At 31.1% G+C, this 57,671-nt stretch carries 63 protein-coding genes and 1 pseudogene (2 of these 64 only partly in view); 43 read left to right on the top strand and 21 right to left on the bottom strand.

The genetic code is table 11. The annotated features are described in order from the left end of the window. The 6 genes from efeB to ACNMOQ_RS11725 all read left to right on the top strand — a co-directional run. A protein-coding gene (gene efeB / locus ACNMOQ_RS11750; RefSeq protein WP_064211164.1) for an iron uptake transporter deferrochelatase/peroxidase subunit crosses the window boundary here: on the top strand, window positions 1-857 show its 3' portion. It extends 382 nt beyond the left edge of the window; only the last 857 of its 1,239 coding nucleotides appear in the window; the start codon falls outside the window, past its left edge; the stop codon is at window positions 855-857. Beyond that, complete coding sequence (locus tag ACNMOQ_RS11745; RefSeq protein WP_416349863.1) at window positions 832-2,526, top strand: FTR1 family iron permease; 1,695 nt, start codon at window positions 832-834, stop codon at window positions 2,524-2,526. The genes efeB and ACNMOQ_RS11745 overlap by 26 nt, the downstream gene beginning before the upstream one ends. 172 nt (window positions 2,527-2,698) lie before the next feature. Further along, window positions 2,699-3,559, top strand: a complete 861-nt coding sequence (locus ACNMOQ_RS11740; protein ID WP_218708017.1) for an ABC transporter ATP-binding protein — start codon at window positions 2,699-2,701, stop codon at window positions 3,557-3,559. A 6-nt stretch (window positions 3,560-3,565) separates the two neighbouring features. Continuing rightward, a complete protein-coding gene (locus ACNMOQ_RS11735) occupies window positions 3,566-4,297 on the top strand; it encodes an ABC transporter permease (protein ID WP_016998436.1) in 732 nt (243 codons plus the stop codon). Beyond that, on the top strand, window positions 4,298-5,395 hold the full coding sequence (locus tag ACNMOQ_RS11730; protein WP_135032552.1) for a sensor histidine kinase: 1,098 nt from the start codon (window positions 4,298-4,300) through the stop codon (window positions 5,393-5,395). A gap of 6 nt (window positions 5,396-5,401) precedes the next feature. Next, window positions 5,402-6,004 carry a response regulator transcription factor gene (locus ACNMOQ_RS11725; RefSeq protein ID WP_147641082.1) on the top strand — a complete coding sequence of 201 codons (603 nt, stop codon included), beginning with the start codon at window positions 5,402-5,404 and terminating at the stop codon, window positions 6,002-6,004. A 454-nt stretch (window positions 6,005-6,458) separates the two neighbouring features. On the opposite strand, the gene ACNMOQ_RS11720 is transcribed toward ACNMOQ_RS11725, so the two are convergent. Together ACNMOQ_RS11720 and ACNMOQ_RS11715 are read right to left on the bottom strand one after the other, a co-directional pair. Continuing rightward, the gene (locus ACNMOQ_RS11720) at window positions 6,459-7,103 is read right to left on the bottom strand and encodes a FusB/FusC family EF-G-binding protein (protein ID WP_064211160.1); all 645 of its coding nucleotides are present in this window, start codon (window positions 7,101-7,103) and stop codon (window positions 6,459-6,461) included. 212 nt (window positions 7,104-7,315) lie between these two features. Next, complete coding sequence (locus ACNMOQ_RS11715) at window positions 7,316-7,858, bottom strand: hypothetical protein (protein WP_218688244.1); 543 nt, start codon at window positions 7,856-7,858, stop codon at window positions 7,316-7,318. Window positions 7,859-8,135: 277 nt separating this feature from the next. Between ACNMOQ_RS11715 and glpT the strand changes: the two genes are divergently transcribed. The 3 genes from glpT to ACNMOQ_RS11700 all read left to right on the top strand — a co-directional run bounded on the left by glpT (window position 8,136) and on the right by ACNMOQ_RS11700 (window position 10,811). Continuing rightward, on the top strand, window positions 8,136-9,494 hold the full coding sequence (gene glpT / locus ACNMOQ_RS11710) for a glycerol-3-phosphate transporter (RefSeq protein WP_416349862.1): 1,359 nt from the start codon (window positions 8,136-8,138) through the stop codon (window positions 9,492-9,494). Window positions 9,495-9,695: 201 nt separating this feature from the next. Beyond that, a complete protein-coding gene (locus ACNMOQ_RS11705) occupies window positions 9,696-10,625 on the top strand; it encodes an AraC family transcriptional regulator (RefSeq protein ID WP_016998431.1) in 930 nt (309 codons plus the stop codon). Window positions 10,626-10,640: 15 nt separating this feature from the next. Further along, window positions 10,641-10,811 (top strand): hypothetical protein, encoded by a 171-nt coding sequence (locus tag ACNMOQ_RS11700; RefSeq protein WP_016998430.1) that lies wholly within the window; start codon window positions 10,641-10,643, stop codon window positions 10,809-10,811. A gap of 491 nt (window positions 10,812-11,302) precedes the next feature. Here the strand turns inward: ACNMOQ_RS11700 and ACNMOQ_RS11695 are convergent, their stop codons facing one another. The 3 genes from ACNMOQ_RS11695 to ACNMOQ_RS11685 all read right to left on the bottom strand — a co-directional run bounded on the left by ACNMOQ_RS11695 (window position 11,303) and on the right by ACNMOQ_RS11685 (window position 14,434). After that, on the bottom strand, window positions 11,303-12,343 hold the full coding sequence (locus ACNMOQ_RS11695) for an NAD(P)/FAD-dependent oxidoreductase (RefSeq protein WP_135032570.1): 1,041 nt from the start codon (window positions 12,341-12,343) through the stop codon (window positions 11,303-11,305). Window positions 12,344-12,526: 183 nt separating this feature from the next. Next, window positions 12,527-13,459, bottom strand: coding sequence for an aldo/keto reductase (locus ACNMOQ_RS11690; RefSeq protein ID WP_016998428.1), 933 nt, complete (start codon window positions 13,457-13,459; stop codon window positions 12,527-12,529). Window positions 13,460-13,603: 144 nt separating this feature from the next. Then, window positions 13,604-14,434, bottom strand: a complete 831-nt coding sequence (locus ACNMOQ_RS11685; RefSeq protein WP_064205341.1) for an aldo/keto reductase — start codon at window positions 14,432-14,434, stop codon at window positions 13,604-13,606. 234 nt (window positions 14,435-14,668) lie between these two features. On the opposite strand from ACNMOQ_RS11685, the gene ACNMOQ_RS11680 reads away from it, so the two are divergent. The 4 genes from ACNMOQ_RS11680 (at window position 14,669) to ACNMOQ_RS11665 (ending at window position 17,438) form a co-directional block, all read left to right on the top strand. After that, a complete protein-coding gene (locus ACNMOQ_RS11680; RefSeq protein WP_016998426.1) occupies window positions 14,669-14,887 on the top strand; it encodes a hypothetical protein in 219 nt (72 codons plus the stop codon). A 186-nt stretch (window positions 14,888-15,073) separates the two neighbouring features. Next, a complete protein-coding gene (locus ACNMOQ_RS11675) occupies window positions 15,074-16,288 on the top strand; it encodes a NupC/NupG family nucleoside CNT transporter (protein ID WP_016998425.1) in 1,215 nt (404 codons plus the stop codon). A gap of 95 nt (window positions 16,289-16,383) precedes the next feature. After that, on the top strand, window positions 16,384-16,869 hold the full coding sequence (locus ACNMOQ_RS11670) for a DUF1648 domain-containing protein (protein ID WP_416349861.1): 486 nt from the start codon (window positions 16,384-16,386) through the stop codon (window positions 16,867-16,869). A gap of 8 nt (window positions 16,870-16,877) precedes the next feature. Then, on the top strand, window positions 16,878-17,438 hold the full coding sequence (locus ACNMOQ_RS11665; protein WP_064211156.1) for a DNA-3-methyladenine glycosylase I: 561 nt from the start codon (window positions 16,878-16,880) through the stop codon (window positions 17,436-17,438). A 133-nt stretch (window positions 17,439-17,571) separates the two neighbouring features. Here ACNMOQ_RS11665 and ACNMOQ_RS11660 read toward each other — a convergent pair whose 3' ends face one another. Then, window positions 17,572-18,861: an oligosaccharide MFS transporter gene (locus ACNMOQ_RS11660; RefSeq protein ID WP_353805098.1), complete on the bottom strand. Its 1,290-nt coding sequence runs from the start codon at window positions 18,859-18,861 to the stop codon at window positions 17,572-17,574. A gap of 246 nt (window positions 18,862-19,107) precedes the next feature. Here ACNMOQ_RS11660 and ACNMOQ_RS11655 point away from each other — a divergent pair, with 246 nt between their 5' ends. Both ACNMOQ_RS11655 and ACNMOQ_RS11650 read left to right on the top strand, forming a co-directional pair. Continuing rightward, a complete protein-coding gene (locus ACNMOQ_RS11655) occupies window positions 19,108-19,725 on the top strand; it encodes a CadD family cadmium resistance transporter (RefSeq protein ID WP_416349860.1) in 618 nt (205 codons plus the stop codon). Window positions 19,726-19,743: 18 nt separating this feature from the next. Then, complete coding sequence (locus ACNMOQ_RS11650; RefSeq protein ID WP_064205337.1) at window positions 19,744-20,094, top strand: ArsR/SmtB family transcription factor; 351 nt, start codon at window positions 19,744-19,746, stop codon at window positions 20,092-20,094. Between the two features lie 44 nt (window positions 20,095-20,138). Here ACNMOQ_RS11650 and arsC read toward each other — a convergent pair whose 3' ends face one another. After that, the gene (arsC, locus tag ACNMOQ_RS11645) at window positions 20,139-20,540 is read right to left on the bottom strand and encodes an arsenate reductase (thioredoxin) (RefSeq protein WP_194201073.1); all 402 of its coding nucleotides are present in this window, start codon (window positions 20,538-20,540) and stop codon (window positions 20,139-20,141) included. Window positions 20,541-20,743: 203 nt separating this feature from the next. On the opposite strand from arsC, the gene ACNMOQ_RS11640 reads away from it, so the two are divergent. The 3 genes from ACNMOQ_RS11640 (at window position 20,744) to ACNMOQ_RS11630 (ending at window position 22,174) form a co-directional block, all read left to right on the top strand. Then, a complete protein-coding gene (locus ACNMOQ_RS11640) occupies window positions 20,744-21,064 on the top strand; it encodes an ArsR/SmtB family transcription factor (RefSeq protein ID WP_416349859.1) in 321 nt (106 codons plus the stop codon). Window positions 21,065-21,146: 82 nt separating this feature from the next. Beyond that, window positions 21,147-22,034: a permease gene (locus tag ACNMOQ_RS11635; protein ID WP_416349858.1), complete on the top strand. Its 888-nt coding sequence runs from the start codon at window positions 21,147-21,149 to the stop codon at window positions 22,032-22,034. 14 nt (window positions 22,035-22,048) lie between these two features. Beyond that, window positions 22,049-22,174 (top strand): alcohol dehydrogenase, encoded by a 126-nt coding sequence (locus ACNMOQ_RS11630; protein ID WP_416349857.1) that lies wholly within the window; start codon window positions 22,049-22,051, stop codon window positions 22,172-22,174. 117 nt (window positions 22,175-22,291) lie between these two features. Here the strand turns inward: ACNMOQ_RS11630 and ACNMOQ_RS11625 are convergent, their stop codons facing one another. Then, the gene (locus ACNMOQ_RS11625; protein ID WP_016998417.1) at window positions 22,292-22,729 is read right to left on the bottom strand and encodes a MarR family winged helix-turn-helix transcriptional regulator; all 438 of its coding nucleotides are present in this window, start codon (window positions 22,727-22,729) and stop codon (window positions 22,292-22,294) included. A 224-nt stretch (window positions 22,730-22,953) separates the two neighbouring features. On the opposite strand from ACNMOQ_RS11625, the gene ACNMOQ_RS11620 reads away from it, so the two are divergent. Together ACNMOQ_RS11620 and ACNMOQ_RS11615 are read left to right on the top strand one after the other, a co-directional pair. Next, a complete protein-coding gene (locus ACNMOQ_RS11620; RefSeq protein WP_016998416.1) occupies window positions 22,954-23,712 on the top strand; it encodes a threonine/serine exporter family protein in 759 nt (252 codons plus the stop codon). Between the two features lie 13 nt (window positions 23,713-23,725). Next, on the top strand, window positions 23,726-24,181 hold the full coding sequence (locus ACNMOQ_RS11615) for a threonine/serine exporter family protein (protein ID WP_416349856.1): 456 nt from the start codon (window positions 23,726-23,728) through the stop codon (window positions 24,179-24,181). A 58-nt stretch (window positions 24,182-24,239) separates the two neighbouring features. Here ACNMOQ_RS11615 and ACNMOQ_RS11610 read toward each other — a convergent pair whose 3' ends face one another. Beyond that, complete coding sequence (locus tag ACNMOQ_RS11610) at window positions 24,240-24,683, bottom strand: YtoQ family protein (protein WP_016998414.1); 444 nt, start codon at window positions 24,681-24,683, stop codon at window positions 24,240-24,242. 110 nt (window positions 24,684-24,793) lie between these two features. Here ACNMOQ_RS11610 and ACNMOQ_RS11605 point away from each other — a divergent pair, with 110 nt between their 5' ends. Continuing rightward, window positions 24,794-25,315, top strand: coding sequence for a GNAT family N-acetyltransferase (locus ACNMOQ_RS11605; protein ID WP_064205333.1), 522 nt, complete (start codon window positions 24,794-24,796; stop codon window positions 25,313-25,315). Between the two features lie 865 nt (window positions 25,316-26,180). On the opposite strand, the gene ACNMOQ_RS11600 is transcribed toward ACNMOQ_RS11605, so the two are convergent. Next, a complete protein-coding gene (locus tag ACNMOQ_RS11600) occupies window positions 26,181-27,353 on the bottom strand; it encodes an Nramp family divalent metal transporter (RefSeq protein WP_016998412.1) in 1,173 nt (390 codons plus the stop codon). 77 nt (window positions 27,354-27,430) lie between these two features. Next, window positions 27,431-28,372 carry an agmatinase family protein gene (locus ACNMOQ_RS11595; RefSeq protein ID WP_064205356.1) on the bottom strand — a complete coding sequence of 314 codons (942 nt, stop codon included), beginning with the start codon at window positions 28,370-28,372 and terminating at the stop codon, window positions 27,431-27,433. A 136-nt stretch (window positions 28,373-28,508) separates the two neighbouring features. Between ACNMOQ_RS11595 and ACNMOQ_RS11590 the strand changes: the two genes are divergently transcribed. The 3 genes from ACNMOQ_RS11590 (at window position 28,509) to ACNMOQ_RS11580 (ending at window position 31,401) form a co-directional block, all read left to right on the top strand. Continuing rightward, window positions 28,509-29,360 (top strand): hypothetical protein, encoded by an 852-nt coding sequence (locus tag ACNMOQ_RS11590; protein WP_064210836.1) that lies wholly within the window; start codon window positions 28,509-28,511, stop codon window positions 29,358-29,360. Between the two features lie 202 nt (window positions 29,361-29,562). After that, window positions 29,563-30,996 carry a sucrose-specific PTS transporter subunit IIBC gene (locus tag ACNMOQ_RS11585; RefSeq protein ID WP_016998409.1) on the top strand — a complete coding sequence of 478 codons (1,434 nt, stop codon included), beginning with the start codon at window positions 29,563-29,565 and terminating at the stop codon, window positions 30,994-30,996. A gap of 78 nt (window positions 30,997-31,074) precedes the next feature. Continuing rightward, entirely contained in the window at window positions 31,075-31,401 is a 327-nt protein-coding gene (locus ACNMOQ_RS11580; protein ID WP_016998408.1) for a hypothetical protein, read from the top strand. Window positions 31,402-31,595: 194 nt separating this feature from the next. Here the strand turns inward: ACNMOQ_RS11580 and ACNMOQ_RS11575 are convergent, their stop codons facing one another. Then, window positions 31,596-32,495, bottom strand: coding sequence for an ABC transporter substrate-binding protein (locus ACNMOQ_RS11575; RefSeq protein WP_416349855.1), 900 nt, complete (start codon window positions 32,493-32,495; stop codon window positions 31,596-31,598). 102 nt (window positions 32,496-32,597) lie between these two features. Here ACNMOQ_RS11575 and ACNMOQ_RS11570 point away from each other — a divergent pair, with 102 nt between their 5' ends. Further along, on the top strand, window positions 32,598-33,503 hold the full coding sequence (locus tag ACNMOQ_RS11570; RefSeq protein ID WP_416349854.1) for a DNA-3-methyladenine glycosylase family protein: 906 nt from the start codon (window positions 32,598-32,600) through the stop codon (window positions 33,501-33,503). Between the two features lie 151 nt (window positions 33,504-33,654). Here the strand turns inward: ACNMOQ_RS11570 and ACNMOQ_RS11565 are convergent, their stop codons facing one another. Continuing rightward, window positions 33,655-34,071 (bottom strand): OsmC family protein, encoded by a 417-nt coding sequence (locus ACNMOQ_RS11565; protein ID WP_416349853.1) that lies wholly within the window; start codon window positions 34,069-34,071, stop codon window positions 33,655-33,657. A 200-nt stretch (window positions 34,072-34,271) separates the two neighbouring features. Between ACNMOQ_RS11565 and ACNMOQ_RS11560 the strand changes: the two genes are divergently transcribed. Continuing rightward, a complete protein-coding gene (locus tag ACNMOQ_RS11560; RefSeq protein ID WP_016998404.1) occupies window positions 34,272-35,324 on the top strand; it encodes an ABC transporter permease in 1,053 nt (350 codons plus the stop codon). 2 nt (window positions 35,325-35,326) lie between these two features. Next, window positions 35,327-36,004 (top strand): ABC transporter ATP-binding protein, encoded by a 678-nt coding sequence (locus ACNMOQ_RS11555; RefSeq protein ID WP_016998403.1) that lies wholly within the window; start codon window positions 35,327-35,329, stop codon window positions 36,002-36,004. Between the two features lie 91 nt (window positions 36,005-36,095). On the opposite strand, the gene nfsA is transcribed toward ACNMOQ_RS11555, so the two are convergent. Then, on the bottom strand, window positions 36,096-36,851 hold the full coding sequence (gene nfsA, locus ACNMOQ_RS11550) for an oxygen-insensitive NADPH nitroreductase (RefSeq protein WP_064205361.1): 756 nt from the start codon (window positions 36,849-36,851) through the stop codon (window positions 36,096-36,098). Between the two features lie 349 nt (window positions 36,852-37,200). Beyond that, complete coding sequence (locus ACNMOQ_RS11545) at window positions 37,201-38,484, bottom strand: homocysteine synthase (protein ID WP_017000987.1); 1,284 nt, start codon at window positions 38,482-38,484, stop codon at window positions 37,201-37,203. A gap of 183 nt (window positions 38,485-38,667) precedes the next feature. On the opposite strand from ACNMOQ_RS11545, the gene ACNMOQ_RS11540 reads away from it, so the two are divergent. Together ACNMOQ_RS11540 and ACNMOQ_RS11535 are read left to right on the top strand one after the other, a co-directional pair. Continuing rightward, complete coding sequence (locus tag ACNMOQ_RS11540) at window positions 38,668-39,192, top strand: GNAT family N-acetyltransferase (protein WP_103269235.1); 525 nt, start codon at window positions 38,668-38,670, stop codon at window positions 39,190-39,192. 18 nt (window positions 39,193-39,210) lie between these two features. Then, entirely contained in the window at window positions 39,211-39,774 is a 564-nt protein-coding gene (locus tag ACNMOQ_RS11535) for a hypothetical protein (protein WP_135031336.1), read from the top strand. Between the two features lie 87 nt (window positions 39,775-39,861). Here ACNMOQ_RS11535 and ACNMOQ_RS11530 read toward each other — a convergent pair whose 3' ends face one another. Further along, window positions 39,862-40,545, bottom strand: coding sequence for a DUF1129 family protein (locus tag ACNMOQ_RS11530; RefSeq protein ID WP_416349852.1), 684 nt, complete (start codon window positions 40,543-40,545; stop codon window positions 39,862-39,864). A gap of 23 nt (window positions 40,546-40,568) precedes the next feature. Beyond that, entirely contained in the window at window positions 40,569-40,805 is a 237-nt protein-coding gene (locus tag ACNMOQ_RS11525; protein ID WP_216683463.1) for a hypothetical protein, read from the bottom strand. Here ACNMOQ_RS11525 and ACNMOQ_RS11520 point away from each other — a divergent pair. From ACNMOQ_RS11520 to ACNMOQ_RS11475, 10 genes are all read left to right on the top strand, one after another. Beyond that, complete coding sequence (locus ACNMOQ_RS11520; protein WP_416350406.1) at window positions 40,690-41,442, top strand: sulfite exporter TauE/SafE family protein; 753 nt, start codon at window positions 40,690-40,692, stop codon at window positions 41,440-41,442. The two genes, ACNMOQ_RS11525 and ACNMOQ_RS11520, sit on opposite strands and share 116 nt — an antisense overlap. A gap of 13 nt (window positions 41,443-41,455) precedes the next feature. Further along, complete coding sequence (locus ACNMOQ_RS11515) at window positions 41,456-41,893, top strand: GNAT family N-acetyltransferase (protein ID WP_135031332.1); 438 nt, start codon at window positions 41,456-41,458, stop codon at window positions 41,891-41,893. Between the two features lie 19 nt (window positions 41,894-41,912). Beyond that, a complete protein-coding gene (locus tag ACNMOQ_RS11510) occupies window positions 41,913-43,955 on the top strand; it encodes a cation:proton antiporter (RefSeq protein WP_017000982.1) in 2,043 nt (680 codons plus the stop codon). A 70-nt stretch (window positions 43,956-44,025) separates the two neighbouring features. Beyond that, window positions 44,026-44,883 (top strand): SA0632 family lipoprotein, encoded by an 858-nt coding sequence (locus ACNMOQ_RS11505; RefSeq protein ID WP_017000981.1) that lies wholly within the window; start codon window positions 44,026-44,028, stop codon window positions 44,881-44,883. A 68-nt stretch (window positions 44,884-44,951) separates the two neighbouring features. Then, the gene (locus tag ACNMOQ_RS11500; protein WP_017000980.1) at window positions 44,952-45,245 is read left to right on the top strand and encodes a hypothetical protein; all 294 of its coding nucleotides are present in this window, start codon (window positions 44,952-44,954) and stop codon (window positions 45,243-45,245) included. Window positions 45,246-45,340: 95 nt separating this feature from the next. After that, window positions 45,341-46,891: a DNA-binding protein gene (locus tag ACNMOQ_RS11495; RefSeq protein WP_416349851.1), complete on the top strand. Its 1,551-nt coding sequence runs from the start codon at window positions 45,341-45,343 to the stop codon at window positions 46,889-46,891. A gap of 278 nt (window positions 46,892-47,169) precedes the next feature. Continuing rightward, on the top strand, window positions 47,170-48,690 hold the full coding sequence (gene exaC, locus ACNMOQ_RS11490; RefSeq protein WP_064204673.1) for an acetaldehyde dehydrogenase ExaC: 1,521 nt from the start codon (window positions 47,170-47,172) through the stop codon (window positions 48,688-48,690). After that, the gene (locus ACNMOQ_RS11485; RefSeq protein ID WP_017001167.1) at window positions 48,691-49,023 is read left to right on the top strand and encodes a DUF779 domain-containing protein; all 333 of its coding nucleotides are present in this window, start codon (window positions 48,691-48,693) and stop codon (window positions 49,021-49,023) included. Between the two features lie 68 nt (window positions 49,024-49,091). Beyond that, complete coding sequence (locus ACNMOQ_RS11480) at window positions 49,092-49,631, top strand: GNAT family N-acetyltransferase (protein ID WP_017001168.1); 540 nt, start codon at window positions 49,092-49,094, stop codon at window positions 49,629-49,631. 12 nt (window positions 49,632-49,643) lie between these two features. Next, window positions 49,644-50,114: a 2-thiouracil desulfurase family protein gene (locus ACNMOQ_RS11475; protein WP_064204674.1), complete on the top strand. Its 471-nt coding sequence runs from the start codon at window positions 49,644-49,646 to the stop codon at window positions 50,112-50,114. Here the strand turns inward: ACNMOQ_RS11475 and ACNMOQ_RS11470 are convergent. After that, window positions 50,089-50,658, bottom strand: coding sequence for an LOG family protein (locus ACNMOQ_RS11470; RefSeq protein WP_064210846.1), 570 nt, complete (start codon window positions 50,656-50,658; stop codon window positions 50,089-50,091). The genes ACNMOQ_RS11475 and ACNMOQ_RS11470 overlap by 26 nt on opposite strands. A gap of 74 nt (window positions 50,659-50,732) precedes the next feature. On the opposite strand from ACNMOQ_RS11470, the gene ACNMOQ_RS11465 reads away from it, so the two are divergent. Further along, window positions 50,733-50,984, top strand: a complete 252-nt coding sequence (locus ACNMOQ_RS11465) for a hypothetical protein (protein WP_147641099.1) — start codon at window positions 50,733-50,735, stop codon at window positions 50,982-50,984. A 7-nt stretch (window positions 50,985-50,991) separates the two neighbouring features. Here the strand turns inward: ACNMOQ_RS11465 and ACNMOQ_RS11460 are convergent, their stop codons facing one another. From ACNMOQ_RS11460 to ACNMOQ_RS11450, 3 genes and pseudogenes are all read right to left on the bottom strand, one after another. After that, the gene (locus tag ACNMOQ_RS11460) at window positions 50,992-51,450 is read right to left on the bottom strand and encodes a YaiI/YqxD family protein (protein WP_282461174.1); all 459 of its coding nucleotides are present in this window, start codon (window positions 51,448-51,450) and stop codon (window positions 50,992-50,994) included. Between the two features lie 329 nt (window positions 51,451-51,779). Beyond that, window positions 51,780-52,403: pseudogene (locus tag ACNMOQ_RS11455) on the bottom strand (hypothetical protein); the annotation flags it as partial. Window positions 52,404-52,486: 83 nt separating this feature from the next. After that, window positions 52,487-53,332, bottom strand: coding sequence for an undecaprenyl-diphosphate phosphatase (locus ACNMOQ_RS11450; protein WP_070045658.1), 846 nt, complete (start codon window positions 53,330-53,332; stop codon window positions 52,487-52,489). Between the two features lie 153 nt (window positions 53,333-53,485). On the opposite strand from ACNMOQ_RS11450, the gene ACNMOQ_RS11445 reads away from it, so the two are divergent. The 3 genes from ACNMOQ_RS11445 to ACNMOQ_RS11435 form a co-directional block, all read left to right on the top strand. Then, on the top strand, window positions 53,486-55,099 hold the full coding sequence (locus ACNMOQ_RS11445) for an ABC transporter ATP-binding protein/permease (RefSeq protein ID WP_193751556.1): 1,614 nt from the start codon (window positions 53,486-53,488) through the stop codon (window positions 55,097-55,099). Further along, window positions 55,096-56,760 (top strand): thiol reductant ABC exporter subunit CydC, encoded by a 1,665-nt coding sequence (gene cydC / locus ACNMOQ_RS11440; RefSeq protein WP_070045660.1) that lies wholly within the window; start codon window positions 55,096-55,098, stop codon window positions 56,758-56,760. The genes ACNMOQ_RS11445 and cydC overlap by 4 nt, the downstream gene beginning before the upstream one ends. A 639-nt stretch (window positions 56,761-57,399) precedes the next feature. Beyond that, a protein-coding gene (locus tag ACNMOQ_RS11435; RefSeq protein WP_282461170.1) for an IS110 family RNA-guided transposase crosses the window boundary here: on the top strand, window positions 57,400-57,671 show its 5' portion. 931 nt of this gene lie beyond the right edge of the window; the window shows 272 of its 1,203 coding nt (coding positions 1-272); its start codon is at window positions 57,400-57,402; its stop codon lies off the right edge, out of view.

Genomic DNA, 57,671 nt, shown 5'->3' with positions numbered 1-57,671 from the left:
ATCATTTATCATTAACTTTTGGTATAAGTCCATCATTTTTCGAAAAAGTTGGCCTTGAAAAGCATAAACCTGAATTGTTGAAAGACTTACCTCATTTTCCTAAAGACCAATTAGATAAACAATATACTGGCGGAGACATATGTATACAAGCTTGCTCTGATAATCCACAAGTGAATTTCCATGCTATTAGAAATTTGATAAGAGTAGCTAAAGGTGAAGTTTCTATGAAATGGAGTCAATCTGGATTTAATTCTATCAAAGTAAAAGATGGAAAAATGGAAACGCCCAGAAATTTATTTTCATTTAAAGATGGCACTGGAAACCCGTCTATACATAATCAAACTGAATTAGATAAGTATGTGTTTATTCAAGACGGGTGGGCGAAAAACGGTTCATATTTAGTTGTAAGAAGAATACAAATGTTGTTAGAAACATGGGATAGAACGGCACTTGGTGAACAGGAAGCTACATTTGGAAGGTATCGACATTCCGGAGCTCCATTAGGTAAAGAGAAAGAATTTGACGAGTTTGATAGAAATATAAAAGATAAAAATGGAGAGAAATTAATAGAGGATGAATCACATGTCAGTTTAGCAAAACAGGCGAAGTCTAATTTGCTTAGACGTTCTTATTCATACTCAGATGGTATTAATGAACAAACTGGCGCATTTGATGCAGGACTATTATTTTTATCATTCCAAAGAGCACCGGAACAATTCATTAAAATTCAAAGCAAAATGGGCGCTCAAGATAAATTGAATGAATATATCACACATAGAGGTTCAGGTATTTTTCTATGTTTACCTGGTGTTCAAGAAGGAGGATATTTAGGTGAAGCGTTATTTAATCGCATTTAGTATTACCATATTAATGTGCCTAGTTATCCCTATAACTGTTAAAGCGGAAATAAGTTTAAGTAATATTTATATTAGTGTGACAGATGCCAAAACAGCACTCCAAGACAAGGATACAAAAGCTTTTGAAGCACACTTTAAGGATATTAAAGAAAATTGGTCAAAAGTTAACAAAAAAGATCATAAATTAGTTAAAACAATTGATAATGATATAGAAAATATCGAAAAAAGTAACTCAAATGATGAAAAAATAAAATCGCTTAATACTTTAACAACAGATTTGATAGATTATGAAAAAGTATTAAATCCAGTAGACAAACAAGCAAAAAGAGATAAATTGCAAAATCAAATGCAACCGTTGATTAAAGAGATGGGTACAGCTATTTCTAACAAAGACTTTGACAAAGCGGTGGTAATTAATAATAAATTGAATTCAACTTGGACAAACAACGAAAAAATTGTGAGAGAAGAAGATATTGGGCGTTACGGTAAAATAGAAACAGCATTGATGTTTATTAGAATAGAACTTACAAAAGATAAAATCGAGCAAGGTAGTGCCCAAATGCAAGTAGACCAACTCAAAAAAGAACTTGATGACTATCATGCAGGTAAGCAGTCAGATGCAAAAACTAGCAACCAAGATGTAACGGTTTTAAATGAGTATCTAGATGAAGCAATCAGAAATATCAAAAATAATAAACTAAGTAAAACAAAACAAGATTTACAAAGCTTTATTGTTGCTTGGCCAAACGTGGAAAATGAAATTGGCACAAGAAATGGTGAACTGTACACAAAAATAGAACAGAAAATACCACAATATGTAGGGCAAATAAATGAAAGCAATAAAGATGATATACAAGCAGAACTTGAGACATTGGATCAAGAAATTAAATCAACTATTTCTAAAGCAGGATATACATTTTGGGACGCAGCTTTAATCCTTTTACGAGAAGGTGTAGAAGCATTGCTAATTATTATGGCTTTGTTAACAGTTACTCGTAAAGCAGAACAAACAAAAGCATCTAAATGGGTAATGAGTGGAAGCTTGCTAGGAATTATATTAAGTATAGCTTTAGCATTCATATTTAAGGCAATATTTGAAAATTTAGGATCTACACGTGAATTAACAGAAGGTATAGTGGGTATATGCTCGGTTATTTTGATGGTTATTGTAGGTGCTTGGTTACATTCAAAATCAAGTTTAGAATCATGGGAAAAATTTATTAATAAAAACATGGATAAAGCGATGTCTACAGGTAGTCTACTAACATTCGGTTTAGTAGCATTTTTATCAGTATTTAGAGAAGGTGCGGAAACTATTATTTTCTATTTAGGTATAGTAGGTAAGATTTCAACATGGTCTCTCATACTTGGAATATTAGTAGCAGTATTTATTTTAATTTTAATAGCCGTATTCTTTAATCAAAATACAAAATGGATACCAATACATAGACTATTCTTTATTATGTCACTATTTATATTCCTATTAGCATTTAAAATATTAGGCGTAAGTGTACACACGCTACAAATTCTCAACATTTTGCCTCAACACACAATTAATCATTTACCATTTATAGATCTTATAGGATTATATCCAACATATGAGACGGTTATACCACAATTAATCTTAATGGTGATTGTTATGATTTATTATATGATGAGCAAGAAATAAATAAGAGTTTAACCCCCAATCTATCACTCGATAGGTTGGTTTTTTTATGTGAGAAGTGTGAGATGTACTAACTTTATGACAATTGTCATAGTGTATTCGTGACAATTTGTACTTATACATACAGCTAATATAATTTATACTTAAACCAATCTTATAAAAGGTGGTGGCCATAGTGATTAAAGTTCAAAATGTAACGAAAGTTTATAATGGTAAAAAAGTTGTGAATGATGTTTCTTTTCAAATTAATAAAGGTGAATGTACAGCTTTAATTGGGCCGAATGGTGCAGGAAAATCAACGTTAATAGATATGATTATTGGTGATAGAAAGCCAAACAATGGAACGATTGAAAGTGACCAATACCAACTCGATAAAAAATATATGGGAATATTATTTCAAACGTCAGCATTTCTAGATGTGATGAAAGTAAAAGAATTATTTAATTTATATAAATCGTTTTATAAACAAACAATTTCAATTGAAGACTTTAAAAGAATTACTAGATTTAATGATGAAAAATTAGAACAATTCGCTTCCAAATTATCTGGCGGTGAGCGTAGAATTCTTGATTTTGCATTATCCATCATTGGAAAGCCTAACTTTGTAATCTTAGATGAACCTACAAGTGCAATGGATACTGAAATGAGAAAGCATTTTTGGGTAGTAATTGACCAAATGAAAAAAGAAGGAAAAACAATATTTTATACATCTCATTATATTGAAGAAGTGGAAAGAATGGCTGACCGTGTCATAGTACTTAATAAAGGTGAACTTATAGTCGATAGCACGCCACGTGAAATTCGTCATAGTGACCATAAAACAAATATCCAAATTCCTTTAAAAAACAAAAAAATCATTGAAAATCTTAAAGATATTGAAATTGAAGAACTAAAAGACATTTTGAATATAAAAACTGAAGATGTGAATCCGATAATAAGAAAATTGATAGAGAATAATGTTGATTTTAACGAAATTGAAATTACGAAAGAGTCATTAATGGATACTATATTCAAAAAAGATGAAGAAAGGAATTGATGTCCTATGTTATGGGCTTACTTTAAATCTGAACTCATTTTATTGTCTAGAAAGAAAGCATATTTAATACTTTCAATTATGTTACCACTTGTTTTTTATTTAATTTTCACAGCTATGTTAGATTTACCAAAGGAATATGAAGCGAAGTTTTACAAAGAATATATGTTTAGCATGGCGACTTTTAGTTTAAGCAGTTTCTGTATCATGACTTTCCCACTTGAAATGATTGAAGATAAGAAATTAGGTTGGGCTAAAAATCTGTTTAAAACACCTTTATCTCCAATACATTATTATGCTGGTAAAATTATGAAATTAATGTGCATGTTTTGTATGTCTATAATTGCTTTATTTGTAACTGGAGCGTTGTATAAAGGTGTTGAGATGTCTATAGGAGAATGGATAGGATCAGCTATTTTATTATGGATAGGATCAAGCATGTTCTTATCTATAGGAGTGCTCATATCACAAATTAAAGATATTCAAAAAGCTAGTGCAATAGCGAATATCCTGTATCTAGGTCTTGCTGTAATAGGAGGACTATGGTTTCCTACAGACCAATTTCCAAATTGGCTAAAAGAAATTTCTTATTTAACACCAACTTATAATTTAAGAGAGCTCTCACTTTCTTTTACAACGAGCGGTAGCTTTCACTATGAATCTCTATTTATTTTAATAGTTTATTGTATAATATTTATAAGTACAGCATTATTTATACGTAAAAAAACGGAAGTGATTTAATTGTCCATATTAGATAAAGTTAAAGCGAATCCAATAGGTACTGCAAACACCGTTTATTTGATTTTTCCAATACTGAGTTTAACTGTATTAGGCTATAAAGGTCCTTTATGGGGTGGTATTTTTGTTACCATCCTTTTTATTTTAAGTTATTTGATTATGATTTATGAAGATTTAACGGAAAAGGTTAAATTAAGAAGAGTATTATTATTGATTCACTTTTTAGGAATTATATATTTTGTGGCATTTTTCCATGCTTTTGATATTATGTTCTTCTTTTATGGGGCATTCATTATACCTTATGCTTTTCAGGTAAAGCTAAATTCTATTGAAGTGCTTATGTATTTCATTGCATTTTCATTGAGCCTAACGATAGTTGTACTTGATTATAAAGATTATTTGTTTATTCTTTCTCCTATGAGTATTGTTTTTATTTTGCTTTTGTTAGGTAACTTTAAAGCTATTGAAGCTGATAAGTTAAAAGAAGAAATTAATAGTAAAAACGAACATATTAATATATTAATTGCTGAACAAGAAAGAAATCGTATTGGTCAAGACTTACATGATACTTTAGGTCATGTATTTGCTAGTTTAAGTATTAAGTCTGAATTAGCGATGAAGTTAGCTGATAATGATATCGAACAAGCTAAAGAAGAAATGGCATCAGTTAATGAATTATCTAAGGAAGCTCTAGTAAAAGTAAGAGCGATAGTTGATGACTTGAAACTTCAATCTTTTGAAGAAGAAGTAGAAACAATGGACACATTATTAAAAAATGCAAATTTATCGTTTGAATTTAATCATGCAATTCGTGCTAATATACTCAGTCCTACAAAGCAATCAGCATTATCTATGGTTTTAAGAGAAGCGATAAATAATGTGATAAAACACGCTCAAGCAACAAAAGTAACAGGGACAATTATAGAAAATGATCAAAATATTATTATGGTTATTGAAGATGATGGCAAAGGTATGAAAAAAATAAACGATAATGATTTTAAAAGCATTAAGCAAAGAATCAATGTATTTAATGGGGATTTTGAAGTGAATAATATAGATGATGGCTTTAAAATGACAATTAGCTTACCAAAAGGGGGATGATACACTATGATTTCAATTGTCATAGCTGAAGATCAAGAAATGTTGAGAAAAGCCATGGTACAGCTTATGGAATTAAACGATGAATTAGAAATCTTGGGTGATACTGCAAATGGAGAAAGTGCACTCACATTAATAAAAGAAAAGAAACCAGATGTAGCAATATTAGATGTAGAAATGCCGAAAATGACAGGTCTAGAAGTATTAAAAGCAATTAAAGAGTCTAATATGGATACGAAAGTTATTATCGTGACTACATTTAAGCGCCCCGGATATTTTGAAAGTGCAGTTGCAAATGATATTGATGCATACGTACTTAAAGAGCGTTCAATAGATGAATTAGTTACAACTATAAAAAATGTAATGGATGGTAAAAAGGAATATAGCGAAACATTAATGACTTCTATGCTTAAATATAAAAACCCTTTAAATCCTAAAGAGCAACTAGTACTTAAAAAGATTGGAAAAGGATTATCGAGCAAAGAGATTTCTAAAGAACTATTTTTGTCAGATGGGACGATAAGAAATTACACATCGACAATCATAGAAAAATTAGAAGCGGAAAACCGTTTCGACGCTTGGCAAATTGCTATAGAAAAAGGTTGGATATAAAAAGAGTTTAGTATATAAATCCAAATAACGATGAAGAATAATGTGCTAACGTGCCTGTTTACATTCACTAGCCCGTTAGAAAATGTAACGTGCTAGACTGAAATTTCTTGCCCGTAAGAGCAGAGTATCCAATGAATTTAGGATAAAATTACATTAAGGTGATGAAGAATCAAGCGCTAACGTGCTTGTTTACAACGACTAGCCCGTAAGAAAATGTAACGTGCTAGTCCCAAATTTCTTGCCCTTTAGAGCAGAGTATCCAATGAATTTAGGGTGAAATCACATAATAAAGATGAAGAATAATACGCTAACGTGCTTGTTTACAACGACTAGCCCGTAAGAAAATGTAACGTGCTAGACTGAAATTTATTGCCCATTAGAGTCACTATAATACCCTCATATATAACAAAGGATCCAGAACATAAATTTGTCCTGGATCCTTTGTTTTCATTCATTATTTCATTTTAACTGTGCGTATGAAATCGTATAGACCTTCTAGTTGATCTAATTGTTGGTTACAGCGAATACTATCGTGACATATATAATTGCCGTTCTTTGTATATGTGCCATCGCCTTTAGATTTCGTAGTTGATAAGAACATGGAAACATTAGATTCTTTCTTACAAATACTACATACACCTGGTTTAATAGTTGTAGATAAATCACCAACTACACCAGTCAATTTATCATCTTCATACATGATGATATATTTTTTCTGTTTTCCAGAATCGTTCCATCCGATATATGATGTTTCTTTTAAATCAATGTTATCCCAATCAGGTTGTTTAAGTTTTTTAGTCTTTTTGAAGACTTTTTCTATTTGTTTAGATGACGGTTGTTGAAAAGGAATGACATAAACTTTTAAGCCAAGCAATACTTTTTCAATTTGTGAACGATTGATTTTTGGATTCATAATGATGTTTATGAAATTATCTACTTCAGAATATTTTTCTGTGAAAAGTTGTTCTATATGATCGTTTGTTATTGCTTGAAAAGTATCGATTGTTTTTGGGTCATTGACTGATTTATATACGTTAAATAGTTTTTCTGAATGTTCTTTAATACTTACATATTGATATGGTTGAATAAAATTATTCATAATTAATCCCTTCTTATTTTAATTTGAACTTTGGGTATGAATAATTGTAGAGAACATGACACATTTAATAGCATCTTGAGATCCCTCCTTATCAGAAACAAGTATAGTCTTTATTAGTTAGCATTTCAACATACAAAATTGGAGAAAGAAAAAACAGATAAAGTATTTTGCCATATACTTTATCTGTTTTAAATTTTTTGACGCTTATAATTTTAAGCTTTTTTATCGCGTGGTGGCCATATGAAGTAACTTATTGCGATGATTAAATCTATTATAATTACAATTGTCCATAAATTAATGACATCATCCATTGCTTCTGTACGTTTGGGGTCGTGAATGATAAAAATAATAAGATGTAATATACCAGTTCCTAAAATATAAGATATTAAGTGTTTAACCCAGCTTTTTCCGTATTGTTTAGCATAAGCAATGCCTTTCGGTTTATAAGGTTTTGGACCTTCTTTCATAATATAATACTGAAATCTTTCATCCGCCCATTGAATCATACTTTTACCGAATACAATTGAAACTGCAATGTACACTGCTGCAATAGCGTGAGGTAGTTCTGCGGTAGCACCGTGGTATAAATCTAAACTTGTTGAAACAAGCAATATTAAATCTAGCACGGGTGTTAATGCTAAGAAGAATAAACCGAGATTTTTACGTTTAAATATATATCTTGTAACCAAACCTAATAAGATAACTACCCAAAATGCGATTTCACAGAAGATAATAAGCCAGACAATAAAGTTCATGATTTGTCCTCCTTCGTATTCGTTAAAATATGTATTTCAGTACGAATAATTTATTCAATATCGTTTTATTAGAAAGTATGTCCAAATCATCATCTAACGTATTTTGACCATATATAAAACATTTTAACATAGCTGTATTCAATAAAAGTATCAAAATAAAATAGTTTAAATGTCATTGACTTTAGCAATACCAATATCTATTATTGGGTTAAGAAACGAGATTTTACAATTTCTTAACAAACTTTACAAAAAATTAATATTCGAGGAGGTTTAAAGCATGTTCAATTTTCTAAAGCCAGCTAAACATATTGAACCTTTACCTAAAGAAGAAGTAGACGATACGTATAAAAAACTGAGACTCCAAGTATTTATTGGGATCTTCTTAGGGTATGCAGGTTATTATTTATTACGTAAGAACTTTTCACTCGCGATGCCTGCTTTAATTGATGAAGGATTTAGCAAATCAGAATTAGGTTTTGCCTTATCAGCTATTTCAATCGCTTACGGGTTTAGTAAATTTGTTATGGCAACCATTAGTGACCGGAGTAATGCGAGAATATTTTTAACTTTAGGACTTGTATTAACTGCTATTGTTAACTTATTGATGGGTTTTATTCCTGTCTTAACATCAAGCGTTACGATTATGTTTATCATGCTATTCCTAAACGGTTGGTTCCAAGGTATGGGATGGCCGCCATCAGGCAGAGTGCTTGTACATTGGTATAGTGTGAGTGAACGTGGAAGTAAGACTGCAATTTGGAACGTTGCACATAATGTGGGTGGCGGGTTAATGGCTCCACTTGCTCTATTAGGTATCTCTATCACTGGTACACTTTCATTTGGATATTTAAAAGGATTCGAAGGGGCATTTATTTATCCAGCAATACTCGCACTAATTATTGCTTTAGTTTCATATATTCTTGTTAGAGATACACCTCAATCGATGGGGTTACCACCAATTGAAGATTATAGACAAGATTATCCAAATGAAAACAGAGAAACATTAGAAGTAGAACTGACAACTAAAGAAATATTGTTTAAATATGTACTAAATAATAAATGGGTTTGGATGATAGCAATTGCAAATATATTTGTTTATTTTGTAAGGTATGGTGTGCTTGATTGGGCTCCAACTTATTTAAGCGAAGAAAAAGATTTTAATTTAAATGCATCTGGTTGGGCTTACTTCTTATATGAATGGGCAGGTATACCAGGTACATTATTATGTGGATATATTTCAGATAAAGTATTTAAAGGTAGAAGGGGACCAGCTGGTTTTATATTCATGTTAGGTGTAACAATAGCCGTTGTTATTTATTGGCTAAATCCTCCTGGAAATCCATTGGTGGATAATATTGCTTTAATCGCAATAGGCTTTTTAATCTATGGACCAGTAATGTTAATTGGCTTACAAGCATTAGACTATGTACCTAAAAAAGCGGCAGGTACTGCAGCAGGACTAACAGGTTTGTTTGGCTATTTAGGTGGTGCAGTTATGGCTAATATTATCATGGGTTTTGTTGTAGATAACTTAGGATGGGATTCTGGTTTCTTATTGTTAACAATTGTAAGTGTGTTAGCAATGTTAAGCTTTATATTCACATGGAATAAACGCGGACAAGAAATTGTAAAATAAAATACTATAAAATATATAATACACTCTAAAAGATGGATGGTTTCATTTTTTAGAGTGTATTTTTCATTATCTAATAAAACAAAAAAATTCAAAAAATATAAAGAATTTAATTTCAATTTATTGTAAAACAAGTTAAAATATTAATGCTAAATTTAGCAATGCTTTTAAAAATAAAAAAATATTTTATTAGGAGTTTTTGGTATGAAAAATATATACGAAATCAAATACTTTAAATACTCTGCAACTAAATATAGAAATCATAATGGATTATCTTTCTTTGTGGTGTTAAAAGGGCAAGTTATGTTGACCATCAATTCTGAAAGTACAACTTATCGAGAAGGAGAAATATTTTTATTGAAGCATAATGAATGTTATAAGTTGGATGTTTCTGAAGGAAATATCGTCGTACAAATACATTTTTATGAATCACTACTTGATAACCTTATTCCTGAATTATTAACTAATCAATTCCAATTGAAAAACCAATCAGAAACGATTCAATTGAGAGAGCAGTTAATTCAACTTTGCAGTATATATTTAACAAAAGATGACGATAAAAATATTAAAATATTAAAAACATTACTATATATAGTAGAGAATATAAAAACGAGTTTCGAATTTTCTTATGATATGGACACAATTTCTACTGAAGGTTTACACCCTGTCATCGAAGAAATCAAGAACTATATTTATATTAACTATAATGAGAAAATCACTATGAACACTTTTACATCTAAATATCATTTATCAGAGTCTTATTTTTCAAAAATGTTTAAAGAACAAATGGGTATGAATTTTAAAGATTATTTAACGGATATTAGGTTATTGAATAGTATTTACGATTTGATTCATACAAATGAAAAAGTCATTGATATATCAGAAAAACATGGATTTTATAACGTGTCAGCGTACATTAGCTCATTTAAATTACATTATGGTATAACACCTAAAAAGTATCGAACAATGTTTCAGAGTGAAAACACGAAATTTGCAAGACAAAATTTTTATAACGAAATAGACTACGAAAAGAAACTAAGTATAGATGAAATTAAATCGTATCTAAAATATTTTAAAACAACATATATAAATACAGATATTCAACAAGATAAAGAAATGTTATTGTTAAAATAAAAAGGAGACAAGAAGATGATAGTAGCATATATTGCTATGATAATGTTAATTATCATAGCGGTGACTTCTATAATAAAAGACATAACAGATAATAATGAAAATAAGAAAAAGAACCTTTTACCAAGTATAGCTATGTTGCTTGGAGGTATTATCATGCTTGTTTATAGTTTAGTATATTTGAGTTGAACACATATATGAAGTTCTATGTTGCAAGACGAGGTTCACATGCAACATAGAAGGTGAGGATGTTGCAAGACGAGGTTCACGTGCAACATAGAAGGTGAGAATGTTGCAAGACGAGGTTCACATGCAACATAGAAGGTGAGAATGTTGCAAGACGAGGTTCACGTGCAACATAGAAGGTGACAATGTAGCAAGACGAGGTTCACATGCAACATAGAAGGTGAGAATGTTGCAAGACGAGGTTCACGTGCAATATATAAGGTGAGGATGTTGCAAGATAAGTCCTACGTGCAACATAGAAGGTGAGGATGTTGCAAGACGAGGCCCACGTGCAACATATAAGGTGAGAATATTGCAAGATGAAGTTCACATGCAACATATAAGGTGAGAATGTTGCAAGACGAGGTTCACGTGCAACATTTGATCTCCCATTAACATATTCAGTCTAATTAAAACCACCGATTCAAATAATGAATCGGTGGTTTGCTATACATTTATGATTGTGAAATATATTTTTTAATAACTTCTTTATTTTTTTCTTTGAAAATATCGTTGTGGCTTGATACACGGCCGCCTGCCTGTGCTTCAGGATCTATATAACTTTTAGCTAAGTTTGCTGCATTAGCTGCGTCATTGAAACATGATGCGATAAGGTGTGCTTTTGCATCGTGTTTAAGAATATCTCCAGCACCAAAGATACCTTGTACTGACGTTTGTGTATTACCTAAGCCTTCAATAAAGAAATCATTTACTAAGTTAACTTTTGTTTGTGCATTGTGTAGCAATTCAGATTCACGATCGAAACCATGACTAATAATCACTTCTTCAACTGGAATCACTTCTTGTTCTTTCGTTTCAACATGTTCTAACACAACCTCTGAAATAACAGGTTTATCTGGCTGACTGTTTAACTGTTTGATGACCATACTAGGTTTCTTAATAATGTCTAATTTTTCTAGGAGATTTTTCATGTGTTCGTGACCTGATATTTCTTCTTTTCTATAACAGATTGTAACACTTTTAGCATATTCAGACAGGTCACAAGCCCAGTCTAGAGCTGAGTTCCCAGCACCTGAAATTAATATATGTTTATCTTTATATTTTTGGATAGATTGTACAACATAGTTTAAGTTTGATAGTTCAAAACGCTCTGCACCTTCTATATCAAGTGTAAGTGGTTTAATAATTCCGCCACCGACAGCAATAATTATAGATTTTGAATGATATTCATTGTCTTTATCTGTAGATATTATGAAATGTTGTTCTTCTACTTTTTGAATGTCTACTACTTTTTCCCCTAAACATACTTCAGGATTAAAATGTAATCCTTGTTCTACTAGATCTTGTATAACTTCATAACAAGGTTTTGGAGCAAGTGCACCAATATCCCATATAACTTTTTCTGGATACACATGCATTTTCCCACCCAATTTATCTTGGAAATCAACAATTCTTACGCTCATTCCTCTTAATCCCGAATAGAAGCTTGCGAACAAACCTGCTGGACCCCCGCCAATAATCGTAACGTCTGTTATATTCATAAATCGTGATTCCTCCTATTTTTCTACTTACGAGTATTATCCTACATCTGCAAATGATAATCAATATCATTGAATAGATTGTAATAATTTAATAAATAAAAAATTACCCACTAAAGTTATAATTTAGGTGGGTAATTTCGAATATATAATATTTTATTTTCAGTTAAATCCTAAAAATTATTCAACTGGGAATAATTTTTCAATTGTATCTAAGTTTTCTTTTGTTAATTTTACATCTAAAGTTTTTAAATTATCGATGACTTGGTCTTTACGTTTAGCACCTGGAATAATAACATCTAATGATGGTTTTGTTAAATAGAAAGCAAGTACAATGTGTGCAACTTCAACATTGTGTTCTTTAGCAATATCACGTAATTTATCGACTTTTTTAAGATTTTCTTTAAATCGTTCACCTTGGAATTCTGGATTATCTGCTCTTAAGTCATTAAATGTTGTATTTTCATCATATTTACCCGCTAATAGTCCAGAAACCAATGGGAAGTAAGGGATAAAAGTAATATTGTTTTCTGCTGTATAATTTAAAATTTCTTCGTTTTCTCTATTTAATAAGTTATATTCTAATTGTACGACATCAACATGTCCATCTTTATTTGCTTCTTTTAATTGTTCTAAACTAAAGTTTGAAACACCAATTGCTTTAATTTTACCTTGTTCTTTTAATTCTTGTAGTGTTGCTACTGCTTTATCTTTTGGTGTGTCTTCATCTGGAAAATGTATATAATATAAATCTATATAATCAGTTTGTAATCTTTTTAGACTATTTTCCACTTGTTCTTTTAAAAATTCAGGGTCATTGGAGAGTTTTGTTTCATCGCCGTCAAAATAATGAGCACCCTTAGTTGCGATTACAACATCTTCTCTATTGTATTCTTTGACAACTTCTCCAACGAGTTCTTCAGAACGACCTGGTCCATATATAAACGCAGTATCTAGAAGGGTAACACCATTTTCAATTGCTGCTCTCACAACATCTTTACCTTGTTCTTCATCAAGATTTGGATATAAATTGTGCCCACCAACAGCATTTGTACCTAAACCAATTGGATTAACTTTGATATCTGTTTTACCTAATTTTGAAAGCTCTGTCACAAAAATCACTCCTTATCTTTTATATATATACCTTATCATTTAACTAAGACTTATTTAAAGGTTAATGCTTAAAGCTACTGCCAATACAAAAAGAGAGTCTGGAACAATTATTTATGACCCAGACTCCTTTAATTAATTTTGTTATTAAAACTCTTCGTATTCTGCTGGATCTTGGTCTTTTAGTCTACCATCAGATTTAGTTAAATTGTCTATAGTGTGTAAATCTTCTGATTCTAAGTAGAAGTCGAAAATATCAAGATTTTGTATTTGTCTTGCATTTGATGTCGACTTAGGAATTGGAACTACACCATTTTGCACATGCCATTTTAATATAATTTGTGGAATTGTTTTATTATATTTTTCTGCGATTTGTTCGATGTTTTTATCGTGAATAACTTCTGATGCACGACCTAACGGGCTCCATGCTTCAGTTATGATGCCTTTTTCTTCATGATATTTAATAGCATCTTTCTGATTAAAGTATGGATGCAGTTCAATTTGGTTAACAGCCGGTAGTACACCTGTTTCTTTTTCTAAAGTTTCAAGATGTTCTGGTAAGAAGTTACAAACACCAATTGATTTTACCAGTCCCATTTTTTGAGCTTCAATTAATGCCTTCCAAGCTTCTACGTATAAACCTTGTTTAGGATTTGGCCAATGAATTAAATATAAATCAATGTACTCAACGCCAAGACGGTATATAGATTCTTGAATTGTTCTAGCTGCTTGCTCATAACTATGATAGCGACCAGGTAATTTAGAGGTAACAATAATTTGATCGCGACTAACATGACTTTGCTGCATCGCTTTACCTACAGTACCTTCATTTTCATAGTTATATGCAGTATCTAATACTCTATAACCATTGTTAAGTGCATTTACAATTGCATGAACACCTGATGCGCCATTCAATTTATATGTACCAAAACCGACTTGAGGTATTACGTGTCCATCAATTAAATTATAATTTTCCATGAAAAAAACGCCTCCAATATTTTTATGTTTACTATATATCAAACTATATCATATTATAATAAATAGATTGAATTTTTAGATTTCAAAAATAAATAAAAGTCGGTAAAATTCTTTTAAAAAAACTTCTTGAAAACGTATTGAATTCACTATAACTTTGTAGTAACATGTATCTCATTGCGTAAGACAGTATAGCTATGAGCTAGAGGTCATATTATGAAGTAAAGAAGGGTTAGTATGGAACGCGTATGTGTCATTTCATTAAGCATTATAGATGCGATATTGATACTCATGTTGTTGCTGTTTAATACATTTATTATTTCAAATATTTATGTGTTAACAGTTTATACTTTAATCATGGTACTGGTTTCTGGTTATATAGTGTATTTAGCTATAAGTATGAAATGCGATCAATCTATTAATCAATTTGATCAATTTGACCAAACATACAAATAACAAAAAGAATATAAAGCAAATAATGATTAAAAGTTATAGCAATTGAGCCACTGTGCTCAATTGCTTTTTATATGTCATAATTTATTAAAAATTTGTAAAATTCTTTCTTAAATCTAGTAACATACATAGGTTATGCATGGTATAATGATGTTGTTTTTAATTAATCATAAAGGTGGACAAATAACGATGTTTTTAATCATCAATATAATTGGTTTGTTAATATTCATTGGAGTCGCTTTTCTTTTTTCTAGGGATAAGAAGAATATTGATTGGAAATCGGTTCTAATACTTATTGTTATTAACTTAGTATTAGCATGGTTCTTCACTCAATTTTCATTCGGGGCAAAATTTGTTAAAAGTGCGGCAGATGGCGTGTCATGGTTATTAGAGTCTGCATTCTCAGGTATTGGGTTTGCATTCGGAAGTTTTGTAGCACCGGGACCAGGAAAAATGGATATGGCAGTTTCTGCTTTATTACCAATTCTACTTGTAGTACCAGTATTTGATATTTTAATGTACTTAGGTATATTACCTAAATTCATCTCATTCTTAGGTTTAGTCATTTCAAAAATAACAAGACAACCTAAATTTGAATCATTCTTCTCAATTGAAATGATGTTTTTAGGAAACACAGAAGCTTTAGCAGTATCATCTAAACAATTAACATCTATGAATAAAGTGAGAGTATTAACAGTTGCAATGATGTCTATGAGTTCCGTTTCAGGTGCGATTGTTGGTTCTTACATACAAATGATTCCGGGAGAATTTGTATTAACAGCGATTCCATTAAACATCATTAATGCAATCATCGTTACAACAATATTAAATCCATTTGATTTAGATCCAGAAGAGGATGTAGTAGCTGAAATAGACGAAGGAGAAAAACAACCATTCTTCTCATTCTTAGGAGATTCAGTTATTAACGCCGGTAAATTGGTATTAATCATTATCGCATTCGTTATTGCATTTGTTGCAATAGCAGACTTGATAAATAAATTATTAGGCATTATGGATCCTATTCCATATTTACCAGAAATAAGATTAGAGTATATACTTGGTATCTTTATGTATCCATTTGCATTGCTATTAGGCTTGCCGTTCGGAGAAGCTTGGGTTGTAGCACAACAAATGGCGCTCAAAATTGTAACGAATGAGTTCGTAGTTATGAGCACTATCAGTAAAGAAATAGGTGAATATTCTACGCATAGAGCTGCAGTTATCAGTACATTCTTAGTATCATTTGCTAACTTCTCTACAATTGGAATGATAATTGGTACTTTAAAAGGTATCGTTAAAGATGATGTATCTAACTTTGTTTCTAAATATGTGCCAATGATGTTGTTATCAGGTATATTAGTATCACTATTAACAGCAGCATTCGTCGGATTATTTGCTTGGTAAACTTAAATAAGCGATAATCTATTTAATAAGTTAATTTTAAAAGCAGCAAGCACTTATAGTGTACTTGTTGCTTTTTTTAATAAGGAGGACAAACCGTGATTAAACGTGTTTTAGATATTTCTGGTATATGTTTATGGATTGCTACTCTATTAATTATATTGATTAATTATCCTTCGTTGCCTAGTGAAATTCCAAGTCATTATAATGTCTCAGGCGAAGCGGATGCTTGGGCTACAAAAGCCTTTATTTTCTTTTTACCAACTTTAGGTATAATAATCTGGGGAGTATTACATTTCATAACACGTGGGACTAAATTGGATCGGTATATAAATGTTTCTACATTATATGGTCCACCGAGTAACGAGCAGATTTCAAGTGCTAAGTTTTTAATAGATGTTCTGAAATTTGAAACTGTTGCCTTATTTTCATATCTAGCTATTAAAGATATATATACGGCATACGGTATGCCATTTAACCTAGGAATGTGGGAAGCAATAATTATATTGGGTATATTTGGTGTAACAATTTTATTATCTATGATACATAATTATGATTTAGATAAGAAGAAAAAAGAAGAATAGGTGATGGAATGATTCAAGAATGCACTTGGCCTAAAAGCGACTTAATGAAAGATTATCACAAAAATGAATGGTGTAGGGTGAGTAAAGATGACCAATATATATTTGAAATGCTATCTCTAGAAGGTGCTCAAGCAGGATTGTCATGGGAAACTGTCATTCAAAAACGAAAAGATTATCAAGAAGCCTTTCATAACTTCGATATTAAAAAATGTTCCGAACTAACTGACAAAGAAATTGAAGACATTAAAGAACAATATAATGTCATAAAACATATGGGAAAGTTAAAGTCCGTTCGAAACAATGCAGTGCAAGTGATAAAACTTCAAGAAGAGTGGGGCAGTTTATCTAACTTTTTATGGTCTTATGTAAAAAATGAACCTATAATAAACGAATGGAAGGATATTAATGAAGTACCTGCAGAATCAGAACTATCCATTCAACTTAGTAAAGACTTGAAAAAGCGTGGATTTAAGTTTGTCGGCCCAAAAATCGTATATTCTTTTCTACAAAGTATAGGCATAATTGATGATCATATTATAACTTGTCCTTTCCATACTTATAATAGATAAAATTAGGGATTGGGACAGAAACCTTATTTTAAAAAACAGTTCTTACAATATAACAAACGAGTCTGAAACATTAAATATGTTCCAGACTCGTTTTATTTATCTTTTTTGTTTCCAAGAGAAAAGAAGAACTATATTAATTCGTTATTTGAGCATTTCTAATAAACGCATCTCCATCGACCATTTCATCATCATTTTTCAGCATAAACAGCCCGAATATACCTGCAACCATTACGATGACAGAAATAATGATAAATGTATAATTGTAACCAACAGCATCTCTTAACATACCTAATGGTGTAGAAAGTATTACTGAACCGATTTGTCCAGATATTTGTAAACCTACTAGATATAGTGTTGCTGATAACTTTGGATCGAAGTGTAATGTGATATATCTAAATGCCGGTAACATGAATAATGGTACTTCTAACGCATGCATCATTTTAATCATAGACATTAAAACAGTACTATCGGTAGCAGCGCTTAAACCTATTCTAAGAAACATGACTGAAACGCCAAGCATCAATGTAGGTTTTACTCCTATTTTCATCATGATAATAGGAACAACCCCCATCATTAAAGCTTCACAGAACACTTGAATAGCATTTAAATTACCATACATAGTTTGCCCAGTTTTTGGATCATCAAATAGTTTTGTATAGAAATCTGGGAACATTTGCCCATCATAAATACCGTAGAAAGTAGCTGTAAACATAATGAACAACATTACAATCCACAGATGTTTCATTTTAAGTGTCCTCATGAAGTCTCGAGCTGATGGTATAGCATCGTCCCCAGGATTATCTCGTAAATTTCTAATTTTAACCTTCTCACTTTTAGATCTCCAAAAAATAAGAATTAATAATAGTACTAAAGCTATTAAAGAACCTAACCAAAAATTAAGCTCAGGATCTATAACAAACAAATGACCTGCAACTAAAGCTGATATCGCATATCCAACAGAACCCCAAGCTCTAGCTTGACCGTATTTAAAATTAAATAAACGGCTTAGTTTCTCTGAAACTGTTTCGTAAACACCAGTTGCAGAGAGGAATCCAGCAGAAAGGAATATAGAACCTACTATTACACCAATAAAGAAATGATTTTGAATCAAACTTTTATATATTAAAGTAAAAAATGGACCAACTAATACAGACATAGAAGCACAGAAAATAATTAATGTTCTTTTAATAACAAGCTTATCTTGTATTATTCCATAACCAAATAAAAATAAAATTGTTACAAATGAGTTTACAGAATATATTGTACCGATTTCTCTACCTGATAATCCTAAACCATTATCTTCTGATGCAAGCCAAATTTGGAATAGAGACCACCAAATAGACCATGATGCAAAATAAAAAAACATTGTCATAGAACTTTGTAAATAAGAAACATTTTGGAAGTTTTGAAAATACTTGTTCATACCAGTTCTCCTCTTTAACTTTATTTGAAAACGTTTTCGTTAAAAGTATTATATATTTACAATAATCGAATGTCAACCGGTTGACATAAATATAATATTAGCCTTGATTCCAAATAGTAAAGAGGATATATGTATAAAAGGAGTGAGTAAGAAGGGGGTTAAAGAGGGAATAGAGTATAGCGGTTTATGATTTTACAATGGATAGTGTTATAATACATTCAAATATATATTTGAATGAGGTGTGTTATGTTTCAGACAATAATAACTGCTACAGTGCTTTATGTTGCTACTGCAGTTGATTTATTAGTAATTCTTTTAATTTATTTTGCTAAGGCAAACACTAAAAAAGAATATAAAGATATTTATATTGGACAATATTTAGGTTCTCTCATATTAATAATTGTGAGTTTATTTTTAGCATTTGTATTAAATTATGTTCCAGAAAAATGGATTTTAGGTTTGCTGGGTCTAATTCCTATATATTTAGGTATTAAAGTAGCTATTTATGATGATTGTGAGGGAGAAAAAAGAGCCAAGAAAGAATTAAATAAAAAAGGTTTATCAAAATTAGTTGGTACTGTAGTTTTAGTTACGGTAGCAAGTTGTGGTGCTGATAATATCGGGCTTTTTGTTCCATATTTAGTAACGTTAAATAGTATTGAATTGTTAACCACTTTGTTAGTATTTGTGACATTAATTTTTATTTTAGTATTCACAGCTCAGAATTTAGCAAATATACCTGGAATTGGTGAAGTTGTAGAGAAATTTAGTCGTTGGATTATGGCTGTTATTTATATAGCCTTGGGAGTATTTATTGTTATTGAAAATAAAACTATTTCAACATTGTTAAGCTTTATATTATGATAAAGGATAGTGATTTAAATGGATAAAACAATTACTTGTGATGTGATTTGTATTCATGAAGAGAAAGTTGAAAATGCTATGAAGTTTATAAATGAAGATAAATCACAAAAATTAATTAATACATTACTAAAGATAAGTGATGAAAACAAATTGAAAATTATATTAGCTTTAATTCAAGAAAAAGAGTTGTGTGTATGCGATTTATCGGTAACATTAAATATGAGTATTGCATCTACCTCTCATCATTTGAGAAGTTTATATAAAAATGATGTACTTAATTTTTATAAAAAGGGGAAGATGGCTTACTATTTTATTAAAGATAACGAAATAAAATCATTGTTATTACAACATTTAATAATTATAAAATAAAAGGCTGAGACATATGTCTCAGCCTTTAGTTACAAACAAGATTATTATTCCGATACTTCTTTAAATTGTTTTATTCTGTCGCCAATTTCATCTCTGACGCGTTGAAATTCTGACCAATCTTTACCTGCTGGATCATCAAATCCCCAATGTTCTTTTTTGACACTGGCTGGTATAGTAGGGCAGTTATTATCTGCATCACTACATAATGTTACTACTAAATCAGATTGTTTCAGGATATTATTATCAATTAAATCAGACGTTTGTTCTGAAATATCAATGTCTACTTCTTTCATAGCTTGAATTGCCTTAGGATTTACACCGTGCGTTTCTATACCAGCAGAATATACATTCCATTCTTCACCTAGTAAAGATTTACCCCAACCTTCAGCCATTTGGCTACGACAAGAGTTACCAGTACATATAAAATAAATTGTTTTGTTAGTCATAATTATTGTCCTCATTTTTAGTATATAGTAAACATTAGGTATAAATATATAACCTAAACTATTAATAGAGTACCATCTATATAGGTATAGGTCTATGTTAATTATTTGACTTGCAATGTTGGAAAATCTAATTTATAGTTATTATATCAAAAAAAGTTGATGTAATAACTATATTAAATATATATAAGGGAGGAGTGTGTTTTATGGAAATTATTAAAACCAATTCAAATTTAGATGGCGAAGAACAATTAGATTTTTATGAAAATTTGTTTAACGCTCTTGCTGACAAGATTAGACTTAAAATATTGAAATCTATAAGTCAAAGTACTTCCAAATCTTTATGTGTTTGTGATTTAGAGGAATTAATGAATTTGAAACAATCTAAACTTTCTTATCATTTAAAGAAATTAGTGAATGCGAATATTCTAATTGCTGAAAAGCATGGTACTTGGAATTATTATAAAATTAATGAAAAACAAATACAGGTAGTATTAAATGAAGATACTTGTTGTAAGATACTTTAAGTATCTTCTTTTAAAAACAATTAATCAATTTTTCTTGATTTATATATCAATAAAAATTGATTAATTAAAATGGAGGTTAGATGTGACAGTGGAGCAAATAATAGAATTTTTGAAAACATTTGTAATGTTATTTTTAGAACTATTGACTTTATTTATAATAGTTAGTTTCATTGTGAGTTTGATTCAACAAATAGTTTCAGAAGAAAAGATTAAAAATTTCTTAAGTAAGCCTAATCAAACCATTAATTACATATATGGGATGATATTTGGTGCTATTACACCTTTTTGTTCTTGTTCTACAATTCCTATACTTGCGGGACTATTGAACTCAAAAGTATCTTTTGGACTAGCGATTAGCTTTTTGATAGCTTCTCCTTTAATGAATCCGCTTATGATATTTATGTTATGGGTGTTATTAGGTTGGCAAGTTGCGATTGTTTATTTAATCGTAATAGCGATTTTGAGTATTTTAACAGGATTTGTATTTTCAAAAATGAAATTAGCGAATAGTTATAAAGGTATAAATGTAAAAGGTGATGGATTTTTTGCTAATAAAACAGGGTCTCGTTTTAAGCAAGCATTGAATGATGCGTGGGCTTTTTTATACCCAATGCTCCCTTATTTATTAATAGGCGTGTTTATAGGATCTTTCATTTATGGTTTTATACCAGCCGCATTCATTACTCAATATGCGAGTGGCGACAGTATTATTTCTGTTATTATTGCTTCTGTGATCGGTATACCGATGTATATAAGACCAGAAACGATGCTCCCTATAGCTGAAGCGTTAGTTTCTAAAGGCATGTCTGTAGGCACAGTAGTAGCTTTAATAATAGGTGGTGCAGGAGCTAGTATTCCGGAAGTCATTTTGCTATCTAAATTATTTCAGAAGAAATTTGTAATTTCTTTTATTATGGCAATCTTAGTAGTAGCTATAGGAACAGGTTTAATCGTTAACCTTATTATTTAAAGGAGGTGAGATAATTGAGTATTAAAGATATGTTTAAAAAGATAAAACCTAAAGAACAAGAGTGTTGTTCTGTAGAATTCGAGGAAAAAAATGATAGTAAAGTTAACAAAGAAGATAACAATAATCAATCTAATGAATAAAGGTATAGTAATTTTTACCTAATATGTTTCTCTTTCTACACAAAAACGCCCTCTAAGTTTTCACTTTTTTAGTGTATACTTTGAAGGGCGTTTTAATAATTAGTGGATGTGAATTTTCTATTGAATATCTTTGCTTAAAGTATTATCAATAAAGTACTCTAATGAGTCTCTTAATTCTGTGTATTGTTCATTTTCCATGTCTAATTTTTTAAATGAAGTGACGACTTCGTCTAAAATGGCACTTTGTGTTTCAATGCCTTGTTGAGTTAAAGAAACACGTAAATTTCTTTCATCATTAACCGCTCTTTCTCTGTTAATGAATCCTTTTTCTTCTAATTTTTTTAAAAGTGGTGTTAGAGTACCTGAATCTAGGTATAATCTATCACCTAACGTCTTGATATTGATCACTTCTTTTTCATCTATAGCTACAAGAACGATATATCCAGTATAAGTTAAATTATATTTCTTTAATAACGGTGTATACTTTTTAATTAATTCTTTTGACGCAACATATAATAAGAAACCAATTTGTTTATCAATAGGTGGTAAACCCATTTTATCATCCTCCTTACGTCAAAATTAAGCCTATTATGAAATGGGTTCAAAGTCAAGTTGTAACAAAAATGTTCATAAAATTGCATAAATTATGGTGCTCAATTTACTATTTATATGAATTTTTTGGAAATAAGATAGAAAATAAATAAATATTGAATTTTCAGTTAAATTACAGCTGAATTTTTGATATTCTTATAGGTATAGCAAAGTGAGGTGGTGGGTGGATGGATAAACAGAATGTTCCTGAAGAGTTAGTTCAAGAAATTGTAATGAAAGCTGGTCGTGTCCTGTTGGAAGCTGGAGCAGAAGCGTTCAGAGTAGAAGATACGATGTATAGAATGGCAAAACATCTAGGCTATCCAAATAACCAGTGTTATGTTAGTTCCACATTCATCAACTTTGCTTTAGACGTAAACGATAATATTAGGGTATATCGTGTTAGTAAAAGAGATACAAATTTGGGAGATATTCATCGTGCGAATAATGTATCACGAATGCTCGTGAACGAACAAATTACTGCTATAGATGCATTGGAAAGACTGAATAAAATACATGCTTCACCTTTACCTTACTCACTGAAACTTAAATTTTTTATAGCGGGATTTATATCACTGTTCTTTCTATATTTATATAGTGGGGATATGCAAGATATATTGGCTACCTTTTTAGCAGGTGCTATAGGTTATACTATAGTAGAATTAGTGCACTCTTGGACGAGAGTGAAATTTATTGCAGAGATTATTGCAGCCGCCGCAATTGCCTTAATTGCCATCTATAATCAAATGTGGCTAGGTGGAGATACACTTAATATCGTTATCATATCAGCAGTCATGCCAATTGTACCAGGTGTATTAATAACTTGTGCAATACAAGATTTATTCCTAGGACAACTGTTGGTAGGTATTTCTAAAGGGTTAGAAGCGACCTTTACCTCTATTGCTATCGGAACAGGTGTAGGTATTATATTATTAATTTTCTTTTGAGAGGTGAGGTACGTTGATAACAATAATCTTAAATATAGTATTTAGTTTTGGTGCATCTTGTTTTTTTGGATTATTGTTTAACGCGCCAAAATATTTACTTGTACCAGCTGGTCTAGTTGGAGCTGTTGGCTGGGGAATGTTTCAAATTAGTATATTCTATGATTATTCAGATATTCAGGCATCATTCTTTGGTGGATTTTTTGTTGGTATCATGAGTCATTATATGTCGAGAAAATTTTTCTCTCCTGCCATCCTTTTTATTATCCCAGGGATTATCCCACTTGTTCCCGGTGGTACAGCTTATCAAGCAATTAGAAATTTAGTGCTTAACAATTATCATGAAGCATTAGTCACAATGATACAAGTTGCTTTAATATCTAGCGCTATAGCTCTAGGGTTATTAATATTTGACTTGTTATCTAAATTATATTTTACTTATGGTAAACAAATAAAATTAAAAAGAAATTAAGAAATCAGGCAAGATAGTTAATCATCTCGCCTGATTTTATCATTTCCTAGGAAATATATTATTCATAAATGTACTGTATAACTTCTAATGCTTGCTCAATTGTTTCTACTGTAACATTTGCTTTATTAGATAGTTCTTTAAGTGGATGGATTAAATCTGTAGGTCTCACAATAATTAATGGTTTATTTAGTGTAATCGCAGCAGACGCATCCATTGCTGTATTCCATTGTTTATACTTTTCTCCAAATAAAGCGATAACGATATCTGCTTTATTCATCAATACTTGTGTACGTAAGTTGTTGATATCAGAAGCAGCGTTATCTCTATAATAATTGTTAGGTTGCTCTCCTAAGATATCTTCACCAATGTTATCTGAACGATCATGGTTTGTTTGTGGACCGACAAATGTTAGTGGTAAGTCTTGTTGCTTAGCTTTTTGTGCAAGTTCATCACGCCAATCATCATGAATTTGACCTGCTAAATAAACAGTTAAATTTAACATATAATAAAATCCTCCTTTTAACTAAGTTTAACATATGCAAAAAGGATTACATATTTGATATGATTGTAAAAAATATAATAGTTCAAAAATTATGAAAGTGGGTTCTAAATATGTGTTCAGTAACAATTGATAAAATTAAAAATGAAGAAGTTACGATTTTATCTAAAATTTGTAAACAAACTTTTAGTGATGCTTTTAAACATACAATGTCTGAAGAAGATTTAAAAACATTTTTCAAAGAGGCTTATAGTACAGAGGCATTACTAGATGAAATGAGTAATAAACAATCATGGTACTTTTTTGCTAGATATAATGGAGAAGTAGCTGGTTATATGAAATTAAACATTGGAGACGCTCAAACAGAACCAAAAGGCGAAGACTATTTGGAAGTACAGCGATTGTATATGTATCGCGAATTTCAATCCAAAGGTATAGGTAGCATACTTATGGAAAAAGCATTTGAAATTGCGCGTGACAATGGAAAGAAAAAATTATGGCTAGGCGTGTGGGAAAATAACCACAGAGCTATAGAATTTTATGAAAGACATGGCTATAAAATAACAGGATCACATCAATTTTATGCAGGGAATGACATATCTACAGATTATATAGTAGAAACAAATATAAGTTGATTATAGAAAAACACTTCCGTATAGATTCATGTAGTATGAACCAATACGGAGGTGTTTTTATTATATTTTTATTTATTGTATATTTAAAAGCTTATGAACTCTTTATACACAAAAACACAAGTAGCTATGATAAAACTTTGAAGCAGTACTGATTTAAAATTAGATCCTTTTTCTCCTTTACTAAAGGTATTTATTAAGCCATTTATGAGTAACATAACTATGGATAATAAAATAAATGTTAATAGATATACTACTAGTGATGAAATCATTGAAATTCCTCCGTTCTTGTAAAATTACTAATGTAAGCGCTTTATAATTATATTAAATCACTTTGATTGGGGTAAAACAATCTTTTTTTACAATTTCTAGGAGGCTTATTTATTCATACTTTCACTGGTGAAAAGGTAGCTATGTTGCAAGAGAAAGTCCACGCGCAACATAATGCCCCCGAAAGTTGCAAGACGAGATCCACGTGCAACATAATGCCTCCGAAAGTTGCAAGACGGGTTCCACGTGCAACATAATGCCTCCGAAAGTTGCAAGAGCAGGTCCACGTGCAACATAATGCCTCCGAAAGTTGCAAGACGAGATCCACGTGCAACATAATGCCTTCGAATGTTGCAAGACGAGATTCACGTACAACATAACATACTCCTTATTGACAAGACTACTGAGAAAAGGCAATAAGGCTATCGTTATTGACACGTTTTACGAGAAATGACAACAAGGCTATCGTTATTGACACGTTTGGTGAGAAAAGACAATAAGGCCACCATTATTGACAGGTTTTGCAAGAAATGACAATAAAAAATAGAGGTTGAGACATGTATTTATGTCTCAACCTCTAAAAATTCAATAAGCCATATTATAATAAACTTTGAATAGCATCGACTAGACTGTAAATACCTAAGAATGATACTACAAGTACTACAAACAGCCCGATAATATTCAACACGATACCATTTGCGAATTTTCCCATCATATTTTTCTTGTTTAAAATGATAAATATTAAAATCGCAATGATTGGTAAAATAACGCCATTTAAAGCTTGTGCGAGTAACAGTACTTCAAGTGGTTCAAATCCTAGTGCTGAAGTTATAATACCGATAAATATAACAACAGCGAATACGAAGCGGTATTTTTTGCTTTTAACGCCACCTTTCCAACGTAAGCAACTGCTTATTGTTGCTGCTGCGCCCATTGGAGAGGCTATTGCTGAGGATAATCCGGCTGAAAATAGTCCGATACTCATAAATAATGGTGCGAAATCTCCGAGAATTGGCTTAAGAGGCTCAGATAGTTGAACAAGACTTGATACTTCATCTCCTTCAATTAATGTACCAGCTGTGATCAGTATTGCAGCGGATATGATACCACCTAAACCTATCGCAACGATTGTATCTATACGTACTGCCTTTAAATCTTTAATACCGTTAAATCGTTCGTGAATAGAACTCGCGTGTATAAAGAAGTTATAAGGTACGACAGTTGTACCTATTAACGCGATAACTGTTAATAAAGAGCCATTAGGTATACTTGGTACAAATGCTCCTTTGAGTACTGCACCGAAGTCTGGTTGTATAACAATAACTGTCGTAACAAATATAACGCCCATTACTAATACAAGAACAGTCATGACTTTTTCGATTAAATCGTAACTACCAATTAAACCTATGCATAAAATGATAACGCCAATAATAGGTGCGATAACATTTTCAGGCACACCTATTAAATAGGCGGCACCTAAAGAAGTCCCTAGCAAATCTCCGGATATGTATGCAGCACAACCAACAGCAACAGCTATCATACTAAACCATACTGTGATGAGTTTTAGTAAATGATGATTGAATATATCCCGGATTGCTTCACCTAAGCCTTCATTGGTAACGAGTGCTAAACGTGCAACCATTTCTTGAAGCGCAATGGTCGCGATAATAGAGAATAAGACTGCCCAAAGCAGACTATATCCAAAGCCTGCTCCCCCTTGAGTCATCGTTGTAACAGTTCCAGGACCTATGAAAGAAGCGGTTATAATCATACCTGGTCCGAATATACCAAAGTTACTTTTCCTTTTATTTTCTACGATTTAAACCATTCCCTTCGTTTACAAAAACATTAAGCTTTATTTAAATGTTTTATATGTCCTGCTAATACGTAAAGCACAGCTGTAGATACAAAGTGTGATGAATTTTGATTAGCGTCTTGCATTGGATAGACTTCTACAAAATCCATACCAACTAAACCTAATTTTCCAAATTCATAAATCATTGTTAATAATTCATAACTTGTTAAACCATTGCCATCTACAGGTCCTCCTGGATTAAAAGCAAAGTCCAACACATCACTACAAATCGTTAAATATACAACATCTACATCATTACTTGCTTGCAAATATATATCTTTAGCGAATTTGCGTAAATCGTCAGTTTCACGTATATCATTAATTGTAATCGTAACTGCGCCATTTTCTTTAGCGAACTTTCCTGTTTCAGGCTGGTTTCTTGGACCGTGTATTCCTGTATGAATAAGGCTTTCATTACGAATACCTTCAGTTTCATAAAGTCTCATGAAAGGTGTATTACGAGCGAATTGCTCATTTTCATAATTCGGCATATTATCATAATGTGCGTCTAAATGTATGATACCTACACGTTTTCCAGTGTTAGTTAAGGCTTTTAAAATTGGATAAGTTATACCATGATCGCCGCCTAAACCTACTAGAAACTTTTCAGAACGCCATAAATTTTCGGCAAATTTCTCTATGTTTTGCACAGTTTCATCAACGTCATGAGGTACTGTTGAAACATCGCCTACATCACCGATTGTTAAATGTTCGTGTACATCAATATGATCCAATTCAGGAAGATAACCACTGTATCTTGCTGAAGACAGCCTAATTTGCTTAGGACCTAATTCACAACCTGTGTAGTCTCCCCAAGTACACGGACCTTCAAACGGAACACCATAAACTAATACATCAGTTGAATAATCTTTACTCTTTGATAAATTTTGTGATCCTAAAAAACAAGGTGTATTGCCATAAATTCGTTCACTCATTGTAATAATACTCCTTTCTCTTAATAATGGTAATTATATAAAAGTATTCACTAGTTATCAAATTTTTCTGAATATTATTTGGTATAATGGGAATAATAAATTAAATATTAATAAAGATTCGGAGGTATTTAACGAGATGAAAAATAAAGTGTCATTTTTATTTGCATCAATAATAATTTTATCTGGTTGTAGTATTACGATAGGCGAACCAGCCAAAGATAATAATGCTAAACAGGAGGATAAATCGGAGAATAATGACACAAATAATGAAAACAACAAACAATCTACTCCTAATATTGATATATTGTCACAAGATTTTTCCGATAATTATATGAATGCTAATCATGTTACAGGCTACAAAGGTCTAATAAAAAATATGAATAAAAAAGAAGTTCAACAAAAATATGGTGAAGAAGATGATATAAGAAACTTTTTAGGAAGAGAAGGCTATGTTTATGGAAACTTTATGGTTATGTATTACTTAGGAGCAGGGAATCCAATTGAACAATATAGTATTATACCGAATCAGAATGTGTCTTATAAAGAGTTTGTTGATTTTCATGGCGAACCTACACAAGACTTAAGAAGAGGGCAAGGACACTCATTCGTTATTTACAATAAAACGCCGAATAACGGTTATCAAATAGCAGTTTATACAGAAGGCAGTAATGAAGATGATGAAATAAGATATATTATGCAATATCCTGATGACTTTGAATTCTCAAATTCAAGCAATGATGAAAATACAGTCATCACTCGAGATAATGTCTTTGATGCAGTAGAAGCATTTGAAGGTATTGATAAAGTAGATACTGACAAAACAATTTGGAAAGAACCTGAGAAAAAAGATGATACTTTTGGATTCTCATATACTGATAAGAACGGGAAATTATTAGGTTCTTATAACGTTAGAGAAGATGGATATGTGGAATCTTTTGATGAAAAAGGTAATAAAATAAGAGCCGGCTATATAAATCTTAACGACTAAAATAATAATTTATTAAAGGCACTGCAAGGTTGAAAAAAATCAACTAAAGAAGCAGTGCCTTTTTTATCTTGTAGTTATTGGAGATGCAAAATAATGCATTATTTGGATATTGACAAAGTGAATGGAACCGGTTACAATCAAAAGTGAATATTTTATTTTTATAAGCTTTGGGAACCGGTACTATTATAGAGGAGTGAATTAAATGAATTATAAAAAGGAAGCTGAAAGCATAATTGATGCGATAGGTGGTAAAGAGAACATAGATGCTATTGCACATTGTGCGACTAGGTTAAGATTAGTATTAAAAGATGAAAGTAAAGTAGATGAAGATAAGTTAAGTAATCTGGAAGTTGTAAAAGGGACTTTTTCAACGGGTGGACAATATCAAATCATTATTGGTTCAGGAACAGTTAATAAAGTATTTAATGAAATGGAAAAATTAACAGGACTTGAAGCTTCAACATCTTCAGAAGTGAAAGACCAGTCTTCTAAAAAGTTAAATCCAATACAGAAATTCGTGAAAATGTTATCAGATATATTTGTTCCAATTATTCCAGCAATAGTTGCTGGTGGTTTATTGATGGGACTCAACAATATCTTAACAGCAAAAGATTTATTTTATGATAATCAATCTTTTATAGAAGTACATGATCAATTTTCAGGTTTAGCAAGTATGATTAACGTGTTTGCCAATGCGCCATTTGTATTCTTACCAGTACTTATCGGGTTTAGTGCTGCAAAACGGTTTGGAGGTAACGCCTTCTTAGGTGCTGCTTTAGGTATGATATTGGTACATCCTAGTTTAATGGACGGTTATGAGTACCCAGAAGCTTTAGCGAAAGGCGAAAAAATTCCGACGTGGGAATTTTTCGGTTTATCTATTAAAATGGTAGGTTACCAAGGACAAGTTTTACCGATATTGGTAGCTTCATATATTCTTGCTAAATTAGAAATAGGGTTTAGAAAAGTCATTCCTTCAACATTAGATAATCTATTAACACCGTTATTATCAATATTCTTTACTGCATTTATCACTTTTGCTGCAGTAGGACCAATCACGCGTTCAGGTGGTTACTTATTATCTGATGGCTTAACTTGGTTGTACGAATCAGGTGGAGCAATTGGAGGATTGTTATTTGGTCTACTATATGGTCCGATTGTAATAACTGGTATGCACCATAGTTTTATTGCAATTGAAACTACATTGATAGCTGATACTGCAAAAACTGGCGGATCATTTATCTTCCCAATTGCAGCAATGTCGAATGTGGCTCAAGGGGCAGCAACGTTAGCAGCTTTCTTTATTGTTAAGAATAAAAAATTAAAAGGTGTAGCATCAGCTGCTGGTATTTCAGCATTATTAGGTATCACAGAACCTGCTATGTTTGGTGTTAACTTGAAACTACGTTATCCATTTATAGGAGCTATTGTTGGTTCAGGAGCAGGAGCGTGCTATATTGCAGCGACTAAAGTAAAGGCAATTGCTTTAGGTACAGCTGGGTTACCTGGATTTATTTCAATTGCGACAGGTAGTTGGTTAAACTATATTATAGGTATGGCAATAGCTATAATTGTTGCATTTGTAGTAACGATTGTACTTTCAAGAAGAAAAGCATATAAAGAATTAGAAAATTAAAGTTTGTAAACATAATATTTGTTTCATGGTCATGTATTCTCGTACAATAGTATTGAAGATAAAATGGAGGTATAAATCATGAAATTAAATGAAATAGATGTAAATGAATTATATCCTACTGAAAAATTAGGACCAAGTGTACTTGGTACAATTATTTATAAAGTAGGAGAACAATCACAATTTAAAGGTGCTTATATTACTACAAATGAACGCGTAATAATGAGTGTCGATATGAACGGTGAACCATACAGAAGAGTTTTCAGTTACCAAGATATTAAAGCGGTAACGATTGAAGACAAAGGTGTATTATTTATCGAATTTCCAGAAGGAAAAGTAGCAATGATCGATATTGAAGAAGGCGATGTAGAAGCTTTCAAAGATTACGTAAACGAGCGCGTACAATAAAAATTGGGGAGTGGGACAGAAATCTTATTTTGATAAAAAGATTTCGTAGTTCCACCCTTTTTTTGTTTTAGTAAATAAAATCGTAGATGTTGCAAGACGAGTTCCACGTGCAACATAATTATCCAGTCCATTACTGCCAATACAAAGAAAGAGTTCGAGACAATGATTTATGTCTCGAACTCTTTAAATTTTTATTATTTTGTAAGCATGTCTTTTAAATATTTCGTTTGTTTTTCTATAGATATCGGGTCAGAATACATAAACAAGTTTTTTGGATAATAGTAAACTTGATCTTCTTTGACAGCTTTAGTATTTTTCCATATGCTTCCGTCAATTAGTGAAGATTTTGGTTTTTTACCATCTTCGGTAGGGATTAATAAATAATCTCCAGAATATTTACTAAAGTTTTCTAATGAAGTTGATAACCAACCTTCTTTAGGAATATCTTCTTCTGCTGATTTAGGGTGTTTAAACCCAAAGCCTTGATAGATAACTTCCGAACCACGACCAAAGTTATTTCCGATTAACGTTAATTCTTTAGGCCCGACTTCCATTATAGAAACTGTGCTATCTTTGCCTAATTTTTCTTTTACGTCTTTTCCTTCTTTAGTCATTAAATCTTCTAGTTCTTTTACTTGTTCTTTAGCTTTGTTTTCTTTACCTAACAATTTACCTATTTCAACGTGAACTTCTTTAAAAGTACGTTTACTATGGTCGAAAGGAACTGTAGGTGCAATTTTTTCATACTTTTTAATTTGAGGATTTGCATTATATGTGATAATCAAATCTGGTTTCAATTTCGTTACTGCTTCTATATCTTCCGAACCTACGCGTTTAGCATCTTTATCATCTACAAATTTAGATTTAGGAAAATCTGCATCCACACCGACTGGATCTATACCAAGTTTTTGGAAATTTCCTTGGTTAGTTGTTAATACGACAACACGTTTTGGATTATTTGGAATTTTGATTGTTTTACCTTCGTCTGTTTTATATTTATGAGTCTCGTTGCTCGATGAATCGTCATCTTTGTTGTTACATCCAGCTAAAATCAGTAAAATGGTAGCTAAGAAAACAAGTAATTTTTTAGACATATGTATCTCTCCTAATTGATAATAGATTTCGATTATAACATATTTTCTAAAAACAAAGATTTAAAACTTTAGTATTTGTTAAATAAAAGGGGCTGGGTTGAAGTGGAAGAAATTCGAATAGAATGTCCAGAGATTTTCGATTTTGAACAATGTTTAGAATACTTTAAAAGAAATGAAAATGAAATTTTATTTAGCGTAGTTGATCGAGAAATTTATAAAGCAGTTAAAATAAATAACCTTAATATATTAATACACGTATCATACGTACCACATTACTTAAAAGTAGAAATTTTAAATCAAGATTTGATTACGCCTTTAATCGTAGAAAAACTTATTTCATATATAGAAGAATGGTTTGACTTCTCAACAGATTTATCTTCATTTTATAATGATGTTAAAGATAATAAAATATTAGCACCATTAATTGAAGAGTTATATGGATTAAGAATAATTAGAATTCCAGAATTTTTCGAAGCTATTACATGGGGAATCATAGGACAACAAATCAATTTATCATTTGCTTATAAATTAAAACGAAGGTTAGTTGAAAAATATGGTGAATCAATACCATATAAAGGCAGACAATATTACATTCATCCATCACCAGAAAAAATATCAAATGTCACAATTGAAGAATTAATGGAGCTAAAATTTTCACGTAGAAAAGCAGAATATCTTATAGATATTGCAAATAAAATTCAATCACAAATTATAACGAAAAAAATGTTGTTAAATCTAACAGATAAAGAAGAAATAGAGAAAGCTCTAACAGATTTAAGAGGTATAGGACCATGGACAGCACACTACGTCATGATGAGATCATTAGGTATAAAAAATGCTTATCCTGTAGGAGATGTTGGTTTGCAAAATGCTTTAAAATTAATTTTACAATTAGAAAAGAAACCTTCTAAAGAATTTATGATAGAACTTAATAAAGATTGGGAAAAGTGGAGCTCTTATGCAACATTTTATATTTGGAGAGCGCCGTATTTGAGGAATATTAAATAGGGTATTTAGCGTAAATTAGTAATAATAATCAAAAAATAACCATCTAGTTAATACTTTGACAGTTACCTAGAATGGTTATTTTTTATTTTATAAATATATGATTTCGATATTATTTTATATTTTGAGAGTAGTAAAATATAGAAGCTTTTATTTAAAGTTCTTCTTCTATACCATTATAAAATAATTTTGGATCTATAGATGCTTTAAGTGAGTGTGCAACTGTGCAATATTTTTCGACACTTAAAGAGATTGCACGTTTTAATTTTTTTAAATCTACTTCTCCTTCAACATCAAAAGTAAGTGTAACGTTTTTTACTGCACGCGATGTTGTGTCTTCTCTTTCATCATCTACTGTGATTTCAAATTTTGTTACATCTGCTAATCTTTCTTTCATTATGTTTGTCACATCAATTCCAGTACATCCTGCTAATCCGCTTAACATTAATTCAACTGGAGATGGCCCGTTATCATCGCCACCGGATGAGACTGGTGCATCTGAAATGATATCATGACCGAATTTAGATTGTGCTGTAAATGTTTTGTTGCCTTGCCATATAGTTTTAATCATCTTAAGTCCTCCTCGTAATATTTAACTTCATTGTATCAAGAGGCGTGTAACTACACTAACAAATTGACTAAAGGTGTAGCTATTTATGATAATTTTTAATTTAATTATTTATTTTTTGTTTTTCTCTCATTTGTTCATATTCAGTTCACATTGCGAAGATATGATATATATATAAATTCAAGAGAGAAGGACGGATAAGCATGAAACTAGCATTAAAAGAACTTAAGTATTACAAATTTAAATACTTACTTGTAACATTGATTTTATTCTTATTAGCATTTTTAGTGTTATTTATTTCAGCTTTAGCACAAGGGTTAGCTAAAGAGAACGTTTCTGGAGTAGAACAATGGAATAAAAGTGAATATGTAATTGCTAACGATGCGGATAATAATTTAGGACAATCTGACATTTCGGGTAAAAATGAAGCGAAAGTACAAGACATTGCAAAAGGTGACACGATTAGAACTGCAATGCAAAAAATTAATACAGATGATGGTAAAGCAGACATCATGTTTACACAACTTACAAATAACATTCAGCCTAAACCTTCAGAAGGAGAATTACCTAGTAACGGTAACGAAGTTCTATTAAATGAAAAATTAAAAGCTGAAGGATTTGAGATTGGTGACAAAATTAAATTATCTGATGAAAATCAAACGTTTAAAATTGTAGGATTTGCAGATAATTTAATGTATTCACATACTTCAATGGCTTATGTGAATGAAGCGGGAATGGATGATTTGAAAGGCAATCATATTGCTTTAATCGCTTATGATAATTTAAATAGTGATCAAAAAAATCAAATTAATGATTTAGAAAATGTAAAAGTCATTCCACAATCTGATTTGATGGATGCAATACCAAGTTATAATGCAGAGCAACAACCTTTAAATCTTATGATTGTATTTTTATTCGTAATTTCTGCGATTGTGATTACAGCATTCTTCTATGTTATGACAATTCAAAAAACAAGCCAGTTTGGTATTTTGAAAGCAATAGGTACTAAGAACAAACAACTTATTTCTTCATTAATGATTCAAATTTTAATCATAACGTTAATAGGTGTGGCAATAGCTATTGCAATTATCTTAGGACTAAATACTGTAATGCCAGTGACAATGCCATTCTACTTAAATACAAACTTAATGTTATTGATGGTCGGTGTATTTATTGTTGTTTCATTAATCGGTGCAGTATTATCACTTATTAAAGTAATGAAAATAGAACCACTAGAAGCTATAGGAGGAGAATAATAATGGGATTAGTAGTAGAACATGTTACAAAATCATTTGGTGAAAAAGACGCAAAAACTCAAGTATTGAATGATATTAATTTTACAGCAAACAAAGGTGAACTCATTGTATTAAATGGTGCATCAGGTTCTGGAAAATCAACATTATTATCTATTATAGGTGGCTTATTAGATAAAAGTTCTGGAGATATAACTTTAGATGATTTAAGCTATGTTGATTTATCAGATAAAAAATTAACAGATATGAGATTAAATCAAATCGGATTTATTTTTCAATCGTCACATTTAATACCTTATTTAAACGTTACTGATCAACTTATGTACGTTGGACAAATGGCCGGAATGAGTAAGAATGAAGCTAAAAAAAGAGCTGAGAAATTATTAATAGATATAGGGTTAGAACATAGATTGAAATCTTATCCGAATGAATTATCAGGAGGAGAAAAACAACGTGTAGCTATCATGAGAGCTTGGATGAATGAACCTAAATTAATCTTAGCTGATGAACCAACAGCAAGTCTAGATTCTAACCGTGCAATAGAAGTGGTTAAAATGATTAGAGATAATGTTAAAAATAATCAATCAATAGGAATTATGATTACTCATGATGAAAGAATTTTTGAATTCGCTGATAAAGTAATAAAACTAAGTGATGGAAAAATTGAAGAACAAGTTTCATAATATTTTATAATTGAAGAAAATGTAAAAATCAAGCATTCAAAATAAAACGCTCAATCCGCAAACTTTGGATTGGGCGTTTTTAATATTTATATTACTTTTTGATAAATCCTTTTTGATTTAAACGTTCTAAAATATCTGGGCGTGATTTTTTACTCATCATTTTAGCAATTTGTTGTGACCATGATTCAGAACGTTGTCCATTCGTACGTTGTTCATAATATGTTTGTATATCTTTGTCGTAGTCTTTAATTTGATTCAACTGTTGAACTTTATCTGCGTTGTATTTATTTTCATGGAACACATGTTCAAAAGGTAATCTTTGTTTAGGTGAACCTTGATCATCTTCAGAAGGTACACCGATTGCCATTCCAAATAGAGGGAAGACATGCTCAGGTAAGTCTAAAATTTCGCTTACACGTGCAACGTTATTTCTTAAAGAACCTAAGAATACAATGCCGTAGCCCATATCTTCTGCGGTTAATGCGACATTCTCAGCAGCTAAAGCAACATCAATTGTGCCGACCAATAAACCTTCAGCAGATTCAAAACTATCTTGCATATTTTCTTCTGCTTCTTCATTAATTAGGCTATGACGATAATAATCTATGACGAATACAAATAAATAGCCATTGTCTATTACGTGTTGTTGTCCGGATACTTCTTTTAAAGCTTTCTTAATTTCTGGGTCCCGAATACCTATAATTGAATAAGCTTGAACATAGCTTGAAGTTGAAGCCATTTGCCCAGCTTCTACTAATTGTTTTACTGTTTCATCTGATAATGGTTCATCTTTAAAATTCCTTATAGAACGATGTTGTTGTGTTAAATCATACACTGATTGCTTCATACGTAAGTTACTCCTTTAATATTTTATATAATTAAATTTTAGCAAAAATAATAAAGAAACTCATACTAAGTAGCTCAGCGTTTTTTGTAGATAGGTAAATGCGGTTCGAAAAAATAAATTATCGAACCGCAAACACGAAATACAGGTCGATAAAAATAAATTATCGAACCGCAAATGCAAAATACAGGTCGATAAATAAAATTATCGAACCGCAAATGCGAAATACAGGTCGATAAAAATAAATTATCGAACCGCAAATGCAAAATACAGGTCGATAAAAATAAATTATCGAACCGCAAAATTGAAATAAGGGTAAGACATCATTCAATGTCCCACCCTTAAATATTGATTATGAAACTTGATTTAATGCTTTTTCCAAGTCATTAATGATGTCATCAACAGATTCTGTACCTATTGATAAACGTACTAAGTCTTTCGTTACTCCTGAAGCTATTTGATCTTCGTCTGAGAGTTGTTGATGTGTTGTGCTCGCTGGGTGAATGACTAGTGATTTCGAATCTCCAACATTAGCTAAGTGTGAGAATAATTGTAATGATTCTACAAAGTTAGCTATGGAATCAACATCGCCTTTAACACCAAATGTTAGAATAGCGCCTTGTCCTTTTGGTAAATATTTGTTGGATAATTCATGATATGGATTAGATTCTAATCCAGGGTAATTAACCCAACTTACTTTGTCATGTGCTTCTAAAAATTCAGCTACTTTTTGAGCGTTTTCAGAATGACGTTCTACTCTTAAGTGCAATGTTTCTAAACCTAATAAAAATTGATGTGCGTTATAAGGTGATAAAGCAGGGCCTAAGTCTCTTAACAATTGAACACGTGCTTTTGTTATGTATGCAGCAGCACCTACATCTCTTGCATATGAAACACCATGATAACTAGGATCAGGTTCAACTAAACCTGGGAATTTACCGTTGTCCCAATTGAATTGACCACTGTCTACGATAACACCACCAATTGAAGTACCATGTCCACCAATGAACTTTGTTGCAGAATGAACTACGATATCAGCACCGTGTTTTATAGGTTGTAATAAATGTGGTGTAGCAAATGTATTATCAACAATTAAAGGAATGCCATTCTCGTGCGCGATGTTAGATACAGCTTCTATATCTAAAACATCTATACGAGGGTTACCTATTGTTTCGGCGAAAATTAATTTTGTATTTTCATTAATTGCAGCTTTAAAGTTCTCAGGATCATCCGGATTTACAAAATTAACCTTGATGCCTAATTTTTTGAATGTAACTGCAAATAAATTATAAGTACCACCATATAAATTAGTAGAAGCAATAATTTCAGAACCACTTTCAGCGATGTTTAAAATACTTAATGTAATAGCAGCTTGTCCACTACCAACACCTAGTGCACCAACACCACCTTCTAAAAGTGCTATTCTTTTTTCGAATACATCATTTGTTGGATTCATAATACGAGAATATATATTGCCTTCTTCAGCTAACGCAAATAAATTTTGAGCGTGTTCTGTAGATTTAAATGTAAATGAAGTCGTTTGATGGATAGGAACGGCTGTTGAGCCTGTAACAGGATCTGGTTCTTGACCCCCATGAATTGCTAATGTTTCTTTATTCCAATTTTCTTGAGTCATTGTGTTAACCTCCTTTAGTTATATCTGCCATTATAATCAGATAATTCAAAAGTTTCAATCAATTCTGAGTAAAAAGATAAGAAAATAACAAAATATTAATAATTTATAGATAGGTTAATTTTTTAGATTTTATATTAACAAGTGTATAATAATTATAAATGTAGTGATTGAAGGGGAGAGTATATGGTAGCCATTAGAAGGGTTGAAATCCATGATGCAGAAGAAATTTTGAATATGGATTATAGAAATAGAACTTTGTTTGAAACATTTTCAGCAGCAGATAAAAAAGACTCGGATTATCGTTTATATAACTATAGAAAAAAGGTTGATAAGCAATTACAAAATATGAAAAATGACGAAGGGTATCACTATGTCATTGTTAGTGACGAAGATGAGGTTATAGGGACTATTGATTTATTTAGCGTGGTCAGACATAATATTCAAAGTTGTATGATAGGATATGCAATTGATGAAGCATATAGCGGCAAAGGTTATACGACATATGCTGCAAAAGAAGTTATAAGAATCGCATTTGAAGAATTAGGATTTCATCGTGTTGAAGCGGGCGTCCAACCATCTAATATCGCTTCAGTCAGAGTGGTAGAAAAAATAGGAATGAAAAGAGAAGGTTTAAACCGAGCTAACGTACGTATTAAAGGTGAATGGAAAGATCATTATTTATACGCTATCGTCAACGATAAGTTTTAAGGAAGGGATAGAAACATATTGAATATTGTATTAATTGGTTTGATATTATACTTGATGCTGTTTGCAACATATAAATTTTTACTTGAGAAAAAGAAATATACAACGATACATTTTACATTTGTTCTTATATTTCTTAGTTTCAGCCAAGTGCCAATTATGTATTATGAAAAATTAAATAGCACATTAAATACCGCCGCATTAACTATCGGCTTAGTCTTTATATTTCTGATTAGTTTTTCGATGTTTATTCAAGTTATATGTAATATATTGTCTAACACGCAACTTGTTAGTGAAAAGTATATAGAAAAAATATTTAAAATCGCATCAGATCCTATAGAAATGATTGCAAATATATTTAAAGTAATATGGTTATTATTGTTAGGCATCACCGTAATTCAAAATGCTAATATATTACTAGGCATCATTATATTAATAAGTAGTTTATTTATTTTTTATTATGTCAGTATACTCGCTTATTACATAACTAAACATAAAATGGGGTTTAAGCCAAATATATTTATTATCAATATTGAAACTTTTATAAGCTTTATTATTTTATACATAGGATTGATGATTATTTAATATGATAAGTAAGCGTACACTTTTGAAAGAGGGGATAAAATTAAAAGATTCTGGGACATGAATAATTGTCTCAGAATCTTTTTTTATTTATCTTGTTTCAGGTTGGTTAATTTTTCTACGATGGTCTATATAAAGACCAAGTGGTGTAAGTATTAAAGAAATGATGATGTACATCCAATTAGATGTATATATTTTTGGACCAAGTTGCAAGTAATAGCCGGGTAAATAAAAGGACAAAATCGTTAATATAAATGATCCAGTTATTAGAATGTTCGTAAGCATAGTGGTCCAGTTAGATAAACTGTATATTCTAATTTGTACAACTTTGAATATCATCCATATAAAGAAGAATATCATAGAAAAACCGGTAATAAATGTGATGATAAATGTATATAAATATGTGTATTCTATTTGAGTGAAAAATCCGGTAAAACCTCTAATAAATGAAAAGACACCAAGCAATATTAAAATATGGAGGCCTATGAATTTAAATATATTCTGAATTGTTCGATTCGGCATATTATTAATCATATTATCAGCATGTTTCTTTGGATCGTGGTCGAAAAATTCCATCGCAAGCATGCCATCTTTTTCTGCTTTTAACAAATGGTTCAATATATCCAGTAACATCTTCTCTGATTCATGCTCATTGATACTTAAATTTGCACGTACATAAGTTAAATAGTTTTCGTAAACTTCTTTATCGTGTGAATTCAATCTTAACCGTTTTACGTTGTTCTCAATAATAAGGTCACGTGTTGATTTTTTCATCAGCGTTTTCCTTTCTTTATTCATTAATTATATTCTAACAAGTATTTTGTAATAAAAACATTATTAATATCAGGTTTATACTTTTTACAGATGATAAATTTTTCGCTATCATTAATAATGACTGGTGGTGTAATATTGGAGATTTTGACGTTATTTATCATTTTTTTAGTTGGTATTTTTGCTGGCACTATTAATATTGTATCAGCAGGTGGTTCTCTAATTGTTTTACCTTTATTGATTTTCTTCGGATTACCAACCACTGTTGCTAACGCCTCAAACAGGGTTGCTATTCTAGTACAAAATATAATGGGCTTATATGTATTTTATATAAAAGGCATGAAAAACGTTAAATTAAGTATTATTTTAAGTATTCCTGCCATTATAGGCTCTTTTATAGGTGTTCATTACGCTATAAGCCTTCCAGACGATGTTTTTAATCGAATGTTAGGCATCATTATGCTTCTTGTCTTAATAATTATGATTATGCCTACGAAATGGAAAGATGGTCATAATCAATCTGAAAAATTATCCTCTTTTAGAAAAGTCATGCTTGTCTTAGTTTTCCTTGCACTTGGTATTTATGGTGGAATGGTTCAAGCTGCAGTTGGATTTTTATTTATTATCGCACTTAATTTATTAATACCACGCTTAAATTATGCGGAAGTTCAATGTATGAAGACTTTAATTATTACCATTTACTTATCATTATCTACATTTGTATTTATTTTTCAAGGATACGTCAATTGGCCATTTGCTATAAGTTTAGCATTAGGTTGTGGGATAGGCGGTTTTATAGGTGGGAGACTAACGGTTTCACTGCCCGAAAAAAAATTAAAAGCAATAATGTTTGTAGTTATTTTTATACTAGCAGTTAAACTTTTAATAGATAATAACTAGGCAGGTGATAAAAATGATTGAATTTAAACAAATACGTGACGAAAGCACGTTGTATGAGATAAGTCAGATGGCGGCTGCGTACTTTAAAAGGGAAGATCAGAGTACTAAAGTTGCTGAATCTTTAGAGTTTGAAGCGATTAAACGTTCTTTAGCATATGAGGAAAGCGTTGTTTTCGGTGCATTAGATAATCAAAAATGTATTGGATTTATATGGGCTAAATTTGATAATAAGGATAATGAAGTTAAAGTTTATAATCTATTTGTTAGTGAATCTTATAGAAACAATAAGATAGCAGCGAAATTAAAGAAAAAATTAGAAACGTGGGCAATCGATAAAGGGGCATCATCAATCGTTTCTACAGTTCATGCCCAAAATAAAAGTATGTTGCATATCAATGAATCAATGGGGTATGAAACGGAAAAATACATCATGAGGAAACATTTATTTTAGTTAAGAAGGGAGGTATTTGATGGCAATATTTGAAGGGTTTTTATGGTTCATCATGGGAATTATCCTCAGTTCAATAATTTACCATTATATTTCTAAAATACCTTTAAGTTTCATTCAAATTGTTATAGGTTTTGTTATATTTTTATCTCCGATACCTGTGGCATTAGATTTTGAATCTGAAGTGTTTATGATGGGGATAATAGCGCCTTTATTATTCTTAGAAGGTATATCAGTATCACGTGTACATTTAGCCAGGTATTTAAAGCCGGTTATGTCTATGGCTATGGTACTTGTATTTTCAACAGTTTTAGGTATTGGATTTTTAATACATTTAGTTTGGCCAGAATTACCACTAGCGGCATGTTTTGCAATTGGTGCAATTGTTTCTCCAACTGATGCAGTAGCTGTTCAAGCAATAGCTAAAGGGAAAATGTTACCAAAAGGTTCTATGACAATATTAGAAGGTGAATCACTATTAAATGATGCGGCAGGAATTTTATCATTCAAAATCGCATTAGCTGCATTAGTAGGCGGTTCATTCTCACTTACAGGAGCAGTAGGTCAATTTTTCTTAACAGCATTTGGAGGCGCAATTGTTGGGCTTATACTTGGTTATGGACTAGTACAATTACGTGTTTATTTAACAAAAAACGGTATTAATAATGGTAACATGTTAACTTTTATTCAGGTTATAACCCCGTTTTTAGTTTATATTATAGCTGAAACTTTTCATTCATCAGGTATTATTGCAGCAGTTGTTGCAGGTTTAATACATGGCGTTGAAAAAGATAGAATAGCTCAAGCAACTACGAAAGAACAAGTTACTTACAACCACACTTGGGAATTATTGAGTTACTTATTAAATGGTTTTGTATTCATTTTATTAGGATTTTTAATACCAGAAGTACTGATTAATATTTTAAAAGAATCTAATCAGGAAATATTACATGTTATCGGTATGACGTTATTTGTGACTGTGCTTGTATACTCGTTTAGATACATTTGGGTACTATTTTCATATCCATATTTCTATTTACCAGAAAGCAGATTTTCAAAAATGTTAACGAGTGGTAAGGATATTGAACCTCAAACAGAAGCCGATAAACCAAATCGTTTTAAATATGCTTTTATTATGACTATTTGTGGCGTTCACGGTACTATTTCATTAGCAATCGCATTGATGTTGCCTTATAAATTATCAGAACATACAGATTTTATATATAGAGATAATTTATTATTCATAGCTACAGGTGTTATCTTAATCAGCTTAGTGCTAGCTCAAGTTGTTCTACCGCTTATTACGCCAAAAGCTAAAGTTAAAGAACAAAGTCAGCTTACATTTAACGAAGCAAAAGTATTGTTAATTGAACGTGCGTTAATAAAATTACAAGAATTTTATAGTAAAGAAACAAGCTATGTATATGGTAAAATCACCCGAAGTTATCATATGCAATTATCATTTTTAAAAGCTAGCAATGAAGAAGATGAAGACTTAAAAGAATTAGAGCGACTTCAACGAATCGCAATAGATACAGAGTTTCGAACTTTAGATAATTTAATAAAGAATGACAAAATATCGCAAAACACATTTGATAATTACACTCAAATTACAGAGAGATCATCTACATTTAAAAATGCATCACTTGTTACAAAAGTTAAATTGATGATGAAATTATTTGTTCGTCGTAGAAAAATTAAAACATATATTAACGCGACAAGTTCATTATCAATAGAAGCAAACTTAAGAGAAATGAGATATATTACACGAGAAGTTCATTTCCAAATTGTAAAAAGATTATCTAAAGAAATGAATGAAGAAAACGAATTTGAAATTAGTATTGTATGTGATTCTTACTTAAACAAAGTTGAAAGACTAACGCCTGATAATTTCGTGAGTAATCACACTGCTATTTATACAGAAATGGAAATATATGCTTTAAGAATTCAAAGAGAAATGATTAATGAATTAATTGAGGATGAGAAAATAACACGTGCTCTTGCTATTAAATTGAGAGAATCTGTCAATTACGATGAAATGATTGTATTAGGTAACAGTATCTAACCTGTTATCAATAGATAGCTCACCATTAGTATGGTAAAATATTTAAGAATATGTATAGGAGGCGGCACCTATGAAGAAGGCATTTTTACTAATGGTGATGACAACAGTTATTTTAGCTGCTTGTGGTAAAGATAATGAGCAGGAAGATTTAGAAAAAGAAATTAAATCATTGGAACAATCATCTAGTGATTATAAAAAAGACAAAGAGAAATTAAAAAAAGAAAATGATAAATTAAAAGAAAACATTAAAGAAAAAGAAGAAAAATTAAAAAAGATTGAAGATGAACTAGGAGAAAAAGACAACAGTTCAGATAATGAAAAATCTGATGATGAATCAAAGGATTCAAAAGAAGATAAAGCTAAACAGACTTCTAGTAAGAAAAGCAAAAATGATGAAAAAACTTTCCCGAATACTATCCGTACATCTACTAACGGAGATGTTGAATTAGTGAATGATTTACAAGATCAAAATTTTCACTTTGAAGATAGTGGGATGAAAGTAGATGTTGACCATTTGCAAATATTCCAAGTAAATAATATGCCAGAAGGTCAGGTATTATTATTCAACGGAGCTAAAGATGGATATGTTATTATTTATGAAGTGATGACAGAAAATACTACAGAACAAAAACTTTATTATGATAATGCTGCATCTATTAAAAACGGAGACCGGAATCAACGTTCAGATTATGCATCTTTTATTCCAGATTCTCATAATGAAAAATATATGAAAAAATCAAAAGAGAATATTGATGAATATCAACCTAAAGAACAGACAAAGAGTTTGAAATCTATACCGATTTCAACGGAAATGTATCAATCTATAAAAGATAAAAAAGCAACATTCGATATTCAAGGCGGCGTTAGTAAAACACGTTCATATGATCATGCTTCAGAAAAAGTGAAATCATTCGAATTGAATATATAGCATGCGTTTATCTTAAATGATTATAGGGAATAAATTATTAATGATTATTTGAAAAGAGGGATGTCACCGTGCATGAAGAAAATTTCGTGTTGATTGAAGGTCAAAAGCTGACACTATTAGAATTAGGACAAGAACTTGAAACAATTACTGGCCGTACATTACAATCAACAACAGGTGAAATAAGAAGTTGGCCATCTGAGGCTGTGATTTTTGATCGTAAATCAAACGTTAATCAAGTTACTTATCGGTTTAATGACAATAATGATATTGTTGATGCTACAATTGAAGTTCCAAGAGGCTTCAAAAATTATGATACTGAGCCTGTCATGATTAAATTATTAACATATTTTAGAAAATCATAAATAAATTCAATATAGAAGGGAGTGGGACGATGAAATCTTGTGAGAACAATGAGATTTCTGTCCCGCTCCTTTATTTTTTACATAAGGAGATTAAAATGAAATCAAAGATGCTAATTTTAAGTTTAATAATAGTTTTCTCAATTGTATTAGTAGCTTGTTCTAACGGTAATGAAGAGAAGAAAGGAGAAGATGGCAAAATAGTTCTTTCTCCAAAGAGTAGCGACATAAAAGGTAAAGTACTATTCGATAGTGCACATGGACAAACAGCTGGGAGTGCTGATTGGGTAATTGATGGAGGTTTTTCTGATTTTGCAGACGCACTAACGAAAGAAAATTATGAAGTTACAGATTTAGGATACAATCAACTATTAGATTACAAGACAATGCAAGACTATCAACTAGTAGTGATTCCAGAAGCGAATAATCCTCTTAAGAAAAGTGAACAAGATGCTATTGAGAAATATGTGAAAGCTGGTGGTAGTATCTTAATGATAAGCGATCACTATAATGCGGATAGAAACTTTAATAGGTTTGATTCATCTGAAGTTATGAACGGATATAGAAGAGGCGCTTTTGACAATCCAACAAAAGGTATGTCGCCTGAAGAAAGAGCATCAGAAAAAATGAAAGGTGTAGAAAGTAGAGATTTTCTAAATGAAGTGTTCGGTTTGCGCTTTCGATATAATGCATTAGGTAATATTAAGGTTGACGATATAGCTTCAAGCGAAGAAAGTTTTAATATTACTAATGGTATAAAAGCAGTATCAATGCATGCAGGATCAACAATTGCTATTACTGACCCGAATAAAGCAAAAGGAATAGCTTTTGTTCCACAACTGAGTAAACATGATAAATGGAATAATGCTGTAGATGAAGGTATTTATAACGGTGGGGGTAAGAATGAAGGACCTTATATTGCGATTAGTAAAGTAGAAAAAGGAAAAGGAGCTTTCATTGGGGACTCTTCGATGGTAGAAGATAAGACTCCAAAATATAAACGAGAAGATAACGGAGAAAACAAAAAAACATATGATGGTTTCAAAGAAGAAGATAATAAAAAAATGGTTATGCAAATTGTTGAATGGTTAAATAAGCAAGAAAATCAAAAAGATTTTAAAGCTATGGACATAAATCTTGATGATAAAACGCCTCTAAAACGATTTGAACAACCTGAGAACAGTCAAGAAGTTGAACAAGAACCTTGGGGAACACCAAAACGTGGATATAAATGGTATGATGCTTCAACATATGCATCTGGAAGCTATGGTGCCAAAGGTACAAAACAAAATAAAACTGAGCACTCAACAGAAGAAGATAATAATACAACAAATAATGACACTAGTACTTTTGATATTCCTTCATCTGTATCAAGACAAGAAAAATTCAATATAACAGTACATGTAGATGAATCTAAACTAATCAATCAAAAATTCCAACTATCTATAAAAAATAAAGACGGTAGAGAAGTAGGGATGTTTAATGGACAAGCTCCAGGTATATCAGAATCAGTTAATCCAAAAATTAAAAATGGTAAAACAGATTGGTACTTTAAAACTAAAATCGCAAATGAAGCGAATGAAGAAGTAAAAGTAGAAGTACTATCAGGTGGAAATGTTATAGCTCAAACAACTTTAACAGTAGAATAAATGAACATGATATTTTCTTGTTTATACACTTTACAAAAACTAAATATTCCAATCCATTTGGATTGGAATATTTAGTTTATTACTGGGTATTTAAATAATAAGATTAGCTATTTAACCTCGGAAGAATAATTTTATTATTAAATTCCGTGCAATTTTATAGTTACTTATTTTTCTTTCTTGAAAAATTTATTATTTTATTTTAAAATGCTAATTAGTTGATGATAGCGGTTTCATCAATTAAAATAGAATTGTAACTACATTTAGGGAGGCGTTTTAATATGGCTTTTGAATATCCAACTGCAACAAATGCAAAGTATAAAGTAAAAGATAAATATCAGAATTTTATCGGTGGTAAATGGGTTGACCCCAAAAATGGTGAATTTTTCGACAATGGTTCACCGGTAACTGGGGAAGTATACGCAAAAATACCTCGTTCTACTAAAGAAGATGTTGATGAAGCAGTAAAAGCAGCGCATAAAGCTCAAGTAGAGTGGGCTAAAAAATCTCCTACAGAACATTCTCAATTATTATTAGATATCGCAGATCGAATAGAAGAAAATATAGAAGAACTTGCTGTAATCGAAACATTTGATAATGGTAAACCAATTAGAGAGTGTTTAGCAGCAGATTTACCTTTAGTGGTTGACCACTTCAGATATTTCGCTGGAGTTGTAAGAGCAGAAGAAGGTGGCATTTCACAAATAGATAACGATACAGTAGCTTATCATTTTAAAGAACCGATTGGTGTTGTAGGTCAAATCATTCCTTGGAACTTCCCATTGTTAATGGCTACTTGGAAATTAGCGCCTGCAATCGTAACTGGTAACGCTGTTGTATTAAAACCAGCAGAACAAACTCCGGTGTCTATTTTACACCTTATTGAAAAAATCCAAGACTTATTACCTGAAGGTTTAATTAACGTAGTAAACGGATTCGGTGCAGAAGCAGGACAAGCATTAGCTACACATGAAGATATTAATAAAGTAGCATTCACAGGTGAAACGACTACAGGACGTATCATCATGCAAAATGCAAGTCAAAACTTAATTCCAGTAACACTAGAATTAGGTGGTAAATCACCGAACATCTTCTTTAAAGATATAATGGATGAAGAAGATGATTTCTTAGACAAAGCTGTTGAAGGTTTAGTAATGTTCGCACTTAACCAAGGTGAAGTATGTACATGTCCTTCAAGAGCGTTAGTACATGAAGATATTTACGATAAATTTATCGAAAAATGTGTTAAACGTGTAAACGAAATTAAAACAGGTAACCCTCTTGATCCGGAAACAATGCTTGGTGCACAAACTTCTCAAGAGCAAGCTGAAAAAATTAAAAGTTATTTAGATATCGGTAAACAAGAAGGTGCTGAAATCTTAGTAGGCGGTAATGTACGTAAAGAATCTGGTGACTTAGAAAATGGTTATTACATCGAACCAACTATTTTCAAAGGAACACAAGATATGAGAATTTTCCAAGAAGAAATATTTGGACCTGTATTATCATTAGCAACATTTAAAGACGATGAAGAAGCTTTAGAAATGGCAAATGATACTTTATACGGTTTAGGTGCAGGTATTTGGACTAGAAACCAAAATAAAGCATATAGATTCGGTAGAGGTATCCAAGCGGGTCGTGTATGGGTAAATAACTACCATACTTATCCAGCTCACGCAGCGTTTGGCGGATACAAAATGAGTGGTATTGGCCGTGAAAATCACAAAATGATGTTAGATCATTACCAACAAACTAAAAACTTACTTGTAAGTTATAGTGAGAAACCAGCGGGACTGTTCTAAATGAAAGAACAAGTTACTGCAACTGAAACAGCCAAATCACTCATTAGAGATTTAAAAAAGACACATGGTGAAAACTTGATTTTTCATCAATCAGGTGGATGTTGTGATGGTAGCTCTCCGATGCTTTTTGTTGAAGGCACACTAATCATTGGAGATGTTGATGTTAAACTAGGTGAAATCGAAGGCGTTCCATTCTATATGAATAAAAAACAATATGAATACTGGAAACATACTAATCTAGAATTAGATGTTGTTGATGGAAGAGGCGGTATGTTCAGTATTGAAGGCCCAACTGGAAAAAGATTTCACATTAGAAGTTCAGTAAGATCATAATTTGTAAGAGGATGTGCTAAAATAATAGTACATCCTTTTTTTATTATTATGAAGGTTGGGTGATTGAAATGAGTACATATATTGAAACAAAGCGCTTAATATTAAGAGATTGGGAAGAAAAAGATATCGAAATATTTCAGAGCATGAATGCAAGTCCTGAAGTGAGAAGATATTTTCCAGATATATTAAGCTATCAAGCAACAAAAAATATAGTTAACCAAATGCAAGAAGTTATCACAAAACAAAAAATTGGTTTGTTTGCTGTGGAATTAAAAGCTACTAATAGCTTTATAGGTATGGTAGGCATTAATTATATACCTGAAAATAGTGATCTCAATTTATCACAACTACCTTTTTATGAGATAGGTTGGAGATTAGATAAAACAGTTTGGGGCAATGGACTTGCAACTGAAGCAGCTGAAGCCGTGTTGGGTTATGCTAAAGAACAAGGCATTGAAGAAGTTTATAGCTTTACATCAGAAATTAATAAGCCTTCTAGAAGAGTGATGGAAAAATTAGAAATGAATCATATTGAGAATTTTTTGCATCCTAAAGTTGTTGACGATGAAAAATTAGCAACACATGTTTTATATCATAAGATTTTATAAGGAGTGGATTTTATGATCGTGATCAGTGCATGTTTAGTTGGTGAAAAAGTAAGATATGATGGCAAACATAAGTTGGATTTATTTTATAAGCAATTAATAGATGAAGGAAAAGCGATTAGTGTTTGTCCAGAAATACTAGGTGGTTTACAAATACCGAGAGAACCAGCTGAAATTATTGATGGAGATGGTTTTGACGTTTGGAATGATAAAGCTAAAGTTATAACGATATCTGGCCAAGATGTTACGCACCAATTTAAAGAAGGTGCTAAGAGAACGTTGTCTATTATTAGAGACTTAAAAGCCAATACTGTCATCTTAAAAAGTGACAGCCCTTCATGTGGAGCTTCGATTATATATGATGGAACATTTTCAGGTACAAAAAAAGAAGGCGTCGGTGTAACGACAGCCCTTCTAACATTAAATAATATTAAAGTTTTTGATGAAACAACCTTTTTATCTATTTCTGATAATCTCGAAGTTTAACAGGTTCGGCTACTTGCAAGGCATCAAATAATTCAGGAACTTCATCTTTGATAATAGCTAAATTTTTATAATTTTCGCTAACAAATCCTGTAGAAATTAAGTGCTCAATCATACTTTGCATTGGTTTGAAAAATTGTTTAGTATTTAAAGCACCAATAGGTTTGTGGTGTAAGCCAATTTGAGCCCATGTATATATTTCAAAGAATTCTTCTAAGGAACCAGCTCCGCCTGGTAACATGATAAATGCATCGGCCATATCAGACATCATTTGTTTTCTTTCGTGCATGGAATCTACAACATGATACTCTGTTAAGTTCTCATGTGCTATTTCACGCTCTCCGAGGAATTTAGGCATAACACCTATAGCAATACCATTATGGTCGATTACACCATTTGCCACAGCTCCCATCATCCCGATAGATCCAGCTCCATAAATTAATTCATAATGATTTTCTGCTAAATATTTACCTAATGCATAAGCTTGTTCTGTATAAATAGGGTCATTACCCTTACTAGCGCCACAAAAAACAGCTATTCTTTTCATAAGTTATTGCTCCTTTCAGCTATGTATTATAATTATAATAAAGCGTTTACTTTATTCACAAGGGAGGATTTAGAATGAATGTATTTCTAATGGTCGTTTTAATTGTACTAATTTCTACTGTTGCAAAAATTATTAAAGATCATGAATCTAAAAAAGTAAAACTAGAAAAAATTAAATCAGAACGTGTAAAAGATGAACTGGAACTAGAAAAAACGAAGCACGAAAATTATTTATTAGAAACTGAAAAAATGCGCATTGAACTTGAACAGATGAAAGAAAAAGATAAAGTTAATTTAGATAGATCTAAAAAGCAGTTATTAGATTAAGACAACGTCAAGTATCGGCGTTGTCACTATTTATTAAATTTATTAGAAAATCTGAAAATACTTTATGATCTTCTTGAGTTAACTTTTTTGGACCTTTTGTACGGCCACCTTGTTGTCTTATTTGGGCAGAAATATGTCTTTGCGTTAACAATTGTTCCATATTATTTGCAGTATATTCATAACCTTTATGATGAATAACATGTTTCGCTTTGTTCAAAATAAGGCTTGCTAGACCGTAGTCTTGAGTAACAACAATATCTTCAGAAGTCGTTAATTTAACAATTTTAAAATCAGCACTATCGACACCGTGATCAACATAAATTGTAGAAACATGTTCTGGGTAATCAGCTAGTGAAAAGTGATTTACACTTCTTATAATAAGAACAGAGATGCTTGTTGAGTCAGTTATACGGATTATATCATCCGTAACTGGGCAAGCATCTCCATCTATAATAATTCGATTAATCATTTTGAACGACGATTGCGTTTTTGATTTTTTAAATGTTCTTCACGGTGTTTATCGTATGGGAATTTACTAATGTGTTCTGACATTAATGATTTATGTTGATTGTATAATGCATGTTTAGGAGCTGGTTTTTTCTCTCCGCGAACACGTTCATCGATAAGTTCTTGAATGTTTTGTGTTGATTGGTTATTATATTTTTCTAGTTCATTAATACGTTTTTGTTGATTTTCTTTTTGTCGATCCATCTCTTCTTTCAAACGATAAGCTTTATTTCTTTCTAACTTTTCTTCTAGTGGAGCTATTTCGCTTTTTTGTTTATCTGCAATCTCAGAACCTTTTTCACGAATAGCAGTTTCTTCTTTTTGTTGTTTATCGTATTTTTTAATTTCTTTAATACGAGCTTTTTTATTCTCTTCTTCTTTCTTTTCTTCTTCTTTCTCGCGAGACTCTATATTTTTTTGAAGTTTTTTGTCTAATTTTGAAATATCTTTTTCGTTTTCTTTTTCTAATTTCTCGCCTTTTTTAGCCATTTTTTCTTCTTCTTTTTGATAATGTTTAAGCTCTTCTATTCGCGCTTTTTGGTTTTCTTTTTGAGCTTTTTCTTCTTCTTTATGGCGATTTTCTATATTTTTTTGAAGTTTTTTATCTAGCTTATCAATCTCTTTTTGTAATTCCTTTTGTTCTTTTTCTTCCTCTTTAAAAGGTTGTTTCATTTGTTTGTTGTATTCATATAAACGTTTCTTTTGAACGACATATGATTTTACAGGTTCTGATTTTTCAGCGATTTTATCTTTTGTTTGTATAGATTTATCTTTCACTTTATGTGATACATCTAAAGTTTTTCCTGTGATATTTTTAACATCTGGATGTTCTTTGAATTTTTTTCGCTCTGTTATAAGTGGTACGATTATTAACGGCAATGTATTAACAAGTAATTTTACTTTATCATTCATGTATAATTCCTCCATATCAATTCTAATTATATATCTTATTTAATTACCCTTTAATAGCTTATTCAAACTGTAAAAAGCGTTTATTATCCTATGTTTTGGCCAATTCCAAAACCGAAATATGCAATTGCTATAATTATAACAAGAATAATTCTATAAATGGCAAATGGTATTAATTTTACACGGTTTATTAATTTTAAGAATAACTTTATAGAAATAAAACCAAATATAAATGAAGCGATAAATCCTACAATATAAAAAGGTATTTGATCTAATGTTATATATTTTAAGTTTCCAAGTAATGCTTTACCGCTTGCTGCAAACATAATAGGTACTGCCATTATAAAAGTAAAATTAGATGCAGCTTTATGATCTAATTTTAAGAACACACCGGTTGAAATAGTTGAACCAGAACGACTGAAACCTGGCCATAGCGCGATAGCTTGTGACAAACCAATAACGAAAGCTTTTGGATAATTCATACCATCAACTGTATGTGGATTCATGACACGTTTTGAATAGATATCTGCGCCAATCATATAGACTGCTCCAAGTAACAATCCGATTAATACAGTAGGGACACTAAATAAATGTTTTTCAATAAAATCATCAAATAATAAGCCTAAAATACCTGCAGGAACGAGTCCGACTATTATATGAGAAAGTTTAAGATGATGTTTCTTTTTCTCATTTTGTTTAACGTGCAACATCTCAATATAACGGCTTCTAAAAATCCAAGCAGCAGCAAGGATAGAACCTAACTGTACTACAACTTTAAAAGTGAACGCTGATTCGCTACCTAGGAATGCTTTTGATTTTAACCACATATCATCAATTAAAATTTGATGCCCTGTCGATGAAACAGGAGCAAATTCTGTTAAACCTTCTACAATACCTAGAATGATTGCTTTAATTAATTCGATTATAAACATGTTCGATCTCCTCTAGAAAACTTTATGATATGCAGTTGATATCACTTTAAGATTATTGTACCAAATAATGCTTTATAATATGCATATAAAGAATAATACATTTTGGTTTATTTTTTTAATAAAGGCGTTATAATGGAAAAAGGTGGTGACATTGTGAAAGAATTAACAAAGTATAGTGCTCAGTATAAACCGTTGCAAATATTGATGTTTTTAGCATCATTTTTACTCAGTTTATCAGTCGTATTTCAAAATATATATTTAGGTAAAATTATAAATCAAATGCTTGTTGTTAAAGAAGGTTACCAACAACTTTACCAATGGGTATTCATTTTATTAGCTGTACTGTTATTACGGGCTACTTTTAATTATTTAAATCAATTAACAGGGCAGAAACTCTCTTTTAATGTTAAAAAAGATGTTAGAAATCAATTAATTAATAAAGATACAAAGAGATCGAAATTAACGATATTAACAGAAGCAGTGGAGGGTATTCATCCTTTTTACGAATCTTATTTACCACAAGTCTTTAAATCAACCCTCATTCCTGTTGCAATCGTTATAACATTATTATTTATTCATTGGCCAGCTGCTCTCATTATGATGATAACAGCACCATTTATTCCGTTATTTTATATTGTTTTTGGACTAAGAACACGTGATAAAGCTAAAGATCAAATGCAATCTTTAGATCAATTTGCAAAAGAATTCATTGATTTAACGAAAGGTCTTGTTTCTTTAAAATTATTTAATAGAACAGATCAAACAGTGAACAAAATTCATAAATCTAGTACATCATTTAGAGATTTAACGATGGAAATATTAAAAAGCGCTTTTCTATCAGGTTTGATGCTAGAATTCATTTCTATGTTAGGGATTGGTATTGTTGCTTTAGAAGTTGGATTAAGATTAATTGTATTTCATGATGTTTCATTCTTAGTCGCAGTCATTACTTTATTATTAGCACCTGAATTTTACAATGCTATTAAAGATTTAGGACAAGCTTTCCATACAGGTAAGCAGAGTGAAGGCTATATTGAAATAATAGAAGATATAAATAAAGAAGAAAATGAAAGCTATAAACCAATAACGATTAATCCAGATATGAGTCAAGAAGACATCATAACAATAAATGATGTTTATTTTTCATACCCTGAACGTGAAGATTTTGCGTTTAGCCATCTAAATTTAAACATTAAAGAAAATATGCATACTGCAATTGTAGGGCCGAGTGGTGCTGGTAAATCTACTTTAGTGAAATTAATCATGAATGAACTCTCTCCCATTAAAGGACAAGTTCAGTATAAAAAAGATATTAAAATTGGCTATCTATCCCAAAGACCTTACATTTTCAGTGCATCTTTAGAAGATAATGTCACAATGTTCCAAAATTACGATAAACAACAAATAGAAGATGTATTACAAAGAGTTGGTCTTGTAGAGAAAGTTAGTGAGTTATCAAAAGGTATTGAAACGAAAATTGGTGACGGTTATGAAATGCTTTCAGGTGGGGAAATGAGACGTGTAGAATTAGCAAGATTACTATTATTAAATCCTGAAGTGGTTATATTTGATGAACCAACAACTGGATTAGATATTAAGACAGAACAACTCATCGTTAATACTGTGAATCAATTTTCTAAAGAAAAAACAATCATTACGATTGCACATAGACAAGAAGTATTAAAATATGCCGACAATTTCATTAAAGTTAACAATGGAGATGTTCAAGTAACAAATAGCCCACTGAAAGGTGGTCAGTTCACATGAAAAAATTAACTATCAAATTTGATAAAGATTTTTATTTATCAATTATCATAGGTGTTTTAGGTATGCTCACTGCTTTAGGTATGTTTGCGTTGAGTGGTTATATGATTTCAAAAAGTGCTTTAGGAACACCGCTATACGCTTTGATGATTTTAATTGTTTCTATTAAATTATTTGGATTTGTAAGAGCTATTACGAGATATTTTGAAAGGTTATATTCACATCGATCTACATTTACGATGTTAAGAAATATACGTGTTGAACTCTTCAATTATTTAATTCCAATTGTCCCTAATGTGTTTAGAAGATATCGTTCAAGTGACTTACTAACACAAATGGTAAATAATGTCGAAAGATTACAGAACATTCTATTACGCGTTTATTATCCCCCAATCGTAATTATATTAACGACTATCGCAACAATTTTAGTCATGATAAATTGGAGTGTTTATGTTGGTATTATTATTGGAATTTCAATGATGATGTCTGTTATCGTCATACCTTATTTATCTACAAAACGTGCAAACATTTTAGCAGAAGATGTTCAACGAAGTGAAGAAGAATATGTGGCAGAATACTATGATTTTGAAAATGGTAAAGCGGAATTAAATAGATTCCAACAATATAACAGTTTTAAAGATAAAGTTTTTATTCAACAAAATATTTACGAAAATAAAAAATATAAAGAGCAGAAATTTTTAAGTACGTATGATTTTATGCTCAATATATGCGCTATGATAAGTATTTGGTGTATTACTATCTTATGTATATGGCAAATTCAAGATGGCGCGTTAAATGCAGTGTTTTTTGCAAGTATACTCATGATTGTCATTACATTATTTGAGCAAGCTATTCCAATGACAAACGTAGCTTTTTACAAAGCAGATACTACTAGAAGTCTTAAAAATATCGAAGAAGTTATAAATCAAAATTTCGAAAATCAAGAAACATATGAAATAAGCAATAACGCTTTATACTATGCTGAAAAATTAAATTTTAAATACGATTTTCAAGAAAGAAAAACGTTAAAAAATGTTCAGTTTAAAATTAACGAAGGTGAGCATGTTGCTATTATAGGTCCATCAGGCTCAGGTAAGTCTACATTATTAAGTTTGTTAATGGGCTTATATAGTTCTAACGAAGGTTTATTGACGTATAAAGGTAAAGCTTTGTCTCATGTTGAACATGAAAAATACGTAGACGAAATAAATACAATGTTACAACACAATCATTATTTTGAAGGAACGGTCAGAGAGAATTTATTAATAGAAGAAACTGATGAGAATATGAAAAATGCATTAATGAAAGTGAGATTAGAACATTTGAAATTAGATGACAATCTCACAGAAAATGCAGAAAATATATCAGGAGGAGAAAGACAACGTCTATCAATAGCTCGATTACTATTACGAAATGCGAACATTTGGCTTATGGATGAACCAACTGCTTCTCTTGATGAAGAAAATGAAAAAATCATTATGAACAATTTATTAAGTACTGACGATACAATAGTAATCGTGACACACAATTTGAAGTACCTTGAAGATTTCGACCATATAATAGTTATGAATGAAGGAGAAATTCTAGAACAAGGTGATTATCAAACATTGCTACAAGAGCAGGGCTATTTATATGACGTAGTGAACTTTAATAAAGCGTATTGATGTATTAAAAAGATTAAGAAGTTGAAATATGTTATTCTTCTAGAACCCTTTTTTTCACTGCATACAAAATTAAGGCTGAGACATAAAAAGTCTCAGCTTTTTGTTTGAGTAAATAAAGCCCTCGAAAGTTGCAAGACGAGACGCACGTGCAACATAAAGCCCTCGAAAGTTGCAAGACGAGGTGCACGTGCAACATAAAGCCTCCTTGTTGCCAAGACTACTGAGAAAAGTCAATAAGGCTACCGTTATTGACACGTTTGATGAGAAAAGACAATAAGACTACCGTTATTGACACGTTTGCTAAGAAAAGGCAATAAGGAACTTAAAATTTACAAGCCAAGAGCTGCATGCGATATAAGCGTCCAGTCTATTACTACTAACACAAAAAACATACTAAGATTAGCTATGAAGAAATCTATGACGATAGATTTTTTCATAGCTATTTTTTATAGTTATAGAGAGGAGTAGACTGTGCGATCTCTTGGGTTTGAAATCCGTAAAAAAAACTAGTCAGCTTTACTCTCGCCTTTTGAAATTCGATTGTAGTATGTTGGGTTCTTGAAACCGTGTATAGGAAAGTGAAATGAGAAAGGTTCAGTAAAGTTATAACTTCTCAAATTTGTTAAGGAGGTTTTATTTATCGATTACTTAGGCATTGATATTAGTAAAAAAGATAGTGTGATTGCACACTATATCGATGAAAAATTCCAAAAGGAATTTACTATTCAAAATAACAAAAATGGTTATAATTATTTATTAAATTATTTGAATCGTGTAAATCAGCCAAAATTAATTTTTGAATCCACAGGTATATATTCAAGAGCTATGGTTCGGTTCTGTCGAGTTAACCAAATTAATTATATTGAGTTGAATCCTTTAGAAGCAAAGTTCAAAACAAGCTCTTTAAGGTC

It is taken from the genome of Mammaliicoccus lentus, assembly GCF_947036595.1.
GTDB classification, from domain to species: Bacteria; Bacillota; Bacilli; order Staphylococcales; family Staphylococcaceae; genus Mammaliicoccus; species Mammaliicoccus lentus.
This window is presented reverse-complemented; position numbering and strand designations above follow the sequence as displayed.

Bases quoted from the DNA above. Each gene is read 5' to 3' on its own strand.
- ACNMOQ_RS11485 (WP_017001167.1), top strand. From the start codon at position 48,691: ATGAAAGAACAAGTTACTGCAACTGAAACAGCCAAATCACTCATTAGA.
- ACNMOQ_RS11530 (WP_416349852.1), bottom strand. From the start codon at position 40,545: ATGAAAAAATCAACACGTGACCTTATTATTGAGAACAACGTAAAACGG.
- ACNMOQ_RS11510 (WP_017000982.1), top strand. From the start codon at position 41,913: ATGGCAATATTTGAAGGGTTTTTATGGTTCATCATGGGAATTATCCTC.
- ACNMOQ_RS11610 (WP_016998414.1), bottom strand. From the start codon at position 24,683: ATGTTAAATTTAACTGTTTATTTAGCAGGTCAAATTCATGATGATTGG.
- ACNMOQ_RS11665 (WP_064211156.1), top strand. From the start codon at position 16,878: ATGATTCAAGAATGCACTTGGCCTAAAAGCGACTTAATGAAAGATTAT.
- ACNMOQ_RS11480 (WP_017001168.1), top strand. From the start codon at position 49,092: ATGAGTACATATATTGAAACAAAGCGCTTAATATTAAGAGATTGGGAA.
- ACNMOQ_RS11595 (WP_064205356.1), bottom strand. From the start codon at position 28,372: ATGAGTGAACGAATTTATGGCAATACACCTTGTTTTTTAGGATCACAA.
- ACNMOQ_RS11560 (WP_016998404.1), top strand. From the start codon at position 34,272: ATGAAACTAGCATTAAAAGAACTTAAGTATTACAAATTTAAATACTTA.
- ACNMOQ_RS11650 (WP_064205337.1), top strand. From the start codon at position 19,744: ATGGATAAAACAATTACTTGTGATGTGATTTGTATTCATGAAGAGAAA.
- ACNMOQ_RS11465 (WP_147641099.1), top strand. From the start codon at position 50,733: ATGAATGTATTTCTAATGGTCGTTTTAATTGTACTAATTTCTACTGTT.
- ACNMOQ_RS11685 (WP_064205341.1), bottom strand. From the start codon at position 14,434: ATGGAAAATTATAATTTAATTGATGGACACGTAATACCTCAAGTCGGT.
- ACNMOQ_RS11540 (WP_103269235.1), top strand. From the start codon at position 38,668: ATGGTAGCCATTAGAAGGGTTGAAATCCATGATGCAGAAGAAATTTTG.
- ACNMOQ_RS11495 (WP_416349851.1), top strand. From the start codon at position 45,341: ATGAAATCAAAGATGCTAATTTTAAGTTTAATAATAGTTTTCTCAATT.
- ACNMOQ_RS11675 (WP_016998425.1), top strand. From the start codon at position 15,074: ATGTTTTTAATCATCAATATAATTGGTTTGTTAATATTCATTGGAGTC.
- ACNMOQ_RS11725 (WP_147641082.1), top strand. From the start codon at position 5,402: ATGATTTCAATTGTCATAGCTGAAGATCAAGAAATGTTGAGAAAAGCC.
- ACNMOQ_RS11555 (WP_016998403.1), top strand. From the start codon at position 35,327: ATGGGATTAGTAGTAGAACATGTTACAAAATCATTTGGTGAAAAAGAC.
- ACNMOQ_RS11515 (WP_135031332.1), top strand. From the start codon at position 41,456: ATGATTGAATTTAAACAAATACGTGACGAAAGCACGTTGTATGAGATA.
- ACNMOQ_RS11575 (WP_416349855.1), bottom strand. From the start codon at position 32,495: ATGTCTAAAAAATTACTTGTTTTCTTAGCTACCATTTTACTGATTTTA.
- ACNMOQ_RS11720 (WP_064211160.1), bottom strand. From the start codon at position 7,103: ATGAATAATTTTATTCAACCATATCAATATGTAAGTATTAAAGAACAT.
- ACNMOQ_RS11680 (WP_016998426.1), top strand. From the start codon at position 14,669: ATGGAACGCGTATGTGTCATTTCATTAAGCATTATAGATGCGATATTG.
- nfsA (WP_064205361.1), bottom strand. From the start codon at position 36,851: ATGAAGCAATCAGTGTATGATTTAACACAACAACATCGTTCTATAAGG.
- ACNMOQ_RS11655 (WP_416349860.1), top strand. From the start codon at position 19,108: ATGTTTCAGACAATAATAACTGCTACAGTGCTTTATGTTGCTACTGCA.
- ACNMOQ_RS11700 (WP_016998430.1), top strand. From the start codon at position 10,641: ATGATAGTAGCATATATTGCTATGATAATGTTAATTATCATAGCGGTG.
- ACNMOQ_RS11470 (WP_064210846.1), bottom strand. From the start codon at position 50,658: ATGAAAAGAATAGCTGTTTTTTGTGGCGCTAGTAAGGGTAATGACCCT.
- ACNMOQ_RS11475 (WP_064204674.1), top strand. From the start codon at position 49,644: ATGATCGTGATCAGTGCATGTTTAGTTGGTGAAAAAGTAAGATATGAT.
- ACNMOQ_RS11620 (WP_016998416.1), top strand. From the start codon at position 22,954: ATGGATAAACAGAATGTTCCTGAAGAGTTAGTTCAAGAAATTGTAATG.
- glpT (WP_416349862.1), top strand. From the start codon at position 8,136: ATGTTCAATTTTCTAAAGCCAGCTAAACATATTGAACCTTTACCTAAA.
- ACNMOQ_RS11625 (WP_016998417.1), bottom strand. From the start codon at position 22,729: ATGGGTTTACCACCTATTGATAAACAAATTGGTTTCTTATTATATGTT.
- ACNMOQ_RS11580 (WP_016998408.1), top strand. From the start codon at position 31,075: ATGAAATTAAATGAAATAGATGTAAATGAATTATATCCTACTGAAAAA.
- ACNMOQ_RS11585 (WP_016998409.1), top strand. From the start codon at position 29,563: ATGAATTATAAAAAGGAAGCTGAAAGCATAATTGATGCGATAGGTGGT.
- ACNMOQ_RS11605 (WP_064205333.1), top strand. From the start codon at position 24,794: ATGTGTTCAGTAACAATTGATAAAATTAAAAATGAAGAAGTTACGATT.
- ACNMOQ_RS11505 (WP_017000981.1), top strand. From the start codon at position 44,026: ATGAAGAAGGCATTTTTACTAATGGTGATGACAACAGTTATTTTAGCT.
- ACNMOQ_RS11715 (WP_218688244.1), bottom strand. From the start codon at position 7,858: ATGAACTTTATTGTCTGGCTTATTATCTTCTGTGAAATCGCATTTTGG.
- ACNMOQ_RS11660 (WP_353805098.1), bottom strand. From the start codon at position 18,861: ATGAACAAGTATTTTCAAAACTTCCAAAATGTTTCTTATTTACAAAGT.
- ACNMOQ_RS11450 (WP_070045658.1), bottom strand. From the start codon at position 53,332: ATGTTTATAATCGAATTAATTAAAGCAATCATTCTAGGTATTGTAGAA.
- ACNMOQ_RS11735 (WP_016998436.1), top strand. From the start codon at position 3,566: ATGTTATGGGCTTACTTTAAATCTGAACTCATTTTATTGTCTAGAAAG.
- ACNMOQ_RS11565 (WP_416349853.1), bottom strand. From the start codon at position 34,071: ATGATTAAAACTATATGGCAAGGCAACAAAACATTTACAGCACAATCT.
- ACNMOQ_RS11545 (WP_017000987.1), bottom strand. From the start codon at position 38,484: ATGACTCAAGAAAATTGGAATAAAGAAACATTAGCAATTCATGGGGGT.
- exaC (WP_064204673.1), top strand. From the start codon at position 47,170: ATGGCTTTTGAATATCCAACTGCAACAAATGCAAAGTATAAAGTAAAA.
- ACNMOQ_RS11640 (WP_416349859.1), top strand. From the start codon at position 20,744: ATGGAAATTATTAAAACCAATTCAAATTTAGATGGCGAAGAACAATTA.
- arsC (WP_194201073.1), bottom strand. From the start codon at position 20,540: ATGACTAACAAAACAATTTATTTTATATGTACTGGTAACTCTTGTCGT.
- ACNMOQ_RS11590 (WP_064210836.1), top strand. From the start codon at position 28,509: ATGAAAAATAAAGTGTCATTTTTATTTGCATCAATAATAATTTTATCT.
- ACNMOQ_RS11600 (WP_016998412.1), bottom strand. From the start codon at position 27,353: ATGATTATAACCGCTTCTTTCATAGGTCCTGGAACTGTTACAACGATG.
- cydC (WP_070045660.1), top strand. From the start codon at position 55,096: ATGAAAAAATTAACTATCAAATTTGATAAAGATTTTTATTTATCAATT.
- ACNMOQ_RS11705 (WP_016998431.1), top strand. From the start codon at position 9,696: ATGAAAAATATATACGAAATCAAATACTTTAAATACTCTGCAACTAAA.